Source organism: Microcoleus vaginatus FACHB-2002, from assembly GCF_040004035.1.
Taxonomy (GTDB): Bacteria; Cyanobacteriota; Cyanobacteriia; order Cyanobacteriales; family Microcoleaceae; genus Microcoleus; species Microcoleus vaginatus_C.
Window position 1 is genome coordinate 1 of the sequence record NZ_JAMPLN010000046.1, and the last position, 43,662, is coordinate 43,662.

Annotated in this window: 32 protein-coding genes and 2 pseudogenes; 12 read left to right on the forward strand and 22 right to left on the reverse strand. The window is 45.4% G+C overall.

Annotated features, from left to right (window positions below; translation table 11 throughout):
- A partial coding sequence (locus NDI35_RS25935) for a polymorphic toxin type 44 domain-containing protein (protein ID WP_445315238.1) occupies positions 1–707 on the forward strand: 707 nt, incomplete at its 5' end.
- A 48-nt stretch (positions 708–755) separates the two neighbouring features.
- Positions 756–869, forward strand: a pseudogene (locus NDI35_RS25940) (photosystem II q(b) protein); the annotation flags it as partial.
- 168 nt (positions 870–1,037) lie between these two features.
- Here NDI35_RS25940 and NDI35_RS25945 read toward each other — a convergent pair.
- Together NDI35_RS25945 and NDI35_RS25950 are read right to left on the reverse strand one after the other, a co-directional pair.
- Positions 1,038–1,412, reverse strand: a complete 375-nt coding sequence (locus tag NDI35_RS25945; RefSeq protein ID WP_445315239.1) for a DUF433 domain-containing protein — start codon at positions 1,410–1,412, stop codon at positions 1,038–1,040.
- Positions 1,413–1,581: 169 nt separating this feature from the next.
- Positions 1,582–1,962: a hypothetical protein gene (locus NDI35_RS25950; protein ID WP_445315240.1), complete on the reverse strand. Its 381-nt coding sequence runs from the start codon at positions 1,960–1,962 to the stop codon at positions 1,582–1,584.
- A gap of 9 nt (positions 1,963–1,971) precedes the next feature.
- Between NDI35_RS25950 and NDI35_RS25955 the strand changes: the two genes are divergently transcribed.
- The 3 genes from NDI35_RS25955 (at position 1,972) to NDI35_RS25965 (ending at position 3,972) form a co-directional block, all read left to right on the forward strand.
- A complete protein-coding gene (locus NDI35_RS25955; RefSeq protein WP_445315264.1) occupies positions 1,972–2,412 on the forward strand; it encodes a substrate-binding domain-containing protein in 441 nt (146 codons plus the stop codon).
- A gap of 233 nt (positions 2,413–2,645) precedes the next feature.
- Positions 2,646–3,284, forward strand: a complete 639-nt coding sequence (locus tag NDI35_RS25960) for a lysophospholipid acyltransferase family protein (RefSeq protein ID WP_445315241.1) — start codon at positions 2,646–2,648, stop codon at positions 3,282–3,284.
- A gap of 154 nt (positions 3,285–3,438) precedes the next feature.
- Positions 3,439–3,972 (forward strand): general stress protein, encoded by a 534-nt coding sequence (locus NDI35_RS25965; protein WP_445315242.1) that lies wholly within the window; start codon positions 3,439–3,441, stop codon positions 3,970–3,972.
- 266 nt (positions 3,973–4,238) lie between these two features.
- Here the strand turns inward: NDI35_RS25965 and NDI35_RS25970 are convergent, their stop codons facing one another.
- The 9 genes from NDI35_RS25970 to NDI35_RS26010 form a co-directional block, all read right to left on the reverse strand.
- Positions 4,239–4,784 carry a GAF domain-containing protein gene (locus NDI35_RS25970; RefSeq protein WP_445315243.1) on the reverse strand — a complete coding sequence of 182 codons (546 nt, stop codon included), beginning with the start codon at positions 4,782–4,784 and terminating at the stop codon, positions 4,239–4,241.
- Between the two features lie 165 nt (positions 4,785–4,949).
- Positions 4,950–5,540 (reverse strand): YdcF family protein, encoded by a 591-nt coding sequence (locus NDI35_RS25975; RefSeq protein ID WP_445315244.1) that lies wholly within the window; start codon positions 5,538–5,540, stop codon positions 4,950–4,952.
- 717 nt (positions 5,541–6,257) lie between these two features.
- Complete coding sequence (locus NDI35_RS25980) at positions 6,258–7,088, reverse strand: GUN4 domain-containing protein (protein WP_445315245.1); 831 nt, start codon at positions 7,086–7,088, stop codon at positions 6,258–6,260.
- 150 nt (positions 7,089–7,238) lie between these two features.
- A complete protein-coding gene (locus NDI35_RS25985; RefSeq protein ID WP_445315246.1) occupies positions 7,239–8,381 on the reverse strand; it encodes a hybrid sensor histidine kinase/response regulator in 1,143 nt (380 codons plus the stop codon).
- Between the two features lie 151 nt (positions 8,382–8,532).
- Positions 8,533–11,181: a GAF domain-containing protein gene (locus tag NDI35_RS25990; RefSeq protein WP_445315247.1), complete on the reverse strand. Its 2,649-nt coding sequence runs from the start codon at positions 11,179–11,181 to the stop codon at positions 8,533–8,535.
- 14 nt (positions 11,182–11,195) lie between these two features.
- A complete protein-coding gene (locus tag NDI35_RS25995) occupies positions 11,196–11,420 on the reverse strand; it encodes a hypothetical protein (RefSeq protein WP_445315248.1) in 225 nt (74 codons plus the stop codon).
- Positions 11,421–11,760: 340 nt separating this feature from the next.
- Entirely contained in the window at positions 11,761–12,894 is a 1,134-nt protein-coding gene (locus NDI35_RS26000) for a glycosyltransferase (protein WP_445315249.1), read from the reverse strand.
- A gap of 682 nt (positions 12,895–13,576) precedes the next feature.
- The gene (locus NDI35_RS26005; protein WP_015175194.1) at positions 13,577–14,725 is read right to left on the reverse strand and encodes an NAD-dependent epimerase/dehydratase family protein; all 1,149 of its coding nucleotides are present in this window, start codon (positions 14,723–14,725) and stop codon (positions 13,577–13,579) included.
- Positions 14,726–14,835: 110 nt separating this feature from the next.
- On the reverse strand, positions 14,836–15,426 hold the full coding sequence (locus NDI35_RS26010) for a chromophore lyase CpcT/CpeT (RefSeq protein WP_445315250.1): 591 nt from the start codon (positions 15,424–15,426) through the stop codon (positions 14,836–14,838).
- 159 nt (positions 15,427–15,585) lie between these two features.
- On the opposite strand from NDI35_RS26010, the gene NDI35_RS26015 reads away from it, so the two are divergent.
- Positions 15,586–15,810 (forward strand): KTSC domain-containing protein, encoded by a 225-nt coding sequence (locus NDI35_RS26015; RefSeq protein WP_333039497.1) that lies wholly within the window; start codon positions 15,586–15,588, stop codon positions 15,808–15,810.
- Positions 15,811–16,058: 248 nt separating this feature from the next.
- Here NDI35_RS26015 and NDI35_RS26020 read toward each other — a convergent pair whose 3' ends face one another.
- The gene (locus NDI35_RS26020) at positions 16,059–21,521 is read right to left on the reverse strand and encodes a trifunctional serine/threonine-protein kinase/ATP-binding protein/sensor histidine kinase (protein ID WP_445315251.1); all 5,463 of its coding nucleotides are present in this window, start codon (positions 21,519–21,521) and stop codon (positions 16,059–16,061) included.
- Between the two features lie 723 nt (positions 21,522–22,244).
- Positions 22,245–22,346, reverse strand: a complete 102-nt coding sequence (gene petL / locus NDI35_RS26025; RefSeq protein ID WP_006633742.1) for a cytochrome b6-f complex subunit PetL — start codon at positions 22,344–22,346, stop codon at positions 22,245–22,247.
- Positions 22,347–22,423: 77 nt separating this feature from the next.
- On the opposite strand from petL, the gene aroB reads away from it, so the two are divergent.
- Positions 22,424–23,518, forward strand: coding sequence for a 3-dehydroquinate synthase (gene aroB, locus NDI35_RS26030; protein ID WP_445315252.1), 1,095 nt, complete (start codon positions 22,424–22,426; stop codon positions 23,516–23,518).
- Positions 23,519–23,614: 96 nt separating this feature from the next.
- Here the strand turns inward: aroB and NDI35_RS26035 are convergent, their stop codons facing one another.
- Positions 23,615–24,385 carry a tetratricopeptide repeat protein gene (locus tag NDI35_RS26035; protein WP_445315253.1) on the reverse strand — a complete coding sequence of 257 codons (771 nt, stop codon included), beginning with the start codon at positions 24,383–24,385 and terminating at the stop codon, positions 23,615–23,617.
- A 191-nt stretch (positions 24,386–24,576) separates the two neighbouring features.
- Between NDI35_RS26035 and NDI35_RS26040 the strand changes: the two genes are divergently transcribed.
- Positions 24,577–25,416, forward strand: coding sequence for an SPFH domain-containing protein (locus NDI35_RS26040; protein ID WP_445315254.1), 840 nt, complete (start codon positions 24,577–24,579; stop codon positions 25,414–25,416).
- On the opposite strand, the gene folP is transcribed toward NDI35_RS26040, so the two are convergent.
- From folP to NDI35_RS26065, 5 genes are all read right to left on the reverse strand, one after another.
- Entirely contained in the window at positions 25,407–26,273 is an 867-nt protein-coding gene (gene folP / locus NDI35_RS26045) for a dihydropteroate synthase (RefSeq protein ID WP_445315255.1), read from the reverse strand. The two genes, NDI35_RS26040 and folP, sit on opposite strands and share 10 nt — an antisense overlap.
- A gap of 93 nt (positions 26,274–26,366) precedes the next feature.
- A complete protein-coding gene (locus NDI35_RS26050) occupies positions 26,367–26,927 on the reverse strand; it encodes a Uma2 family endonuclease (RefSeq protein WP_445315256.1) in 561 nt (186 codons plus the stop codon).
- 114 nt (positions 26,928–27,041) lie between these two features.
- Positions 27,042–27,767, reverse strand: a complete 726-nt coding sequence (gene tpiA / locus NDI35_RS26055) for a triose-phosphate isomerase (RefSeq protein ID WP_445315265.1) — start codon at positions 27,765–27,767, stop codon at positions 27,042–27,044.
- 75 nt (positions 27,768–27,842) lie between these two features.
- Positions 27,843–28,028, reverse strand: a complete 186-nt coding sequence (locus tag NDI35_RS26060) for a PCP reductase family protein (RefSeq protein ID WP_006633749.1) — start codon at positions 28,026–28,028, stop codon at positions 27,843–27,845.
- Positions 28,029–28,127: 99 nt separating this feature from the next.
- On the reverse strand, positions 28,128–29,081 hold the full coding sequence (locus tag NDI35_RS26065) for a hypothetical protein (protein ID WP_445315257.1): 954 nt from the start codon (positions 29,079–29,081) through the stop codon (positions 28,128–28,130).
- 157 nt (positions 29,082–29,238) lie between these two features.
- On the opposite strand from NDI35_RS26065, the gene NDI35_RS26070 reads away from it, so the two are divergent.
- The 4 genes from NDI35_RS26070 (at position 29,239) to NDI35_RS26085 (ending at position 37,207) form a co-directional block, all read left to right on the forward strand.
- A complete protein-coding gene (locus NDI35_RS26070) occupies positions 29,239–29,412 on the forward strand; it encodes a hypothetical protein (protein ID WP_445315258.1) in 174 nt (57 codons plus the stop codon).
- A 100-nt stretch (positions 29,413–29,512) separates the two neighbouring features.
- The gene (locus NDI35_RS26075; RefSeq protein ID WP_445315259.1) at positions 29,513–29,698 is read left to right on the forward strand and encodes a hypothetical protein; all 186 of its coding nucleotides are present in this window, start codon (positions 29,513–29,515) and stop codon (positions 29,696–29,698) included.
- A 236-nt stretch (positions 29,699–29,934) separates the two neighbouring features.
- Complete coding sequence (locus NDI35_RS26080) at positions 29,935–30,948, forward strand: GGDEF domain-containing response regulator (RefSeq protein WP_445315260.1); 1,014 nt, start codon at positions 29,935–29,937, stop codon at positions 30,946–30,948.
- 229 nt (positions 30,949–31,177) lie between these two features.
- Positions 31,178–37,207: a response regulator gene (locus NDI35_RS26085; RefSeq protein WP_445315261.1), complete on the forward strand. Its 6,030-nt coding sequence runs from the start codon at positions 31,178–31,180 to the stop codon at positions 37,205–37,207.
- Between the two features lie 318 nt (positions 37,208–37,525).
- Here NDI35_RS26085 and NDI35_RS26090 read toward each other — a convergent pair whose 3' ends face one another.
- The 3 genes and pseudogenes from NDI35_RS26090 to NDI35_RS26100 form a co-directional block, all read right to left on the reverse strand.
- Positions 37,526–41,383, reverse strand: coding sequence for a GAF domain-containing protein (locus tag NDI35_RS26090; RefSeq protein ID WP_445315262.1), 3,858 nt, complete (start codon positions 41,381–41,383; stop codon positions 37,526–37,528).
- Positions 41,384–41,946: 563 nt separating this feature from the next.
- The gene (gene psbC, locus NDI35_RS26095; RefSeq protein WP_445315263.1) at positions 41,947–43,326 is read right to left on the reverse strand and encodes a photosystem II reaction center protein CP43; all 1,380 of its coding nucleotides are present in this window, start codon (positions 43,324–43,326) and stop codon (positions 41,947–41,949) included.
- Positions 43,327–43,482: 156 nt separating this feature from the next.
- Positions 43,483–43,662, reverse strand: a pseudogene (locus NDI35_RS26100) (photosystem II D2 protein (photosystem q(a) protein)); the annotation flags it as partial.

Genomic DNA, 43,662 nt, shown 5'->3' on the forward strand with positions numbered 1-43,662 from the left:
TGTTCATTGAGGGAGTGGATAGGTTTTGTTTTTCACCCTCATTCTCTCCCGGCGCGGTGGCTCAAGTTCTACTTTTGCCACCGTTCTCATCTTTGGTTAGTCTAAACTACAGTCATTATGTTTGGGCTTATGTTTTTGAAAACGAAGGTGCTGCGTCTTTTGATTTTTCCTGGGATCATGGCTGGGATAAAACTCGGGGCGGTTTGAATTACGCGGATGGTGATACAACCCTTCAATATATGTACGAAGAAATGAAAAATAATGCTTCAAGTGATTATGTGAAAAATATAAAACGCTTGAAAGATCAATGGTGGAGTTCTTTTTCTCAAGGCAGTGCTGATGGTCTCTGGGTAAATAAAGTCAATAAGAATCAAGAATGGGATCACAAACCAAAATTAGACTCTCTTTTAAATTTGAAAGGCTCAAATGATTATGCTTATCCTGTCTGGGGGAAGAGCGCTCGTGAGTTCTATTATGATATCTGGTCAAATATTCACTACGGTTACGTTGGAAAAGCGGCTGGCTTTTCTGACGGGTATCTACAATTTGGTGCAGGTTTGAATGATTTATGGGAGACACAACAGTTAAATGGCCCGGATAAAAATGCGGTCAATTTAGGCATTGAATTGTGGAATGAAACAGGAGGAAATCCCAATAACTTAACTTCCGAAAAATTGCGACAAAAAGTAGTTAGCAAAGCGTCATAACTTAGCACATATAACATTAACAATTGAGCCTAAAAGTTGCGCTTCATGGCTAAGTTAGGTATGAAAGTAATGCACGAGCGCAATGCTCACAACTTCCCTCTGGATTTTGCCGCTGGTGAAGCTACGACCGTTGCTTTTGTTGCTCCTGCTATCAATGGCTAGGTTTTAGTTGTTGATGGACAAATAACGCCCGATCGCCACTATCGATCAGCAGACTCACTTCGTCAAAGGTGATAAATCGAATGAATACCCAATCTAGCCAGCCACTACTCAAAATGCTACCTGAGAGAAGTACGGCGTGTCCTCTCAAATTATGATCGACTAAAAAATTCATGGCTGAGACTTAAGTTTGGCTTTTGCTGCTTGAAGTTTTGCTCGAATAGCTTCTTCACCAGGTTTGGGTGGTTGAGCGGCAATTCTGGCAATCAGATCGCGATTTTTTTCTTCATAGTACAGCCGCAGTTCCTCAGCTTCTTTAAGAACCATTTGATACTCAGCTTCAACATCAGCGCGATTTGCCTCAATATAAGCTAAAGCCGCGTTAATTTGTTCCTCTGTAAGGTCAAACAATCCCCTGATAAACTTAGGCGGATATTGAGCCGTCACATAGTCCATGATGTCGTAGATAGTGATGCGCGTACCTGCGATCGCTAGTCCTCTTTCTGTACGGATGATAGCTGTTGCTTCCTTGGATATAGTTGTCATCTTGATAGCTTCCTATAAGTTATCTGTATATTACTAAGCTGTTCTGCATTTAAATTGTATTTCAAAAAAACATAAAACTCTTGTGGGGTGGGCGTCCCGCCCGCCTCGAATATGCTATTTAAATGCGCGACAGCTTAGCTGATTTCTCGCAAGTGGATTTTATGATATATTAACTATTAGCAGACTGAGGGCGAAACCATTGCACAAAATTCGTCCACCGCTGAATTTTATTACCAGTAATATCTAAAATTGGAATAGAACGAGTCCTCGATATTGGCCGCCCAGCCTCTCCCTGAGAATATTCGATCGCACTACGCTCTGGTTTGCCTAAACCATAAGTATTAGCAATATCGCTAGCCAACTGACAGTTGATTCTGAATTGCCCCATATCAATTTTACCCTTTCCGGCGCGGTAATACCAAGTTCTACCGCCAGCGTTGGGTATCTCTGGATAGTCTGAATATGTCACCTCAAACATCTTGGCAATAGGCACGTCATAGAGCCACAATTGACCCCCATAAGCAGATTTTGTGGTATTGGTTTCTGACACCGTAAGGGTATACGTTCCTCCGCTCAAGTTCAAGATATCTTCAAGAGAAATACTCCAGACTGGTCGAAAGTCGGCGGCCCGGCGGGCCCGATTAAAGTGATAAATCGACCGGAATTTAGCGGCACTCACCAAACGTTTAAAGAACAAGTGCTCTCTGGCGCTAATTTTGGCACGGGGCCGAATATCACTAAGCTCGATCGAGATGCAACAACTCCCCTGCTGCAAGCTTTAGGCAACAACGGCATTGGCTATGCGACTTTCGCTCAAGTAGTCAATCACAGAACGGTGCGCGTTGTTCCAGTCAACGGTGCGACGCCGGATGCGGGTAACTATCCTTACAAGCGGCAGTTGTACAACGCCTACAAAAATCCTCCTCGCCAAGCAGTTAAGGATTTCTTGGGCTATGCGACTTCTTCGGAAGGACAGAAAGCTATGCTGACCGGAAATTGAGCCTTTGCAAACCTCCGACATTCAGCGAAATAGTCCACCAGACAGAAGTCTGGCGCTACACAAGCTTGCGTCCGCGCAGGCGGACTTCGTCTTTAACCCACGTAGGTGGGTTGTGTGTGTGTAGGCGGGGTTTCCAACCGCCCGCAACCCTACAAACCTCAAAATACTATTCATTTGTCATTGCTGAACTGATAGGCTAATATTCGATGTAATTTAAAATTTAAGGTTTTTCTGTGAGCAAAAGTCGCGAACCCGTCGAAAGTTTACTTCTCTACTATTTATTCAAATGGTCAATTGTCAGCCCGATGCTGCACCTTTACTTTCGAGGCCGCATCTACGGTGCAGAAAATGTTCCAGCAGAAGGGCCGGTGGTAGTAGTCAGCAATCACGCCAGCGATTTTGACCCGCCGATTTTGTCGAATTGCATGAGGCGGCCTGTCGCATTTATGGCAAAGGAAGAGTTATTTAAAGTTCCTATTTTGAAGCAGGCAATTACGCTTTACGGTGCTTACCCAGTCAAGCGGGAAAGTGCCGATCGCAGTGCAATTCGATCGGCTATCAACTCTTTGGAAAATGGCTGGGCGACGGGTGTATTTTTGCAGGGAACTCGCACCCCAGACGGCAGAATTACTGAACCGAAATTAGGTGCTGCGCTGATAGCTGCTAAGGCAAAAGCGCCGCTGTTACCTGTTAGTTTGTGGGGAACTCACGCGATTTCGTCGAAAGGTTCGGCAGTGCCGCGTCCGGTGCCGCTGACGGTGCGAATTGGCAAGCTAATTGAAGCGCCCGGTTCCTCGGATCGCGAGGAGTTGCAAGCCTTGACTCAAAGATGTGCGATCGAGATTAATGCCATGCACGATTTGGGTCGCTGATTTTATAACTTTTGTTGCTGTTTTTCAGGTTATATCTACAGATAGATGAATGCTGAAGATAAACACAGAAAAATATCAATATAAGTGATGGGAAACAAGCGCAATAATTAGGCTTGAATTTGAGTTTAATTTTACAGGGGATAAGAAGAAAGATATGGTAACAAGCAATCAAACCCGCGCGTTGGGATTGTTTTCTAACCGCGAAGATGCCGAGCAAGCTCTGGTAGAATTGAAATCTTCCGGGTTTCCAATGGATAAAGTTTCGGTTGTTGCTAGGGATGCAGGTGAGTCTGTAGGCGATACTCAAACGAGCACTCAGGTGGGCGAGAAAAATCTAGACACAGGATCGGCAGTGGTTGGAGAAACTCTGACAAATAGTGCTTTAGCCAGCTTCCTAGTGGGTCTCGGAAGTTTAGCTATTCCCGGAATCGGGCCGATGATTGCAGCGGGGACTTTCGGCGCCTCACTGGTGGCTACCGTAGCAAGCACTGGCGTCGCGGCTGCGAATTTCGGTGGAGTGGTGAAAGCCTTGACTGACTTGGGAATTCCCGAAGAAACAGCTAGAACTTACACGGATCGCCTGCGGGCCGGCGATTATTTGGTGGTAGTAGATGGCGCTGAGGATGATATTAGTCGGGCTCAAGGGATTTTCAGCAGTCGGGGCATTCAAAATTGGGGCGTTTTTTAAACAAGAATTGTGCACCAAGTCTATCCCTAGGGCGATGCACACCTCACCATTGCTGAGAACAATCAGCTCAAATGTAGTACCCGACTTTTGTTTTAAAATTAGCGCATCGATCCCCCCTAACTTAAAAAGGGGGGAACCGGAAACGGTCTTTCGTCTGCCGGGAAAAGCATTGAGATTCGGCTGAAACCCGGATATAGACGTGGTTTTAGTCTTAAGTTGACATTCATTCAATGCCCACCCGCTCCCTACAGGTAAATTATTGATTTTTATCGCTCATCTTTTGATGCTGAGGCGGCGACATAAGCGACAGCTAAAGGCGAAATTTTTTCTGTAACTGCTGCGATAACTTGGCGCTCAAAGTCAGTCCAAACTCTGGGGCGATCGAACATACAAGGCTGCAAAACCCCCCACAATAAGCCGTCAGCACAAAGGTGAGCGTGAATCAAAGCTCGATGTCCGAACTCTTTTGCCTCAAAATTTTTGTTGACAACTTCAGGATTTGCTGTTTCAACATCCTCAACAAAAATCGAAGGTTCAGTTCGCAAAGCTGCTGCAAACAAAGGGTCTTCTTCCCCTAAAGATTCTGGTTCTTTTTTCCATTCTGCGTCCCAAACCTCTGGAATGTTCGAGTTGTGACGCCAGCAGTAAGGTACTCTGCCCATTTGCGTTTCAGGATTGCGGAGGTAGAGAAAGACCCGATCGCAATTTAATACCTCGCCTAAAGCCGGCACCAAAGCCGAAAAAACAGCATCCGGTGTTTTGGTGTCACTCAAAATTTTATCCAGAACTTGCGGCAGAATTTGCTCGGTCATTAACTTTGGCTCTTGAAGTTCATCTACTAATTTTAAACTACTCCTTCTCTTCTGTTACGCATTTATCATCCGCATCTTCCCGGTTCCTTAAATAGTTATAGAAAACAAGTTTTAAAACCTGAGCCAATGGCAAAAAATTAACAATTGCTCAATGCTTCCCTGTGTTTATTCAATTCTGGCTTGGCTGAAGTTAGCACCCGTATAACCGGTTGTCAGCCAAAGAATAGCCCTAGCGCCGTCGCGAATAGCTTTTTCCACCGGTTCGGGGGTTCGCCCAGACGGAACTGCCACAGGCTTAAAGCTAATGCCTCGACTGCCGAGCACGATTTCGCCGATAATCTGAGCTCGCCGCATATGATCGTCAGAAGTGATCAGATACACGCTCTCAATCCCTTGAGCTTTCAATTCATCTACCAAGGTGGTAAAATTTGTTACCGTGTCCACTGCTCTGTAGTCTAAGTGCAGGCGATCGGACTCAATTCCCGCTTCTGAAAACACCCATTCCGCAAACTCCGGATTGCTCCCAGACGACACCCAAATCGGCAATTCAGGGTGATCCAGAGCAAATTTGGCGGCAAACACCTCTCGCTCCGTAGCTCCACCTAGAACTAACAAAGCTTGGGGTCTCTGAAATTCGCTCTTAACCTGCTGATAGCCCAACCAACACGCCATCAAAAGCCCTACTAGGAACCAAAAACTGCGTGAAGTCTTCAAAGGCTTGTAACGCTGCGTGTTTGAATTGATTCTTAACCACATCTAAACCTATAAAAATTTTATGTAACTCACAAAGGAACAATAACAAAAAATACCGCACGTATAGCCCACTAACAGGAATTAAAAATTAAAATTTAAAAAAGAGTCGGGGGATCATAGATTTTAGATTTTAGATTTTAGATTTTAGATTGACTCTACGCTGGTGGTGGGGCTTAAACAGGTGATTTTAGATTTTAGATTTCAGATGGATTCTATAGAGGTTCTGCGTAAGTCCTCGTCTTCAAGCAAGTATTCGTCTGTCGGCGAATTCGTTAGCGGATATGCAAAAAAGAGGGGCAAAACTTAAGCTTTCCCCTCCTGCTGTTAATTTTTCTTGATTTTTAACGGGACTGGCCGGGTTCGAACCGGCGACCTAGCGCTTCAGATTTGTGTGAGTTTCCCCACTCTCCGGACTATACCTTCACCATAGGCTTGCAGCCTTTAGGTGGTGACCGTCTAGTCTCTAAACCTTCCTGATTTCAATATAGGCGATTGTTTAATCGCCCTGAACTCAGGCTTGGCTTGGTATTGCCTTAGAGTCATAGGAACCCACGAACTCTTTAGGTTTCACCAAATTTGACCACATTCACTCCTAGAGTTTCCTCGCAGGGTGCCCGATTCTTCAGGAGGCGCTTGCTCTATCCATCTGAGCCACAGCCCCAGTTGCTAAACCGTTTTGATTATAGCAGTTAATGTCGATTTTGATTTTTTTTTTGATGATTACCGATCGCACGCTACCAGTTTCGCAGCGATGCGGGCAAAGTTTTCTGCTGCGGTGAGTTTACCGGCACCATAACAGGCGCGCTGTCTCCATGCGGTGACGGGGAGATGTCCGGGGGGAGCATCTTCGTTGAAGGAGAGCTCGCTGTAATATTTCCAATTTTCCTTGACTCGCCAGCCGACTCGATCGCAAAATTCAGTATAATTTGCCTCGGTACTTTCCCAAATCTGCTGCTGCACGCTCAACCCGAACCGCCCGCTGCTGTATTGTTGCCAAAGTTGGTCGATCGTGCGAAGGTCTGTAGGAGGAAAACTCTCAATATCGGCTGCACTCAGCCAACCTTCGTCTTCCCTGACAGCGATTTTCAGCAAGATTTCCCAAGTGTGTTCATCAGCTTTGCGCCATTTTCCCGTTTCTAATAGCTTTGTCAGTTGCCGGTAGTCCATCCCTACTTCGGAGATAGCCGGAGTTTGGTCAGGTATGGCGCCGATTTTGTCTTCCAGCCGCAGTAGAGTGCTGACAATCAATTCGGGGTTTAGTTGTTCGAGGCGGTACAGAACCCATTCTAACTGAGATTGAATGTATGTGCGGGCGATCGCACCTTGCTGCACTTCCCCCTGCAACTCATCAAATTTAGCTAACCAATTTTGTTGATTGCGGGCCAATTCCCACATTTGTTTGGCCCACTGCAATCTAACTTGTTCTTTTTTTAAATAAGTTTTGGAAGGCTTAGCACGCTGCGGGTAGGGAGTCAAATCCCAGCCGCAAATCGAGCACAACTCTGCTTTTTCTTCTATGTATTCAGCACCGCACACTGGACAGTTAGACATATTTCCATAAATTCGGTTGCCAAGTAATTAGATGACATCCGGTAAATTAAACATCATTCGATTAGGTACGCACTTCGCACCCTACAATTACAGTTTATCTGTAGTAATGTGCGCTTTTCGCACCCCAAAGTTAGAGTTAATTATACCGCTCTAACAAGGCAAGCGAATAGTAAACAAACTGCCTTTGCCCAACTCGGATTTTACCTCGATCGTGCCGCGGTGAGCTTCGACTATTTGGCGGCAGAGGTGTAGTCCCAAACCTGTACTGGATCTCCTGTGAGTTCCCGAGCCAAACCTTTCAAATAACTTTGCTTTTTCGGCGGGAGAAAGGCCGGCACCGGTGTCTTTGATTTCTATAATTACCCATGCCAGCGGTTGGTTTTTGAAGCTAGTATAAGCAGGTGAATTGGCAGCTTTTAAGCTGACATCTATTGAGCCTTTGTCGGTGAATTTAATCGCATTGCCGAGGAGATTTGTCAGCAAGCGGTGCAGTTCCAGACGATCGCCCGGATACTTCGCAATCGGGGCACTTTCTCCACTTTCTGTCAAGTCTAAATTTATCGACAAACCTTTAGCATCGGCTAGGGGAGCTAGCTCTTCAGCTACCTCAGTAATAAGCTGGCGCAAATCCACGGCAGCGAAACTTAGGGATTTGGCGCCTGCTTCGTAGCGGTAGACTTCCAGCAGCATATTTACGAGCGCGATCAGGTTTTTGTTGCTGCGAACCATCGTCCCCAAAGCCTCGCCCATCTGAGGCGAAATTTCTCCCAAAGCTCCCTGCTGCATTAAAGTTATCATTCGATCGGCTGCTACCAGCGGCGTCCGCAAGTCGTGAGCGAGTCGGGAGACAAAATCTTCGCGCTGGAGGGCGATCGAATTGCGCTCGTCTACACTGTGTTTTAGCCGCAGGAGCGATCGAACCCTCGCCAGCAGTTCATCCATTTCCACTGGTTTGCGGATGAAATCGTCTGCTCCCATGTCCAATCCCTGCACTACGCTCGCACTGTCGTGAGCAGTGATCAGCAAAATCGGCATAAAGGGCAATTCCTTATTGTCTCGGATTCGCTTCGTGACTTCGTAGCCGTCCATTCCCGGCATCATCACGTCTAGCAGTACCAAATCCGGGGCTGACTTGTCAATTTGACTCAAGGCAGAAAAGCCGTTTTCGGCCGTGCTAATTTCGTAACCTTCTTCTTCGAGGATTGTTTGAACCAACAAAACATTATCTGGTGCGTCGTCTACCACCAGAATCCGATCAGCTTTTGTGGCATTCGGAACAGATAAATAACTCATTTAATTGTTAGCCTGGAAATAAATTCTAAACTTTAATATGGCATCCGATTTATGATTTCACATTTTTACACTTGTTAACTCTGTCATAAGGAATATCTCACAACTTTATCAAATCTTTTTACTTTTGAGCACTCGGATGTAATATAATCTACTACTTGGTTGTCATCGTATGCACACCGTCCCAATCGTCCGGCGGGGGTACTTCCAAATAGCTCAGGGATCGGTCGAGGTGAACTTCCACAGGTCGATCGCTTGGTCGCATTCCTAAAGCTGCTTCAAAATAACTAATAGCTTTCTGAAAATTTCTAGCAATATAAGCATCCCTACCGTTACTGTAAAGTTCCAAAAACCGAAGGGTTTCCCCATCAATGGGTTCAGAACTATTTTGCAGCAACTCGTAAATACCCACTGGCTGATTTTGGCCCTTAACCCGCACCTTGTCTAACTCTCGCACCCAAATCCCTTCGCGGCACAAACTGTATGTAAATTCGCTCAAAATTATATCGCAACCGTACTCCTTCGTAAGCTGTTCCAATCGCGCACTCAAATTCACCGCATCCCCGATTACCGTGTAATCCATTCGCTTTTGAGAACCAATATTTCCCGAAACCACCTCTCCGGAACTAATCCCAATGCCGAAGCGAAACGGAACTTCGCCGGGGCGAGAATCATTAAACTCTTTCAAACGCCGGCGCATATCTAAAGCCGACTGAACCGCCATCCAACCGTGACTTTCCGGGGGATTCAGCGGCAGGGGCGCGCCGAAAACCGCCATTAAAGCATCGCCGATAAACTTGTCTAAAGTGCCTTCGTAGTGGAAAACGGCCTCCACCATCGTCTCAAAATATTCGTTTAGCAGGGATACCACCTCGGACGCTCCCAGATTTTCGGTCAGCGTGGTGTAGCCGCGAATGTCGGAAAATAAAATAGTCACTTCTTTGCGTTCGCCCACCATCATGGCGCCTTCACCCAAGGCCATCACTTTATCTACGACTCCAGGAGTCAGGTAGCGGTACATCGTATTTTTCATCCGCTTTTCGTGGCTGATGTCTTCGAGTACCACTAAACCGCCGCGCACGCCACCCTCTGGATTGATCAGCGGGTTGACAGTCAAATTCAAACTACGTTCAATTACTTTAATTCTAGAGGCGGGGATGGGCAGCGGACAATAAGGGTGATACAGGGCAGAATTTCGCAGCGCAAATAGAGATTGGGCATTAGCTAATTCTGCCAGCGCTACTTCCTCAGTCCACGCGCTGTTTTCGCCCCAAGCGTAATATAAATTCGGATCGGCGCGATCGGGCACGGCCAAAATATAACTTTCTTCTTCTTCTTTTTGTTGGGAATTTAACGTTTTTTCTACCAACAGTCCCACAGTTAAACTTTGTTCGGGAACGTAATGTCTGGCAGCATTTCTGAGACTGTCTTCTAGTCGAAATTGCAAATTGTCGATCGGCACAACTTCCCAAACATAGCGATTCACCAGTTTATCTTCCCAAATCTGGGGATTGTGTTTGCTTTTAGCTTGATTTACCGGACAGCCCAACAATTCTAGGGCTGCTTCGTTGATCGTCACAACTCGCCCCTGTAAATCGGTGGAAATCACTGCATCAGAAAGACTTTGCAGCATATCTTTCTGATACTGTTTTTCCACCATCACGTTCTGAAACAGTTGAGAATTTTGCAACGCCATTCCCGCCTGGGAATTAAACGCTCGCAAAAACTCTTCGTCAGAAGGAGTGAAAGTGCCTTGGTTCTTATTAATTAGCTGAGTTACCCCGATCAGCTCACCTTTAGCGTTATGCACCGGCATACACAAGACAGTTCGAGTGCGGTATCCCGTTTGCTGGTCTGTTGAGGGGTCAAAGCGGGGATCGTCGTAAGCATCTGTAATGTTTAGAGGTTGACCCGTCGAAGCTACGTAACCAGCAATTCCCTTATTAGCAGGAATGCGGATTTCCATCATCGTTGTGCCGTCAGCCTTGGCGACTTTTGTCCAGAGTTCGTTAGTTTCCCGATTTAACAAAAATAGCGTGCTGCGATCGGCTTGCATCAAGTCGCGAGCTTGATCCATCACAGAGCGCAAAGTTGTTTCCAAGTCAAGACTTTGACCCAAAGTCGTGGTGGCTCTCAAAAGTGCGGCAACCCCTCGCTGGTTGCGGGCCACGACGTAGAAAGACTGACAGCTTTCGAGAATAATCCCGATCGAATCTGCAAAAGCCTGGAACTGCTGTTCGTCTTCTTCGCTAAAAGGGACATTGCCAGCTTTATTTAAGAGTCTGACCACCGCTACGGGTTCGTGTTGGCTCTTGCTGCTAAAAATTGGCATACAGAGCATGGTCTCGATCTGGTAGCCCGGTGGTTCGTCTACTTCGGAATTAAAATGCTCGTGCGATCGAGCTTCCGCGACATTGATCGATTTTCCGGTTGTTGCTACGTAGCCTAAAATGCCTGCATCCATAGGCAAACGAACTTCTAAATCTTCGCCAAGCGGATCGACGGTTTTGTGCCACAGTTGATTTTTGTTGGAGTCAACCAAAAAAATTGTTGTCCGGTCTGCTTGCAAAATTTGACCAATTTTGACAGTGAAGGCATCTAAAAGTTGCTCTAAGAGACTTTCGAGTGCTTCATTGTTAATCAGGTCCATCGCCCGGATAAATTGCTGAAATTCAGCCGTGATAAAGTCGAGCAGGCACACTAATTCAGGAACTGGCAGGCTCTTAACGCGGGAGGTCAATGCCCCCATAAAATTGACTTGAGTCAGTGTAGCCAGAACGCTACCAGTATTGGAGAATGTCATGATTAACTGCTTGCTCAGATGGGTAGACTGACCGCAGGTCGATCGGCGCTAGATGCGACGGCGGTGCAAACTCTTGAATTTGTTTGCAAGCGCATCGGCACTCGCTTGTCGCTTTGAGGAATCGTCGTGAGTTCAAAAGTGGCGCACGCAACTTCAGTGTGCTTGTTATATGCTCGATCTTTTTTACAACCTCGATACTGATGAGGGTTCGTCAATTCAAGCTGAACTTGAGTTCGCAAAACTGCTAGCCTGAAAATTAGGTGACAGGCTTTAGTTCGATCGAGAGTGCAGTGTGGATTTGACGCTCTGTGCTCGGTCCCAGCGCGCGGTGTGACTGTTTTAGCGCACTCGGCGACCGTATCCGGTCAGGTAAAGGGCGCTATGAAAGCAGCGCGCAAGGCATTCCTACAGAGCTTACTCATAGTTTAATGGTAAACGCAACAGCAGGATAACGACGGTAATTTATGGATCGAAAAAGTTCGATCGGTCTTTGAAAACATCCCTCCTCACTACCAACTGACGATCGAACAGCGAAGCTAAGCTGGAGCTTATGTTTAAAGGTGCTACAGATCCTGACATTTATGCCGCTCTGGGCATGGACTCGGTAAATACCACTGATTGATAGTAGCGCTGCAGTTGTGCGGCGGCCGCGGCCCAACCCCAGCGTTCGGCTTCTCGGCGAGCGTTATGGCGCAGGGTTTCCCGTTCTTCGGGATTCGCAAACAGACGCTTGGTGGCAGCCAGAGCTCCTTCTTCGTCGGCGGGGTCAAATAAATATCCGTTAACACCGTCGGTGACGATATCGGGAATTCCGCCGCTGCGCGCCGCCACTACAGGCGTCCCCGCAGCCATTGCTTCTAGGAGCACTAAGCCCAGGGTTTCGGTGCGGGAGGGAAAAATGAAGGCGTCGGCCGATGCGTAAGCTCTGGCGAGTTCTTGTCCCTTGAGGTAGCCGACAAAATTGGTGGGTGTACCGGCAAAATATTGTTCAAGGGTTTGCCGGTGCGGGCCGTCTCCCACTAAGGCGAGGCGGGCGTCGGGAATCGCTGCGAGAACTGGTTTGATGCGTTCGATTTCTTTTTCTGCACCGAGGCGGCCGACGTACAGCAACAGGGGACTGTCTGGGTTATTTGCAGAAAGGCGCGATCGCATTTCTCGACTTGCCAATTCCGGGACAAACATTTCAGTATCTACGCCCCGCTGCCACAAATCTACTCGCTCAATGCCGTGGGTTCTCAATTCCTCCACCATTGCTGTGGAAGTGCAGAGATTCAATTCTGCTTGGTTGTGCGCTCCTTTGAGTAGTTCCCACAATAAAGGTTCGAGGACTCCGAAACCGTAGTGGTGCAAGTATTTCGGCAAATGCGTGTGGTAAGAAGCCAAAATCGGAATGTTGAACTTTTTGCCGTAATATATACCGCCCAATCCCAAAATAGCGGGATTGACAACGTGAATAATATCCGGTTTAAACTGCTCTAATTGGCGACCGACAGCCGGAGAAGGAAGTGCCATTTTCAATTCCGGGTACATCGGCAAAGGCAAACCCTCCACACCGTAAATTCGGGCGCCTTTGTATTCTTTAATCCCGTAATCTGGAGAAAATATCAGAACTTGTTCGCCCGCGCGCTGCAAGTGATCTACAGTGTGAATCAGGCGCGTCACAATGCCATCTATTTTCGGCAGAAATGTTTCAGTGAAAAGAGCAATTTTCATAAAAATAAGTTATTTAGGGAGCCGATAATCCTAGCCTGCGGCCAAGGTCATCGGTAACAGGATACACTGTGTCGGGGACCTAAGTCATTGCGTGCGATCGGCTGCTTTTCTACACTTCTTCTTTCAGTTGCACTACCGCTAATTCCGAGCGAGAGGTTGTTGGGATAAAATGCAAATTCCCTGAATGCCAATTGATAAAATTATCCCACCTAAAAGCCATCCTCAACTGTCGGTCAAGCAATTAATTCTGTAAATTTCCTGTGCTGTTCCGGCAATTTATCTGGCTTTTTAAGTGACCAATAAGCCTTCGCTAACTCGCCACTAATTTAGAGCACTCGGCGTTACAGCAGCCCATTCCCCTATTAAATAATAAGCAAAAACTGCCCTCGCTGAAAATCCAGGCAGAACCACCAAAAGCAACAGAATGAGAATTCGACTTTTCAGGGAATTTTTTCCCAAACAAGCCAGCCATAAAAACCTGATGCCATTTTTTAATTAACCGCAGAGGACACAGAGGACACAGAGCAAGAGATACAAAAGATAGATCTTCGTAATATACAGCCAAATCCATTCAGAACTTGCGAACCCTTCTCCTCTCTTCCCTTCTTTCCTCTTACTTCGCGCCCTTCGCGCCCTTCGCGGTTCATTTAAAAATCTCTTATCCGCAAATAAATACCAGAACTTACTTCCAAGAAACCTTCGGCAAAATCTGGTTTTTATCGACACGATGCTGATATTTTGTAGCAAAATTCAGCAGAGAATCGAGCAGGGAATCTGAGAGATAGTGCGGTTGCAAACCGAGGTCTAACAAATTGGTGTTTTTGGCATTGAAATAATGTTCTTCTTTCTCGACTCTGGGATTTTCGATGTTGTTGATTTCTACCTTTAATCCCATTGCCATGCCTGCTTTTTGCACCAAGGAGGCTAAGTCGCCGACGCTGAATTGTTCGGTGAATTGGTTGAAGACGCGGAATTGTCCGGCTTCGGCAGGGTTGGCGATCGCCAATTCCACGCACCGCACGGTATCCCGAATGTCTAAGAAACTGCGGGTTTGTCCGCCAGTGCCGTAAACCGTCAAAGGATGACCGATCGCAGCTTGGATGCAAAATCTGTTCAATGCTGTACCGAATACTCCGTCGTAGTCCAAACGGTTGATCAACAGTTCGTCCATGCCGGTTTCATCTGTGAGCACGCCGTAGACTACGCCCTGATTTAAGTCGGTGGCTCTTAAACCCCAGATTTTGCAAGCAAAATGGATGTTGTGGGAGTCGTGGACTTTTGACAGGTGGTAGAAACTGCCTGGTTGTTTGGGATAGGGTAGTGTATCCTTGCGGCCGTTGTGTTCGATCGTAATGTAGCCTTCTTCAATGTCAATATTCGGCGTGCCGTATTCGCCCATTGTCCCCAATTTCACTAGGTGACAATCGGGGAAGTCTTCGCGGATGGCGTACAGCAGGTTGAGTGTCCCGACGACGTTATTGACTTGGGTGAGGACTGCGTGTTCGCGATCGATCATTGAGAAGGGGGCAGAACGCTGTTCGCCAAAATGGACGATCGCCTCTGGTGCAAATTTTCTCATGCTTTTGCTGAGAAAATCGTAGTTGGTGATGTCACCGACGAACAAGTCGATCGACTTGCCCGTTAAATCTTGCCATCGCTGGAGTCGTTGCTGAATCGGTGCGATGGGAGTGAGGGTGTCGCTGCACAGTTCCAGATCCCAGTGCCGCCGCACGAAGCTGTCGAGGATGCCAACTTCGTAACCTTTGTTAGAAAGGTAGAGTGCGGTTGCCCAACCGCAATAGCCATCGCCACCAATAACCAGGACTTTCATAAATCAACGGTGAATCTTGCTTGCCAATACTGGGTTAATGTACCAGGTATTGGTGCATTCTGAACCTTTAATCAAGCGTGTTCCCCCAGGAGGGAGTCTGTTTTTTTAGATTAAACCGGAATTTCGTCGGCGAAACTGGCCCGGCGGGTGAATTCAAAGGGGCCCGCCTGGGCTCCCCAGACGTGGGCGTCGGTTTCTGGGTCACGTCCGCGATCGTGGCTAATAAATTTGTCTTGGTCAATCTCGAATTCGCTGTCTAGATAGGTTTTTTTGCCCTTTCTGACCACCATGCAGCCTTTTCCGGGTTCGACAGACCCTTTAAAGCTGTGCCCCGTCCACTGCGTAATAAAGGTGCAGCCGGGAAGCAGTGTCAGTTGTGCTTTTTTGATTTCTTGCAGCCGTTGCGGGTCGCGGGAAGCGCCGTAGAATTGTTCTTCGTTTTCTATGGCATAATTTTCGATGTCGATTCGATCGTCCACCGGGACTAATTTCAAAACTCGGACTCGGTACGGTACGTGCAGTTCAATATCGTAAGCTTGTTCTAGGTACAAGCTGAGGCCATCCAGAACTTCGACGGGCAGAGGTCTCATGCAGACGCGGATGTGGGCGAAGAATGGCGGGTTTTCAAAGGCTTGGGCTTGGTTGCTGAAGTCGGCGGCCATCCAGCGGGCGAGAGTGACGATATCTGTGGAATGAGTCATTTCGATTTTAGATTTTAGATTTTAGATTTTGGATTGAGGGAGTAGAAATTATTTTAGGGGAAATTCAGGTGCGATCGGGCTTTAGAGTCCTGACTTCTTTAAAAACTCCGGGATTTGGGTATGCTGTTTTTTTCAGGTAGCCTTACTTATCGGGAAATCATGAAACTACAACCAGTCGAATCCAGCATGATAAAAGCTGTGGGTTATGACGAAACAACTTCTACTCTGGAGGTTGTTTTCAATAGTGGCAAAACCTATCTATATTCTGAAGTGCCGAATAATGTCTATCTAGAACTGATGGACTCTGATTCCAAAGGGAGTTACATGAGAGATTGTGTGATTGACTGCTATCCGTACCAACAGGCGAAGAAACGGCGGCGGTAAGTACGGCATTAATCTAGGCGTTTTGAATCTCTAATCGTGATTTTTGCGATCATCGACGAACTCTAACCCAGATTTTTTGATTGTGGAGGTGATAGGAACAATTGGAATTGCTGGACACTCACCCTTTGTTTACCACTCGGTGTCCCCGATGCGATCGTCCGTTTCCCAATTACGAAAATCCCGGTGAATTGTTAAGCCCCTTGTAGTTTCCTCTTGACATCAATATTTGAGTCTCTCTCTAGCTCAAGTTATACCAGATAGTTTATCGGAATCTCAATTACAAAAATTGTCCCGCTGCTCACGGTCGAATCACAGGTTAATTTACCCCCATGTTTTTTGATAATAGCATAGCTGACAGATAAACCTAAACCTGTACCACTCCCCACAGGTTTAGTTGTAAAAAATGGCTCGAATATGCGTTCTTGAATATGGGCGGGAATCCCACTACCATTATCAGCGATCGCAATTCTTACTTGCTCATTCTCTATAACTTCAGTCCGAATCCGAATGAAAGGATTTTTGTTAATTTTACTAACTTGTTTGAGAGCATCAATAGCATTAATGATAATACTCATAAATACTTGATTCATCTCACTCGCATAACAGGTGACATCAGGAAGGTTACCATACTCTTTAATAACTTCTATTTTGGGTTGATTATCACTTTCTTGAAAGCGGTTTTGTAAAATTAGTAAAGTGCTTTCAATTCCGGTGTGTAAATCTACCGCTTTCATGTCGGATTCATCTAAGCGCGAAAAATTCCGCAAACTCAGGATAATTTGCTTGATCCGTTCGCTGCCTGCTTTCATTGATTGCAGAATGTTATTTAAATCTTCTCCGATGAATTCAAGCTCAATTTCCTCAATTTTTGCTTGAATTACTGAATTGTTTTCAGGATATTCTTGCTGATAAAGCTCCAGCAAGCTCAGCAAATCTTTAACATAATTTTCTGTAGGCTCAAGATTACTATGAATAAAAGTAACTGGATTGTTAATTTCGTGCGCTATTCCCGCTACCAATTGACCGAGGGCTGACATTTTTTCACTTTGAATTAATTGTGCTTGGGTTTGTTGTAAATTTTTCAATGTTTGCTCTAGAACGGAAGCTTTTTGGCTTAACTGTTGAGTTTTTCGCTCTACTTCCGCTTCCAAAGTCTGAGAATATTTCTCTACTTGTTGATACAAACGTGCATTTTCAATGGAGATAGCAGCTTGGGCAGTAAGAATTTGGAGAGTTTCGACGCGATTGCTAGTAAATGCTCCCACTGTTAGATTATTTTCCAAATACAAAATCGCGCTCAATTTTCCCTGCTTGCTAATTGGAATACATAAAACTGATTTAGGCTGCTGGGTGATGATGTAGCGATCACCTGCAAATTGATTGGAAGCACTCAAGTTATCAAAAACCGCTGTTTTTTGACTTCGTGCTAAAGAATAAATCAAACTTTGGGGTAATTCTTGACATTCAACCAAAGCAATTTGCGAGTTGTCTATATGGTTTTGATTGGCTTTAGCAACTACTAACCATTTTTCCTCTTGATGAATAACTAAAATTCCAGTTTGCGCTCCCGCATGGGCGATCGCAATTTGCATCAAAGTGGCTAACAGTTTCTCTAATTCAATTTCTTGAGAAATAGCTTGTGCGGCTTTCATCACCGCCGGAAAATCCAACCATAAATTCAAGCTGTTGCTGCTACTGGTGCTAGTTACGCTTCTCATTAGGGTTGGAGATATTGTTCCTCCAGATGCGATCGCTGGTTTAGTGAGTTGGAGAATCGCACCTAATAGTTGAGGATAATGTTGTTCTAAATCAGCGACTTTCCCTTTCGCCCCCCATCGGGTGTAACAGTAGTATGCTTCCTGCATATATCCAGCAGCAACTTTTTCTTTGCCCCAGTTCAGATAAAATTTAGCTGCTAGTTCATTAGCTAAAGCTTCTTCTTGAAGATATTCGTTTTTCTTAGCTCCAGCAATGGCGCGATCGTACCAATCTCCAGCTTCATAATTCTCGCCTAAAACCCGGCATTTTTCTGCTTCTATTAAGTCAACCTTGTGTTGGTGATTCATGGGTGCATGGTAAGCCCACTTAGCTAGAGTAGTTTGATGAGTTTCCACTAGAGCGAGAGTGTTAGCTTGCTCAATTTCCGATTGCGTAGAGAATAGTGACAAGTAGGTTAACCCGGCATAAAAATGGAAAACCGGGGTATGAATTATTGCTGCCACTCCCATCAAATAGGAGCTAGCTTGAACCAGGTAGTCTAGGGCTATGGTGTAATTGCCAAAGAGGTAAGCAAGTATCAGTTTGTAGTTATAGACAATAGCGAGCGCAGTAACCTGATTATCCTGATGGTGTTTAGGAATCATCACCGTTTCATCGTAGGCAGTTCCGCTTAATAAATCGGCTCGATTAACAATTTCCTTCAAGTTTTGCACCAACTGTTGCTGCATTTTTAAGTAAATTAGAGGAGAATCTTGCTTCACACTGGCTAATACAACACAGTAATTTTCGATTTCGGGTTCCCAATCGTCCAGATACAGTCCCGCGAAGAAATTATCATAAAAATAATTAACTATGTTGTAGCCAGCATAGAGGAAATCTCCGGTTTCCATTCCAGCCAAATAGCCCTCTTTCAGAGTTGGGATTGCTTCCAAGAGTGCTACTTTATGATGCTGGAGAAAACAGCCAAACCAAAGTAAAGTTAGGGACTTGAAGGAACGCAGATTCAACTGATTGAGTAAGCTCAGTGCCACTCGCCCAAAGCCATAGCCCGTTTCTACCTCTCCCAAAAAACCAGACAGCACCATGCCATAACCTGCATACCCGATGGTTGATGCGGGTGCATTTCCAAATTGGAGTGATAGACTGACCATTGTGGCGCAAAGCAGAGGCAGCAAAGCAGGATTTCCTTGAAAAATGGGCGTAAACAACATTGCTAACAATTGCATAGCCGCTATTATTTGAGGGTCGCCCATCACGGGGAGCTGAACCAGTTCCTCAATCTGTTGACCTTCGAGTTGACTCTTCAGGGTTTGTAGTGCTTTGCCAGTCAAGGCTTCGTCAGGTTCAGAGGGAAGTTCAACCTCCAATTGTGCTAAGGCGATTCGGCCTACTGAGATCGCTTCTAGCATCTGACTCTGGGCTGTCAATGCGGCGATTTGAACCTCATAAATCTTCACTTTGTCTACTATAGTTTGAGCACATCGCACAACTATATCTGCCATTTCTTCCATGTCATCAAAATCGGCATTCAAGTAGGCAGTTTCCGCCGCAGCTACATAAAGATTCAGGGTTAATTCGTACTGAGTTTGCCAACAGTTTTCCGCGAGCAACGAGAGCGCTGTTTTCACGAAACTTCTGGCGGCTGAATAGGCTGTAGAATTTCTAGCTTTCTGTGCGGCTGCTAAGTTCCGTCGGGCTAAGGCTTCCCGTTCTCCCGCTTGAGTAATTAACCCAATTCCTAAATTCAAATGCCCGACAATATCAAATAGCTTTTCCTCCTTTTCTATCTCTGATAAGTTCTTTTGTAGCAGTTGACCAATTTTGAGGTGAGTTGCCTGTTTTTGGTCTTTTGGAATGAGGGAATAGGCGGCTTGTTGAACGCGATCGTGCAAAAATCTGTATCTAGCATTTTGTTTATTAACATTTTCATCTTCTGAGCTTAAGTTATCATTGCCTTCAATCTGATAAAACTTATAAACATTACTAATCGGTAAAATAAAACCCTCCTGCAATGCTCTCCACAAGACAGTTGCCGTCTCTATTTGCGATTCTTGTGAAACTATTGCCAAAGTATGCAAATCAAACTGCGCCCCAATACAAGCAGCCCACTTTAAGACATCCTGAGTTGGAATTGGTAATTTCTGCAATTGCAACGCCATGAATTCAACAACATCATCAGTAATTGCCAAGGCTTTGATTTGGGAAATATCGCACTGCCAATGCTGGTTCTCCCAATTAAAGGTAATTAACTTGTCATCGTGTAAAGCTTTGAGGAACTGAGTTGCAAAGAAAGGATTTCCCTTGGTTTTTTGATAGACTAATTTTGTCAAAGGCTGGGCAAGAGATAGTTCGCAATTTAGCGTATCTGCTACCAATCGATTAATATCCGATTCTCTTAACGGTGGTAATGTAATGGTATTTACCGTTGCCCCAGTTTTGAGCAGTTCATCTACGGTTAAGATAAATGGATGTACTGGTGACACTTCATTATCTCGATAAGCGCCTAATATTAATAGATGTCCTGTATCTTGTTGCATCAATAATGAGAGCAAATTCAGTGATGCAGAATCAGCCCATTGCAAGTCATCTAAAAACATCACTAAGGGATGTTCTTTGCTGGTGAAGACTTGCACAAATTTTTTAAAGAGTAAATTAAAGCGATTTTGAGCAGCAGTTCCTGATAATTCTATGGCTGGTGGCTGTTTACCGATGATGTTTTCTAACTCAGGAATTACGTCAATTAATACTTGTCCGTTGTCTCCCACTGCTTCGAGAATATTGGTTTTCCATGTTTGTAATTGTTCATCTGATTCTGATAAGAGTTGCCCTATTAAATTGCGAAAAGCTTGCACAAATGCTGAAAAGGGAATATTCCGTTGAAATTGGTCGTATTTGCCTTTAATAAAATAGCCGCGTTGACGAACAATTGGTTTATGTACTTCATTAACAACGGCGGTTTTTCCAATCCCAGAAAAACCCGCAACTAGCATCATTTCTGTTGTGCCATTTGCGACGCGATCGAAGGCATTTAATAGTTGATTAACTTCCGCTTCTCTGCCGTAGAGTTTTTCAGGAATTAGGAAGCGATCGCTGATATCTCGCTTTCCTATTTCAAAAGGTTCTATTGTGCCTGTAGTTTGTAGTTGAGCTAAACAGATTTCTAAATCGTGCTTAATTCCCAAGGCACTCTGATAACGATTCTCGGCATTTTTTGCGATTAGCTTACTGACAATCTCTGACAAAATTAGGGGAATTTCTGAATGAATTTGATGGATGGGTATCGGCTGTTTCGCCAGGTGGCAATGTACCAATTCCATTGCATCCTCCGATCTAAATGGTAATATTCCTGTCAACAATTCATAAAATGTCATTCCCAGAGAATAAAAGTCACTACGATAATCTAGGCCTCGATTCATTCGACCTGTTTGTTCAGGAGAAAGATAGGCTAAGGTGCCTTCTAAATCATTAGTATTCTGAATCTCTTGGGTTTCTCTTGGTAGGAGAGAAGCAATACTAAAATCAATTAATTTAATTTTTTCTGTTGCGGAATTGAGCAGGATATTAGCGGGTTTTATGTCTTTGTGTATGACTCTATTTTGGTATAAATAGTGCAAAATTTCTGTTATTTTAATAGAGATCCTGAGAAATTCACCTAAAGGTAAATATTGATATTGGGGATTTTCAGCCGTGGCTGTTTGGAGATAATCAGATAGGGAAATTCCACCAAAGTCTTCCATGACTAAGGCATAGCCATTGCCATATACTTCTAGGGTTAATGGTTTGATAATACTAGGAAAGTCTAGATTTTTGGCAATGGTATATTGGTTGCGGAATTGAACGAGTTCGTTAAAGTTTGGGTATTCATTTCGCAGTAATTTGATGACGACGGGTTGTTGGTCACTGGTACGGATGCCTCGATAGACAAGGGTGCGCGTACCTGTGTATAATTGCTCTGTGATTTGATGATCTGGTAAGTTGGCGATCGCATTCATAATTTTTTAAGCTAATCTTAAGTTATTTTGTATTGCTGCCCAAATAGCAGGATTTACTTGTTTGGGATAAATTTCTAAAGAAGCTCGATCGTAGCTAATTACTCGGCAAATATTATCACAGCGCTTGTTAAAACGCCCGCTTTGCAATAATTGTGGCCTTGTGTAAGTAGGTGCAGATATTTAAACAGAACTTACGCGACGGCGGCTGAGAATGGATAAACTGGCGACTACTCCCCGTACCTGCTCTGCTTTGACTTCTTGGTAGCGTCGCTTTGTTGTTATTTAATTTGAGCGATCGCTTTATGGCAAACATAGTTGGATATTCCAATTAATTCAGATGCCAGGGTGAGAGTTTTCACCTATAACTTGTTGCAACGAATAGGTTTAGGTAAATTTAGTAACATATTTGACTATCGGAGTCTGGCTCTTTTGATTCGCAACAACTTCCAGCCTTACTTCCGTTTCATTTTACAATATTTTTCGGGTCTGTTGCTGTGTGCCAAGAAGTATCTTCGGGGTTAGATTAATTAGTGTTTGTCAAGGAAGTGTCAGTCAGCCAAGAGTCTAATTAAGCTAATTTAACTCTCAGGTTCTATCGACCGAAGCATTTGCGCGCAAAATCTCCAAGTTTAATCAGAGATTTTTGGGGCGCAAAGACTTCGCACGATCAATACTTTTACCAGAGGTTTCAATCTCTGAGCTCCAAGTCAAAAAGCAGGCGAGTTAGATGAGTTTGACAGCCCGCAGACCAAACATCAGCACTGTCGCCAAGCCGATCATGCCGCCGAAAATCCCAAAATAAGTTATTGCTCCGCTAAGAGTCATTGCAATTTCTCCAAAACAATCAATAAAAAGACCTATAAGAACTATAATCTAAAATCTAATATCTAAATTAGATAAATATGCAATCCATAATTAAAGTTGACTTGGGGCCACAATCTTACAATGTTTGCGTGCGATCGGGCGGCTTAGACGAACTCGGCAGTCTGATGGGCGATCTAAGTTTGGGCAAAAAAGTTCTGCTGGTGTCGAATCAGTCGATTTTTCGGCAGTACGGCGAAAGAGCAACAGCAGCCCTCGAATCGGCCGGTCTGGAAGTCAGTAGCTGCATTTTACCACCAGGAGAACAGTACAAAACTTTAAATTCGGTGCAGAAAATTTACGGGGCGGCTTTGGCAAACCGTTTAGAACGTTCCTCGACAATGGTGGCTTTGGGCGGCGGGGTGGTTGGCGATATGACCGGTTTTGCAGCAGCGACTTGGCTGCGGGGAATTAATGTCGTGCAAGTTCCGACTTCGCTGCTGGCGATGGTTGATGCTTCTATTGGCGGCAAAACGGGGGTAAATCATCCTTTAGGGAAGAATTTAATCGGGGCTTTTCACCAGCCGCGTTTGGTGTTAATTGACCCGGATGTACTCAAAACTCTGCAGGCGAGGGAGTTTCGTTCGGCGATGGCGGAAGTCATCAAGTACGGGGTGATTTGGGATGTTGAATTGTTTGAAAAGTTGGAAAAGTGCAAGCGTTTGGATCAAATGCGCTATGTGAAGGCGGATTTGTTGGCAGAAATTTTGAGTAGGTCTTGCCAAGCTAAGGCTGAGGTGGTCAGCAAAGACGAGAAGGAATCGGGTTTGCGGGCGATTTTGAATTACGGACACACCATCGGTCATGCTGTGGAAAGTTTGACCAATTACAAGGTGATCAATCACGGGGAAGGAGTGGCAATCGGCATGGCTGCGTCAAGCCGATTGGCTGTGGAGTTGGGAATGTGGGATGCTGAGTGCGATCGCCGTCAGTCTGCTTTGATTGAAAAAGCGGGTTTACCTGCCAAATTGCCTGCGGGTGTGGATATTGAGGAAATTTTGCATACTTTGCAACTCGATAAAAAGGTGCAGGATGGCAAGGTGCGGTTTGTGCTGCCGGTGCGCTTGGGTGAGGCTGCTGTGAGCGATCGGGTGGATGGAGATTTGATTTTACAAGTTTTGAAGGAAATGCTTTAGATTCCCGTTTTTGGGGTTGTTTAACGGTCGCTGAACGCCCATTAACGCCGATCGCCCAAGATGTTTTTTCTTCCAATCGGCGATCGGCGGTTGAGTTTAGGATTCGCTGGATCGCGAATTAATTTCCTCCAAAATTTTATCTATTCTGTTAGCAGCTTGAGTTCTACCTTGCTTGATAAATAACTCCTTAGCTTTTTTGAGGCTGGCTACTGCCTCCGCTTGGTTTTCCTTGTCTCCTTGCTGGTACAAACCGACTCCTAAATTGTTTAAAGCATCGGGATATCGATCGTTAATTTTAACGGCTTGTCTCCACTGAACAATTGCCTCTGGTAACTGCCCCTGACTTGCCATTGCCACGCCTAAATCGTTGTGAGCTTTGGCGTGCTGTGGGTTGACTTCAATTGCTTTTTGGAATTGAACCATCGCATCGCTCATTTTACCTTGCCCCGACAGCATAGTTCCCAACTTGTAATAAGCATCCGCTTGTTTGGGATAGCGAGCGATTAGTTGCCGGTACAAAGCTTCGGCATTGACAAGATTCCCTTGACCGTAAAGGTCGTTGGCAGTTCTCAAGCCCACCGTGTAGCCTTTACCTACAACTTGGCACTTTTTCTCGGAGTTGCCTTCCTGCTTGCAAATCCTGAGTTCGTCTCCCTTCATTTCGTAGGACATTACTTCCCGAACAGCAGGGCCTCGGCGCGGGGGCTGCAAGTTCTGCGACTGCAAGTTTTGCGAGAGTTGCAGGGCGATTGGCTCAGCTTGTGCCGGTTGGGCCGCTGCTGCATTGCAGATTCCTGCACCCACCAAAATGCTTGGGGCGATCCACCTTAAGGGTTTGAACAAGCGAAACTCTCGATCGTTTTTCATGTCTTTTGTGGAAACGTGTTGTTGATATGCTGGGTTTCACTAGCGCTGTAAGAGTCGGAGCCGATGGGGCCCACCCGATGAAATAGTTAGTTATTAACAGTCGAGATATTTTAGCACTGCGGGGCCGGGTTTGAGTTAAATTAGAGTAGAATTCCGATCGATTCTCAGTCAACCTTAGCAGGAAAATAGAAATGGGGCAGTCTATTCTTACCATGCTCTTTGCGCTCATCCTCGGCTACGCTGTTAACTCAAGCGTCAAAATAGTCAGCGGTGGCGACGAAGCTTTAGTGGAACGTTTGGGTCAATACAAGCGCACCCTCAAGCCAGGATTCCACTTTATCAGTCCCCTGGTCGAAAAAGTCGTCTGCGTGGACACAAGCCGTGAAAGAGTTTTAGACATTAAACCTCAGTCAGCAATCACGGGAGATAATGTGGCTCTCGAAGTCGATGCCGTTGTGTATTGGCGGGTTGTCAATTTACAGAAAGCTTATTATGGAATCGATCAAATTGAAAATGCGATCGCCAACTTAGTGTTAACGACGTTTCGCGCTGAAATTGGTCGATTGCCCATGCAAGACATCTTGGGTTCCCGAGATGACATGAATAAAAAGTTACTCAAAAAGTTGGACGAAGCTACTGAAACTTGGGGTGTCAAAGTAATTCGGGTGGAAATTCAAAGCATTACACCTCCGAAAAGGGTGCAAGAAGCTATGGAATTGGAGCGCGCTACCAAGAGCGAGTGGCAAGCAATGGTCAATAAGGCGATCGGCACTAAGGAGTACATGAGGCTCTTAGTTGAAGCTTTAGACTCCCATCCCAATAGCAAGCAAGTTTTGAATTACTTAGTAACCGAAAAATACTTAGAGGCTCAACAAAAATTGGGCGAAAGCGACAATGCCAAAATTCTGTTTATGGACCCCAGGAGCATGACGGAAGCCCTAGGCGAGCTGATGGGTTCTATGCCCGATGTGACGCCTGCTTCTGAGGGCAGCCAAATAACAGTTATCGAGACTAACACTTCTCAAGACTGATTCCTGAAGATAGCGTCGGCAACCAGACAAACATCGTGCATTTCTCTGACATCGTGAACTCGCAAGATATCTGCCAAATTTGCGATCGCACCTGTACAAGCCGCCGCTGTCCCCCAAACTCTTTGTTTCGCTTCTGGCTGATTCAAAATGTGACCGATAAAGCTTTTTCGCGAAACTCCGACTAAAATCGGACAGTTTAAAACACGGAATTTTCGCAACTCTCGCAGAATTTCTAAGTTTTGACTGTAATTCTTGGCAAAGCCAATACCAGGGTCTAGAATTATTTGAGATTTGTCAATCCCCGCAGCAACTGCTGCCGCAATTCGACTCTCGAAAAATTCCCCAATTTCCCCCATTAAATCCCGATAATCGGTCAGTTGTTGCATCGTCTGGGGAGTTCCCCGAATGTGCATCAAAATTATTGGCACTTTTAACTGAGCAACGGTTGACAGCATTTCCGAATCAAAAGTAGCTCCCGAAATATCGTTAATTATATCAGCTCCCGCCTCAACCGCAGCTTTCGCAACCTGCGCTCTGGTAGTATCGACCGAAATAGGAACTGAGCCAAAAATATCGGTTTTTTGTCGCAGTATTTGTACCAGAGGTATAACGCGATCGATCTCCTCTGCTAAGGATATTTCCACGGCACCAGGCCGAGTAGATTGACCGCCAATATCAATAATATCTACCCCCGATTTTACCATATTTTCCGCTTGCGCTAAAGCAGATTCTGTGGTATAGAAATCTCCGCCGTCGCTAAAACTGTCAGGGGTAACATTCAAAACGCCCATTAAATAAGTGCGTTTTCCCCACTCAAAAACTTTATTTCTAATTGTAATTTTTTTGTTATTTATCATATCACCTCATCACTCGGCGATTGAAATCGCTTCTTGTCAAACGAAATCCCTCTCTAAGAGACTCAAGAATAAAGCAGAAGCGCCATTGTTAATTTAACCAAAACTTAACCAGCTAAAAACAGTGTCAACTGTCAATTCTAATTCAATTTTATCAATAATTGGCAACAGAGCTGCACCTTTATACAGTTCTACTTTTTGTCCTGGAAATACTGCCAAAATACTCTCTTCTTCTGGGTCTAATAACCACCCCAACTCAGTTCCGTGTCGCGAACAGTGAAGTAATTTACTCAGCACTTTTGTTTGACTTTGACTGGGGGAGAGAATTTCAATCGACCAGTCTGGATTAATTTCAAAGCGGTTAGCAATTCTACCAGAGGGCAAAAAAGGAATTCTTTTCCATCGGAATACTGCTACATCTGGCACGATTGATGCGCCACCAAATGTGCAGTATAACTCTGGAAAAGCACGGGCAATTTTCTGAGTTTTTGTTACTTGATCGATCGTCTTGCAGAGTTCACCTTGAAGGACGCTGTGTTCACCTTGTGGGATGGACTTCTGAATGATTTCTGCGTCAAGAAACTCTGAGGCTGGTTCAGTTTCAGGAAGTTTTAGGAACTCTTCTAAGGTGGGTTTTGGTTTAACGCTCGCAATCATAGGTCAATTCTCCAGATCGGAGAAACACTCAACGGCACATCACAATTGTACGCGATCGCTGTTTAATTCCCGCTGCCCTTGTTCACTTACCAATTAGCAATTAGCAATTACCTATTACTGATAATTGACAATTCGAGCAAAACTCGCAGCTTCCAAACTAGCACCACCAACCAAAACTCCGTCAATCTCCGGCTGACCCATGACTTCATCAATATTCTCCGGTTTAACAGAGCCACCGTACTGAATTGGCACGCCCGGATTAGTCAATTTACTGCGAATCAAACCAATAACTCGGTTAGCTTCCTTCGTTTCGCAAGTATCGCCAGTGCCAATCGCCCAAATCGGCTCGTAAGCAATTACCAACTTATTTTGGTCAACACCAACTAAATCTTTTTCCAACTGAGAAAAAATGTGAGCTTCAGTTTCGCCTGCATCTCGCTGCTGCTTGGTTTCCCCAACGCACAGAATCGGAATTAAATCGTATTTCTGAGCAGCTTTCAGCCGCAAATTCACCGTTTCGTCAGTTTCCCCAAAATATTGGCGCCGCTCGCTGTGGCCGATGATGACATAACGGACACCAAGTTCACTCAGCATTGGCCCGGAAATTTCCCCAGTAAAAGCTCCCGACTCTTGCCAGTGGACGTTCTGAGCACCGAGTCTGATCCGGCTGCCGTGCAAATTTTTCGACAGGACAGCCAAGGAAGTGAAGGGAACGCAAAGCACGACTTCCCGTTCCTCTGGGGTTTCCGTCAGGCAGGACATGAATCCTTGAAGAAATTCTAGGGATTCAGTCCTAGTTTTGTACATTTTCCAGTTGCCAGCAATAACTATTTTCCGCACGGGTGACTCAGTAGCTCTGTGAACATCAAAATCAGGCAAATTATAGTGTAAAGCTTTAGGGTACCTTTCGAGCCCTTATTGCCCAAACTCGATGCGAGCTTGCTCAACTAAGTCAACGGTGACGACTTCGGTTTCGGCTTCGCGGGCCAACTGCTCGATGCGGACGCGAGCTTGTCCCCGGACAAAGTAGGGAATATTTTTCAGCTTCGCCTTGGCTTCTGGCGTCCATTTTAAATCATCGGAAAATTCGGAATCGGGCATGGCGTATTGAGCGATCGACTACAAGCCTTCATGGATCTGGCTTTGATGGAAAGCCTTTATCTCTTAAATTTACCACGAGTTGCGATCGATCACACCTTCTCACTCTGCCTTAAATTTGTTGCCTAAAATAGCCGACGCTTCTTGTAAAAGCTGATTCTGCTCTTGTCGAATTGCCTCCAACCTTGTCAAAATATTAGCAAGTCGTTCTTGAGACTCCAAACTGTTTGATTCAACTCCCCTCAATTGTAAAGCTGAATTATTTTTGTATTCGGGATTCTTTGAAACCAATGAGTTTACAGCCACTCCACCGAAATTACTTACAGATTTAGAGCCGACACTCAAAACCCCTTGCATAAATTTTCCCGACCTTTGCAGAATAAATAACCATCCTTCTGCAAAAAAGCTACCTAAAGCCTGTAATAAACCCAAGATCAGGAATATAAATAGTAGCAACATTGCTAACGATATCAGCGGATGACTCACCAACCAGAAGACTACAGGGTGAGAATCAATCCAATTTTTAACAGTACCATTGATAGCGCTTTGAAGGGCATTGGAAGCGGCCTCGGTCATATTTGTCGCCTTGTTAATGCTATCTTCTAATGAAGCCTTAGCCTTTTCTGTAGCTTGATTTACAGTCTCTACAGCTTGGCTAGTGCTTTGATTCAGAGTATTGACAACCGAGTTAGTAGTTTGATTAATAGTTTCTTTAGCAGTTGCCGCAGAGTGAGAAACAGCATCAACAGCTTTGTTGGTACTTTCACTGACGCGACTAACTGCTTGATTGGCGACTTCAGATATGGAAATTCTCGCTTTTTCTGTTTTATCTGCTACAGTACCTAAAGCATTATTCGTAGCTTGATTAACAGTATTAAGTGCATAATTCGTAGTTTGAGTGAGAGCTTCTTTTGCCTTTTCCGTAGATTCGGAGAGAGAAGATTTAGCTTGGGCTGTTGTTTCTGAAACAGAATTAACTGCTTTTCCGACTTGTTCAGTCCAAAATCCTTTCGTTTTTTGAACGCTTTGAGAAAAATCAGGCAGTGCTACTTCCATAGTAAGTGAGATCCATCAAGTTAATTTACTCTTGCCAAGTGCTCATAGTATAGCTTCTATTTTCAATAGTGGGACTTTAGCTAAAAATTGAGCGATAAATAGAGCTAAGATATATAGAGTAAACTTTTTAGGTTAGTCTGTTTCCTAATGGAATCTGATGAGAGCAACAGTTTCCATAGCCATGCCCCATGCTTTGAAAGATGGTGCTAATGCTGTGATGATGTGTTCCCCGCTCAAGCATGAAGACATGAGTTTAGACACTATCTGGGGGGATTATTGGTGGGAGAAAAAAGAGCAAAAACCTATCCCAGCTCGCGCAGAACGCTGTTGATGTTTCTTAACAAAGCTTACGCCTTTTTGCAGTCAGAGCTTGCTGGTGCGGACAAAGGCTCAACCAAGGGCGAAGCAATAGGCGATCGGGTGACCCTCAGATGTATTCCCCAAAAATAGAGCGGACGATCGCTCGTGGGACAACGGAGGAATTTGATGCACCTGAAAAAGCAGGAATTAAGTTGAGAAACATAGCATATTATCCCACGGGCGATCGCCAGATAACAGGCGATCGTTCCTCAAAGCTCGCTCGACGTTGTAAAAACTGTTTAATGCCCCAAAAATAATTACATATTTACAAAAATTAGCGCAAGTTACCAAACTTTATATCCCCGAAAAAAAGCGATAAATTTTAAGTAGACTGTGGCTGTTGGTTTAACAAACCCGACGCTGCCTAGGATGTTGTTGCGGCAGCTTATCTGGTGTATAATTTATGACATATTGGCCAATTTTTAACTTTCCATCCCAAGCTCAAAATATGCTAGGCTAGAATGTTTCCAAAGCTTAAGATACACCATGACGTATGTATCAATCATTAGAAGAGTCAGCCATTTCGACTAACCCATCTACGGAACCGTCCTCTCTAATTCTGATTGTGGATGACGATGCCTTGATTCGTTTGCAACTTCGACTGTATTTACAGAAGGAAAAATACCGAGTGGCCGAAGCTAGTGATGGGTTGACAGGGCTAGCAGCTTATGAGGAAGTACATCCAGACCTGATCCTACTAGATGCAGTGATGCCTACTATGGATGGTTTTGCTTGTTGTCAAAAATTATCTGAAGTGCCTGAGAGCGATCGCCCACCTATTTTGATGATTACTAGCTTGGAAGACAAAGAATCTGTCGATCGAGCGTTTGGAGCGGGAGCGGCTGACTATATAACCAAACCAATTCACTGGGCTGTTCTGCGACAAAGAGTGCGGCGGTTGATTCAGCAATTCCACTTGCAACAGCAACGAACCCTACTTTACAAGCAACTAGAGGCCGCCAATCAACAATTAAAATACCTAGCGTCAATTGACGGTTTGACTCAGATTGCCAATCGCCGTCAGTTTGACGAACAGCTAGAGCACGAGTGGCGACGCATGACGAGGCAGCAAACTCCTTTGTCACTAATTTTGTGCGATATCGATTTCTTCAAGCCTTACAACGATACTTATGGACACCAAGCAGGGGATGTATGTTTACAGCAAGTTGCTGCAGCTCTCAATGGCAGTATTAATAGAGCTGGAGATTTAGTCGCACGTTATGGAGGTGAAGAATTTGTAGTGATTTTGCCCGAAACAGAGCTTGAGGGAGCCGTCCAAATCGTTAAAAAAATTCAGGCTCGCGTCCAAGCTTTAGCAATAGTCCATAAGAGTTCTCCGAATCATTGCATTACCCTCAGCTTCGGTATTACCACTGTGATTCCCACCCAAGAGATCCTGCCAGAAACTTTAATTACTGCTGCCGATGCAGCACTTTATCAAGCCAAAGACCAAGGTCGTAATACTTTTTGTACCAAAACTCATACAGTTAATGAGTTCACTCATTAAATCATAAGAGTAAAAACTATACCTCTCGTAATTTGGAAGAATTTTTTCTTAAAAGTTGAGCGAAATATCAAGTCCTGCATGAGTAAGCCTTGATTGCTGCTTGAAAGCTTAAATAATCGGCGGTGCGATATTCATAGAAACAAACTGTCAGGTAAATAACAGATCGGCTCTATGGCGCTTTTTTTATCGGAATCAGATCGTATTCAGCAACTAGCGATTCTAGAAGTTTATGGGAGGGTCTAGCTCAGTGCGTGATAAAAGATGGTTAGGTGCGATCGCCCTTCTCACTGTTGCGGGTTTTCTGGGCAACTATTTCAGTGTGTCTCTTTTATTTGGAGTTGATTTCCTCTTTGGCAGTATTGCAATACTGATTATTGCTTACTATTTCGGGTGGGGCTGGGGAGGATTGGCTGGTCTAATAGCAGGCAGCTATACTTATTTCCTTTGGAATCATCCATACGCCACGATTATTTTGGTAATTGAAGCTCTGTTTGTAGGGTTTCTTTGCAAGAAGCGCAAACATCCGAACCTCCTTTTATTCGATGGGATTTACTGGTTCTTAATTGGAATGCCCCTCGTTTGGCTTTTCTACGGTCAAATGATGCACATGGACGCGAATCAGGTCATCCTCGTGATGTGCAAACAAGCAGCCAACGGCATTTTTAATGCCTTAGTGGCCAGCTTAATCATTTCGTATGCGCCGATTTATCGGTGGGTTACTCATTCAAAAAATTTCGCCCTCTCTTTACAACAAACTATTTTTCATCTGTTGGTTGCTTTTGTCTTTTTTCCCGGACTGCTCCTATTGGTTATTGATGGTAGATCCTTTCTTGGTCACATCCAAACGACGGTGCAAACGGAGTTACAAACAAACGCAAAAACTCTCACTAGCGCAATATCTAGATGGCATCAGCGACATCTCTTAGCTTTGAATACATTAGCTGAAACATCGCTCACGCCTGAAGAATCAACTGCTGCTAATACAGCAATTAAATCATCCGATAAGCTACAAGAAAACATTAGTCTGATCGAGCAGTTGTTGCCAGATTTCGACAAAATTTATGTAACCGATTCATCGGGAATAATTTTAGCTGATTCTTCTCCTTTTAATCAAACCCGTCGGCGGTTTATCGAAGAAAGCACGGAACATAAATCTCTCATTACCCTGGCTCAAGAGCGATCCAGACCTTGGATGACTTCTATCCACAAAGATTTATTAATGGACGAACCTCATGTAGGATTGAATGTACCCCTGCAAGTTCAAGGTCGTTTTCTTGGGGTGATCCACGGTTCATTAGAATTGAGCAAGCTCAAATCTCTCTACATTTTCCAGAGGAACGATCGGCAATTACACATTACATTGCTCGATGAAAACAACCGAGTCATTGCGAGTAATCAATCCGACGAAAAGCTTTTGACCAGGGTTCAGGAGTCAAAGAACGGCAGCACTCGCACCTTAGAGGGAACCTTGCAGCAGTGGCTTCCTAGCAAGGGCAATCCGATGACCCGTTGGAAAAACTCTCTGTATATACAGGAATTTACAATTAACTCCGATCTGGACTGGAGATTACGTTTAGAAATTCCAGCCTCTCCCTATGTAGAAAATTTACAAAATCGCTACAAGGCTGACTTGATTATTCTACTCGTCATCACAATGTTGGCATTTTTGTTTGCAACGCTGGTTAGCGAACGACTTGTCAAGCCATTATCCTATTTAGCTGGTGCGACTGCTGACTTACCCAACAAGCTTTCAGAAGAAACATTTGAATGGAAACATAGTTCTGTTACTGAAATCAATGAGCTTGCTCGCAATTTTCAATTGATGGCGATCGCACTCAATCAAAAGTTTAGGGAGATTACACAGGCCAACGCCACATTAGAACAGCGGGTTCAAGAACGAACGCAAAAATTATCCAGAATCAATCGATCTCTCAAAGGGGAAATTCAGAGACGTAAACAAGCCGAAGCTGAACTAAGAACAAGAGAGGCAGCGATACGAGCTTTATATGAAGTTACTTCTACCCAAAATCTCAATTTTGAGCAGCGCATCCAAGCGTTGATTGACATGGGATGTCAGAATTTTGGGCTTGAAAGTGGCATCTTGGCTCGCGTGCAAGATAATCGTTATGAGGTGATGGTTGCGCGATCGCCCGATGGAGCCCTGAAACCAGGTGATGCCCTTGATATTAAGCAAACTTTGTGCTGTCAAGCTTTAGACACAAATGAACCCCTAACCATCCAACATACAGGCACCTCAAAATGGCGTTACCATCCTGCCTATCTTGCCTTTGGCATAGAAGCTTATATTGGAACACGAGTGTTAGTTGCAGGCAAAGTCTACAGTACCCTCAGCTTTTCTAGTAAATCTCCCCGTGCAGACAACTTTAAATCTGCCCATGTGGAATTACTGAAGCTGATGGCTCAATGGATTGGTAGTGAAATTGAACGGCATGAGGCAGAAGTCGCTCTGGAAGCGAGTGAAGAGCGGTGGGAACTCGCCCTACGTGGTAGTAATGATGGGGTATGGGATTGGAACGTCAACACCAATGAAGTATTCTTCTCCGCTCGCTGGAAAGAGATGTTGGGCTACGAAGACCATGAAATCCCTAATCACCTGGATGAATGGAGCAAGCGGGTGCATCCCAATGATCTCGATTGGGTGATGCAAGTAATTCAAGATCACTTTGAGGGCAAAACTCCGTTTTATATTACAGAACATCGATTGCTTTGCAAGGATGGGAGCTACAAATGGATTTTAACTCGAGGGCAAGCGCTTTTGGATGAAGCAGGCAAAGTTGTCCGTATGACTGGTTCTCACAGCGATATTACCAACCGCAAAAAGTTGGAGCAGGAAATTCAAGCCAGAGAGCAATTATTGAATGCTTTCTTTAACGGAGCTTCCCTAGCAGGGGTGGGGCTGTGTATCCACGATCGGCAGTTTAGATTTTTACAAATCAATGAGGCACTAGCTGAAATTAATGGCCACCCTGTAGAGGAGCACTTAGTTAAGACAACCGATGATATTTTGGGGGAATTTGCTCCTGGCGTGAATGCACTGTTACAACAGGTTTTAACGACTGGACAACCTTCCATCAGCTTGGAAATGAGCTCAGAAGTATCCAGTCCAACGGATGCCAAGCGCTACTGGCTCGTTTCTCACTTTCCCATTTTCCAGGATGCAGACCAGCCTATAGCGGTGGGTTGCATTCTAATTGAAATTAGCGATCGCAAACGCGCCGAAGCGGAACTGCAACAAATGAGTGCAGCGCTAGAAAATGCTGTGGCAGGCATTTCTCGGCTCGACCCTCAAGGGCGCTATGTCTCTATTAACGAAACTTATGCTGCCATCTGCGGATATCAGCCAGAGGAAATGCTAGGGATGGAATGGCAAAAAACTGTTCATCCTGAAGATGTTGGAAGGATGGTGGCTGCTTATCAGCAAATGTTGAGAGACGGCAGAGTCGAACTAGAAGCTAGGGGGATGCGAAAAAATGGCTCTATGTTCTATAAACAAGTGGTGATGGTCTCTGCTTATGATGAGCAAAATGTCTGTGTGGGGCATCACTGCTTCATGAAGGATATTAGCGATCGCAAGCAGGCAGAAGAAGCACTACAACGACAATTGGAAAAAGCCCTACTGCTGAAGCAAATTACCCAAGAAATTCGTCAAAGCCTCAATGCTCAGCAGATATTTGAAACGGCTGCTATTCAGATTGGGCAAACTTTTGGGGTCAGTCGCTGCTTAATTCGCACATACCTGGAAAATCCACAGCCTCAGTTTCCTGTCGTTGCAGAGTATCTAGCATCCGGATCGGCCCCCAGCGGGGAGCATGACATTCTGGCCGCGAGTCCTGCTTATACAAAACAGTTGATGGCTCAAGATGAAGCGATCGCCTCCCGGGATGTCTATTGCGATTCATTGCTCACCTGTGATCATTCAATTTGTACCAGTCTCAAATTGAGATCGATATTAGCAGTGCGAACCTCTTACCAAGGAGAACCGAATGGTGCTATTTGTTTGCACCAGTGCGATCGCTACCGTAGTTGGACTCCCGATCAAGTGGAGTTGCTAGAATCCGTCGCGACTCAAGTAGGAATTGCTCTGGCTCAAGCCAAATTACTAGAGCAAGAAACTCGACAACGAGAAGAATTAACTCTGAAAAACTGTGCCCTGGAGCAAACTAGACGAGAAGCAGAAGCTGCGAACCGAGCCAAAAGTGAATTTCTGGCGATGATGAGCCATGAAATTCGCACTCCCATGAATGCGGTTATTGGCATGACGGGACTGCTGCTCGATACAGAACTCAAGGCTCAACAGCGAGACTTTATCGAGACGATTCGCAATAGTGGGGATGCGCTTCTGAGCATCATCAACGACATCCTTGACTTCTCCAAAATTGAGTCGGGCAAGTTAGAGCTAGAAAAGCATCCCTTGAGCTTGAGAGATTGCATAGAAGGTGCGATCGATCAACTTGCAGTTAAAGCAGATGAGAAGAAGATTGAGTTGGGCTACCTGATCCAGCCTCAGACTCCTAAGTTGATTTTGGGTGATGTCACCCGTCTGCGTCAGATTCTAGTTAACTTGCTCAACAATGCGATTAAGTTTACTGAAACTGGGGAAGTTACCATTTCCGTGGAAGCCTCTCTAGTTGATTCTGACAAAACGATTTCTGAGTCAGGTAACTTGTCAGAAAGCTTGTATGAAATTCAGTTTGCCATTCAAGACACAGGCATTGGTATTCCAGCCAACCGGCTCGATCGACTGTTCAAGTCTTTTAGTCAAGTAGATGCTTCGACGACTCGCCAGTATGGAGGGACTGGTTTAGGTCTGGCGATTAGTAGGCGACTTAGTGAAATGATGAACGGCATGATGTGGGTTGAGACCAGAGGTCACGTCGGAGGAACCCCTTCACCAAAATGGCAAGCCGCTAAGCTTAATCGAGTCACAATGGGTTCTACCTTCTACTTCACCATTGTGGCATCCGCTGTTGCTACTGAGTTAGCGGAACCGATGGAAATGGTACCAGAACTATCTGGCAAGCGTTTATTAATCGTGGATGACCAGCCCACTAACCGACAAATTCTGACCTTGCAAGCAGAGAGTTGGGGGATGCAGAGTCTGGCTGCCCAATCGGGTGTGGAAGCGCTCAACTGGCTTGAGAGTGGAGAAACCTTTGATGTGGCTATTTTAGATATGCAAATGCCACAAATGGACGGCCTCACACTCGCCTCAGCCATCCACCAGCATCCTAAGTGCCACCGTTTACCCCTAGTGTTGCTGACTTCAATGGGCTACCCAGAAGCGAGTTCTTCAGCGCTCTCCACCCACTTTGCGGCTTTTTTAACCAAACCCATCAAACAATCCCAGCTCTATCAAATACTGATCCATGTGCTACAAGCTCAACCGAAAAAAGTTCAACAACAACTTCCTAAATCTGTTCAGGATGATATAAAACTGGCCCAGAGACTTCCACTGCGAATTCTTTTAGCAGAAGATCATTTGGTGAATCAGAAGGTGGCACTGCTGCTGTTAGAGCGTTTGGGATACCGGGCCGATGTTGCTGCCAATGGATTAGAAGTCTTGGAAGCCTTGCACCGCCAGCCTTATGATGTAGTGCTGATGGATGTACAAATGCCAGAGATGGATGGACTAGAAGCTAGCCGTCGTATTTGCCAGGAGTGGCCTGCTCATGCTCGTCCCTGGATTATTGCCATGACGGCAAATGCTATGCAGGGCGATCGCCAAGTTTGTCTTGATGCTGGCATGAATGACTATATCAGTAAACCAATTCGAGTAGATGCTCTCATCCAAGCGCTGAGTCAGTGTCCACCCAACCCCGAACCGCAGCAGGCCCAAAAGGAGGAATCAGATAGCAAGAAGCCAGAAATTGATGTACCAGCGGTCAACCTCACAGAACTGCAAGCCTTCTGTAGCAGCATCGATGAAGATTCAACCCAGATTTTGAGCTTGCTGGCGAACTGCTACTTGGAGGAATCTTTAAAGTTGCTACAAGCTATGAAAGTAGCGATCGCCCAAGCGGATACTCAAACCCTAAACCGAGTGGCTCATACCCTCAAAGGCAGTAGTGCGAATCTAAGCGCGGCTCCTCTGGCCCAGCTTTGTGCCACGCTAGAAGTTATGAGTACATCTGGTGAACTCGATCGAGCCTCAAGCCTTTTGGCTCAAATCGAGGTTGAGTACGATCGTGTCAAGAATACTCTCCAACAAGAACTACAAAAGAGCGAAACTAATCTATGAAACCCAATTAAATAGGCATCTTTTGGCATCAGGAATTAGGCAACTGTCACACGCGATGCCGCAAGGCGGCTATGCGATCGCATACGCACGATAAAGCCTGATTCCAAATCTGTTAGCATCGGAATTATTCATATATCTCTTCTTTTAATCTGCGTGAATCTGCGTTTATCCCTTGTCATCTGCGGTTCATAAATTCTCTTTTTTTAACCGCAGAGGAGGGCAGATTAACAAAGATTAACGCAGATTAATTATATCAATTATGATTGCTGTGTCCGTGATTGTTGAGTGTTGACTGTTGGCGGGATTTTACAATACTCTCTAATGAGTAATGACTGCTGGCTGCTGTCGAAGCGGAATCTCGATCACAAACTCAGTACCCTTCCCCAATTCCGAATTGCATTTTAAAACGCCACCGTGTTTCTCTACCACAATTTGGTAACTAATTGACAGTCCCAATCCTGTACCTTTCCCCACCGACTTAGTGGTAAAAAAAGGGTCAAATATGCGTTTTCTCATAGATTCCGAAATTCCCGTGCCGTTGTCAGAAATCCGAATCACCGCGCTAGGAACAGTATCATTAAGTTGACCGATAGCAGTAGAGATTTTAATTTGAGGAGTTACAGATTGACCCGCGAGCAACTTGTGCGATTCCAAAGCATCGATCGCATTCCCAATTACATTCATAAATACCTGATTCAACTGTCCCGCATAACACTCGACTAGAGGCAAAATGCCGTATTCTTTAACTAGCACAATGTTGCCACTGTCCGCATTAGATTTCAGCCTGTGCTGTAAAATTAACAGCGTGCTGTCAATGCCCTCGTGAATATCAACCGCCTTCATTTGACTTTCGTCAAGACGAGAGAAATTCCTTAACGACAGAACTATTTGCCGGATGCGATCGGCTCCAACCTTCATTGAGGATAGCAATTTTGGCAAATCTTCTAGCAGAAATTCTAAGTCAATATCTTCACTCAATTTGTCTATTTCAGGACTAGAATCGGGATATTGCTGCTGGTAAAGTTCCAGCAAACTCAGTAAGCTAGCAGTATATTCACTAGCGTGATTGAGATTGCCGTAAATAAAATTAACCGGATTGTTAATTTCGTGAGCAATCCCGGCTACCAGTTGCCCCAAACCCGACATTTTTTCAGTTTGAATCAATTGAGCTTGAGTGTGCTGCAAATCCTTTAAACTTTGAGCGATTTGTTCTGCTTGGCGTCTGGTTTGAGCTAGCAAATCAGCTTGTTGGATAGCTACGCCTAATTGATTAGCAATCTGAGCTAAAAAGTTAACTTCTGAACTTTTCCAACTGCGGGTTCCCGAATGTTGATACGCTGTCAGCAAACCCCAAAGTTCTTGTCCTACAAAAATCGGCGCGATCGCATAAGCCTTCACTTGGAATTGTTCTAAAATACCCACAACACACTCCGAGTGGCAAACTTGATAGATATCGTCAACGGCTAGAGTTTCATTATTGACATATCTGCCGCCTCGGTTTTCCTGCAAATAAGTATCTTGCCAAACGGTACTGAGACCTTCCCCTACCAATTTTATCCAGCCATCTTTCACAAACTCTGCCACATAATGGCCGCTCCAATCAGGATAAAATTGATAGACAGCAATTCTATCAACTTGCATAAACTGACAAACTTCTTGGGTTGCTGTCTTAAAAATTGCTTTGATATCGAGAGATTCTCGAATCTTGGCCACCACTTCAAACAGTATCCGCTTTTGCTCGGCTGCCCACTGCAAATCGATAGTTTGCTGCCGCGTTTTAGCAAGCAAATCGGCTTGTTCTAATGCTACGCTCAACTGAGTTCCTACTTGCGTAGCAAACTGGATTTCCGAACTGTTCCAATTGCGGGAACTGCCGCACTGGTGCACGCACAGCAAGCCCCAAAGTTCGCTGCCATTCATCAGTGGTATAATCACCTGAGATCTAATTTGAAATTGAGCTAAAATAGCAGCGTGGCAGTCTGAGAGTCCCGCAGTTTCGAGATCGGGCAGCACTTGAATGCGTCCCTGGCTGTATTTATTTGCATAGTTTTCTCCAAAACAATGATCGCGAATTTTCACATACATTGCTGAAGGAAAATCTGGCAAAACATCTTCGGTAATAAATTCGCCTTCATTAAACTTAGAACTCGGATCGAAGCGATAAACGCCCACTCTATCAGCCTTTAAAATCCGTCGCAATTCTGTAGTTGTCGTGCTAAAAATTGTATCTAAATCGAGAGATTGTCGAATCTTAGCAACTACCTCAAACAGTATTCTCTCCTGCTCTGCTGCCCGCTGCAACTCAACTGCTTGCTGCTGAGTTTGAGCGAGCAAATCTGCTTGTTCTAAAGCGATGCTGAGCTGAGCGGAAATTTGGGTAGCAAACTTAATTTCGGAAGATTCCCAGTGGCGGGGAGCCGAACATTGGTGTACGCAGAGCAACCCCCAAAGGTCTTTGCCTTTCATCACCGGTGCAACTAAACTAGCTTTGACCTGAAATTGCTCTAATAGTTGCTCATAGCAATCTTGCAGTCCCGCCTGTCTAATGTCGGACATTGTGTGAACTCGTCCCTGAGAGTAGAGATTGGCGTACTTTTCTCCAAAACAGCGATCGTTCACTTTGACTGCCATTGCTGACCGAAAATCTGGCAAAACATCTTCGGAAACAAATTCGCCGTCGTTAAATTCTGATGCGGAATCGAAGCGGTAAACTGCTACTCTATCGACATTTAAAGCCCGTCGCACTTCCTGGGACATCGTGCTAAAAATTTTGTTCAAGTCGAGGGATTTCCGCATTTTTGCCACGACTTCAAACAGCACTCGCTGCTGTTGGGTCAACTGCTGTAGTTGAGCGGTGCGCTTTTGAACTTGATTTTCTAAATTTGTATTAAGTTCTTCTATTTGTTGATCGAGTTGGTAGTGGTTAATAGCATTAGAAAAGTGCGTGCCAAAAATTTGGAACAATTCAATTTCTTCAGTTTTCCATCCGCGAATTTGGGCAGTTTTTGACTCTTTCCACGCTTCAAAAGATATCCGAGATTGGGCGAGCCGCCCGTCACTATCAAACTGTCTAGCCCAGAGAGTTTCGGTGTCAAATTCTTCTCGAAAAATGGTCAAGTAACCGAATATTTGCTGGCGGGTTCTGAGCGGTACGATTAAAATGCTGCGAATTTTGGTCGATCGAAATGCAGGTTGCAGGCTTCTCAAACTGCTAATTTGGTACAAGTCTGGAATTGCCCAAACCTGTTGCTCGCCGGATTTAAAATATTCGTGCCAGACGCTGTATTGCTCAACCTGCGGGTATTTTGCGGAAATTCCCATCTTCGGCCCTGAGCCGCAAGTGTAGACTGTGAGTTCGCCAGTGGAGTTATCCGAATAGGGAACTAAATTCGTAACCTTGCTGCTTTCGGAAATGAATGGCGTGGCGAAAATGCACAGCCTGCCGCCGGCTGCATCTAGTGCTGCTACCGATTCTGCCAAAGCTGTTTGGAGTTCAATCGCCGGCTGGGAGTTAAGGGCTGTGGCCACGCGGTTGACGGCAGCTTCCCGTTGAGCTTTCGCCCTCGCTTGGGCGAGGAGGGTTGATTGGGCTATGGCGACGCCGAGCTGATCTGCCACCATCTGAACGCCTTGAAGTTCGTTTTCTCCCACACTCCGGGACTCGGAGTGGTGAGATACCAACAATCCCCACAATTCTTCGCCGTGAAAAATTGGTACTACCAAGCAAGCCTTGACGCCCAGTGCAGTCAAGTATTCAGCGTGGCAGGGGTCAACCGCACGAAACCGCATTTCGTCGGGCAGCAGTTGGCCGGAAACTGCCTCGCGGCGCGGACTTTGGCCTAGCTGCCCGGAATCTATATCAACGATCGATCGCACCTGTACTTGGGCGAACAGTTCGCGGGCGTGAGGCGGAATATCGTCTGCTGGAAAATGCAGACCCAATAGGGATGGCAAGCGGTTGTCGTTAATTGATTCGGCAATCACTTCACCGCTACCGTCACTATGAAATTTGTAGATTTTTACTCGGTCTGTTCCCAAGAAGGATTGAACTTCCGCTGCTGTTGCGCTCAGAATTTCGGGTAGTTCTAGAGAGCGGCGAATGCGGTTGGCGATGCGTTCGAGCAAATTTGCTCGATCGAACCTCACCTTAACATTTTCGATCTTTAATGAGTCCATTATTAATCTTTTGCTTTCCTAGCAATAACAGTAAGCGGCCCAAAAGTTTTGTGCCTGTGAAAAAATTCGGCAAGCACAGCTATTTAATAAAATATAAATATCCTGATGGCGATCGTCGATTAGTTTTGCACCTGTAGCGATCTGCCTTAAAATTGCAACTTTCCATTGCAACTTTCCATTGTGTGGGATTAAAACTTTTGTACTTTAAATATAAACTTTGTAGAGCCTGCCTTGCAAGCTCTTTACCCCAACGGATTAAAATTGTCAAGTTTCAAGACTTGTAGAGTCATTCACCGCCACCGATGAAGGTCGCACCGAAATATCTCAGTCTTGGATGCAAAAGCTCGCTGAGGAAGGATCTGACGGAAAGAAACAGCATAATTCAACAGGTTAACTCAGAAACCGGGTTTCTACCTCTAGGATTGTATCTGCTGCTAGGGGATCGGAGAACAGTCGATCGACAATCCGCAGCTTTTTCCAGATATTGGAGCAAAAAAAAGCTCCTGCCGTTAAGCAGGAGCCTTTTTCGATTAGACAATCAAATCAGAAATAAGTTCGATCGATTAGTCTAAATTAGGCATAGCCAGCACTGGTTCATTTTCGCGATCGATACCCTTCTCAAAGCCAGCGACAGCCGCGCGAGCGCGACCAGCGTGCCACAAGTGGCCGACCAAGAAGAAGAAACCCATCACAAAGTGGAAACAGGCCAGCCAAGAACGAGGAGAAGTGAAGTTAAACGAGTTAACTTCAGTCGCCACACCGCCCACAGAGTTCAAAGAACCCAAAGGAGCGTGAGTCATGTACTCAGCCGCGCGGCGAGCTTGCCAAGGCTGAATGTCATTCTTGATTTTGTTCAAATCCAAACCGTTAGTACCGCGCAAGGGTTCCAACCAAGGGCCTTGGAAATCCCAGAAACGCATCGTTTCACCGCCGAAAATGATTTCGCCAGTAGGAGAGCGCATCAGGTATTTACCCAGACCGGTGGGGCCTTGTGCAGAACCGACGTTAGCACCCAAGCGTTGGTCGCGGATCAGGAAGGTCAAAGCTTGCGCTTGAGAAGCTTCCGGGCCCGTCGGGCCGTAGAATTCGCTGGGGTAAGCAGTGTTGTTGAACCAGACAAAGCAGCAAGCGATGAAGCCCATCAGGGACAAAGCGCCCAAGCTGTAAGACAGGTAAGCTTCACCAGACCAGATTAAGGCGCGGCGAGCCCAGCCGAAAGGCTTGGTCAAAATGTGCCAAACACCGCCAGCGATACAAATCAGGCCAACCCAGATGTGACCGCCGATGATGTCTTCCATGTTGTTGACGCTGACAATCCAGCCTTCGCCACCAAAAGGAGAGCGAGTCAAGTAGCCAAAAATCACAGCCGGGTTCAGAGTGGGGTTCGTGATAATACGCACGTCACCGCCGCCCGGAGCCCAAGTGTCATAGACACCGCCGAAGAACATGGCCTTAGCTACCAGCAGCAGAGCGCCGCATCCCAACAGAATCAGGTGGTAGCCGATGATATTGGTCATCTGGTTCTTATCTTTCCAGTCGTAGCCGAAGAACGAAGAGTATTCTTCGAGAACTTCCGGGCCGCGAACGGCGTGATAAATGCCGCCCAAACCGAGAACAGCAGATGAAATCAAGTGAAGAACGCCGACTACGAAGAACGGGAAGATATCCGTAACTTCACCGCCAGGGCCGACGCCCCAACCCAAAGTAGCGATGTGGGGCATCAAGATTAAGCCCTGTTCGTACATGGGCTTTTCTGGGATAAAGTGAGCGACTTCAAACAAAGTCATTGCACCGGCCCAGAAAACGATCAAGCCAGAGTGAGCGACGTGGGCGCCCAGCAGTTTGCCGGAGAGATTGATCAAACGAGCGTTGCCAGACCACCAAGCGAACCCGGAGGATTCTTGGTCGCGACCGCTTGCGTAGGAATTAGAGAGCGTTACCACCCGGTAGAACCTCCAACGATTTTAGATTTTGGATTTTGGGTTTTTTTGTTCCCTAGTAGGGCACGGTATCACCGCGCCTGCGCCGGGGAATAGGGATTTGGATTTCAGATTAATTTAAAAAAACTAAATTAATCTGAAATCCAAATCCTGATTTTTTTAAAGTGCGTTACCGCGAGGCAGAACTTCTTCAGGGAAGATGAAGTTTTCGTGGGGTTGGTCCGTAGGAGCCATCCAAGCACGAATGCCTTCGTTAAGCAGAATGTTCTTAGTGTAGAACGTTTCAAACTCAGGATCTTCAGCAGCGCGCAATTCTTGGGATACGAAGTCATAGGCGCG

Coding starts and splice junctions, on each gene's coding strand:
- NDI35_RS25945 (WP_445315239.1), bottom strand. CDS start 1,412: ATGACAACTATATCCAAGGAAGCAACAGCTATCATCCGTACAGAAAGA.
- NDI35_RS25965 (WP_445315242.1), top strand. CDS start 3,439: ATGGTAACAAGCAATCAAACCCGCGCGTTGGGATTGTTTTCTAACCGC.
- NDI35_RS25970 (WP_445315243.1), bottom strand. CDS start 4,784: ATGACCGAGCAAATTCTGCCGCAAGTTCTGGATAAAATTTTGAGTGAC.
- NDI35_RS25975 (WP_445315244.1), bottom strand. CDS start 5,540: ATGTGGTTAAGAATCAATTCAAACACGCAGCGTTACAAGCCTTTGAAG.
- NDI35_RS25980 (WP_445315245.1), bottom strand. CDS start 7,088: ATGTCTAACTGTCCAGTGTGCGGTGCTGAATACATAGAAGAAAAAGCA.
- NDI35_RS25985 (WP_445315246.1), bottom strand. CDS start 8,381: ATGAGTTATTTATCTGTTCCGAATGCCACAAAAGCTGATCGGATTCTG.
- NDI35_RS25990 (WP_445315247.1), bottom strand. CDS start 11,181: ATGACATTCTCCAATACTGGTAGCGTTCTGGCTACACTGACTCAAGTC.
- NDI35_RS26000 (WP_445315249.1), bottom strand. CDS start 12,894: ATGAAAATTGCTCTTTTCACTGAAACATTTCTGCCGAAAATAGATGGC.
- NDI35_RS26005 (WP_015175194.1), bottom strand. CDS start 14,725: ATGAAAGTCCTGGTTATTGGTGGCGATGGCTATTGCGGTTGGGCAACC.
- NDI35_RS26010 (WP_445315250.1), bottom strand. CDS start 15,426: ATGACTCATTCCACAGATATCGTCACTCTCGCCCGCTGGATGGCCGCC.
- NDI35_RS26015 (WP_333039497.1), top strand. CDS start 15,586: ATGAAACTACAACCAGTCGAATCCAGCATGATAAAAGCTGTGGGTTAT.
- NDI35_RS26020 (WP_445315251.1), bottom strand. CDS start 21,521: ATGAATGCGATCGCCAACTTACCAGATCATCAAATCACAGAGCAATTA.
- petL (WP_006633742.1), bottom strand. CDS start 22,346: ATGACTCTTAGCGGAGCAATAACTTATTTTGGGATTTTCGGCGGCATG.
- aroB (WP_445315252.1), top strand. CDS start 22,424: ATGCAATCCATAATTAAAGTTGACTTGGGGCCACAATCTTACAATGTT.
- NDI35_RS26035 (WP_445315253.1), bottom strand. CDS start 24,385: ATGAAAAACGATCGAGAGTTTCGCTTGTTCAAACCCTTAAGGTGGATC.
- NDI35_RS26040 (WP_445315254.1), top strand. CDS start 24,577: ATGGGGCAGTCTATTCTTACCATGCTCTTTGCGCTCATCCTCGGCTAC.
- folP (WP_445315255.1), bottom strand. CDS start 26,273: ATGATAAATAACAAAAAAATTACAATTAGAAATAAAGTTTTTGAGTGG.
- NDI35_RS26050 (WP_445315256.1), bottom strand. CDS start 26,927: ATGATTGCGAGCGTTAAACCAAAACCCACCTTAGAAGAGTTCCTAAAA.
- NDI35_RS26060 (WP_006633749.1), bottom strand. CDS start 28,028: ATGCCCGATTCCGAATTTTCCGATGATTTAAAATGGACGCCAGAAGCC.
- NDI35_RS26065 (WP_445315257.1), bottom strand. CDS start 29,081: ATGGAAGTAGCACTGCCTGATTTTTCTCAAAGCGTTCAAAAAACGAAA.
- NDI35_RS26070 (WP_445315258.1), top strand. CDS start 29,239: ATGAGAGCAACAGTTTCCATAGCCATGCCCCATGCTTTGAAAGATGGT.
- NDI35_RS26075 (WP_445315259.1), top strand. CDS start 29,513: ATGTATTCCCCAAAAATAGAGCGGACGATCGCTCGTGGGACAACGGAG.
- NDI35_RS26080 (WP_445315260.1), top strand. CDS start 29,935: ATGTATCAATCATTAGAAGAGTCAGCCATTTCGACTAACCCATCTACG.
- NDI35_RS26085 (WP_445315261.1), top strand. CDS start 31,178: ATGGGAGGGTCTAGCTCAGTGCGTGATAAAAGATGGTTAGGTGCGATC.
- NDI35_RS26090 (WP_445315262.1), bottom strand. CDS start 41,383: ATGGACTCATTAAAGATCGAAAATGTTAAGGTGAGGTTCGATCGAGCA.